This is a genomic window from Actinomyces sp. HMSC08A09 (genome assembly GCF_001807465.1).
Lineage (GTDB): Bacteria > Actinomycetota > Actinomycetes > Actinomycetales > Actinomycetaceae > Actinomyces > Actinomyces oris.
Genome location: NZ_KV789107.1, coordinates 1 through 55,501 on the forward strand (window position 1 = coordinate 1; position 55,501 = coordinate 55,501).

Annotated in this window: 51 protein-coding genes and 1 pseudogene (1 of these 52 cut by a window edge); 12 read left to right on the plus strand and 40 right to left on the minus strand. The window is 69.0% G+C overall.

Annotated elements, in window-relative coordinates; all coding sequences use genetic code 11:
• Nucleotides 1-326: 326 nt before the first annotated feature.
• From tyrS to argH, 6 genes are all read right to left on the minus strand, one after another.
• Nucleotides 327-1,589: a tyrosine--tRNA ligase gene (gene tyrS, locus HMPREF3165_RS04680; protein ID WP_070511193.1), complete on the minus strand. Its 1,263-nt coding sequence runs from the start codon at nucleotides 1,587-1,589 to the stop codon at nucleotides 327-329.
• 164 nt (nucleotides 1,590-1,753) lie between these two features.
• Nucleotides 1,754-2,368, minus strand: a complete 615-nt coding sequence (locus HMPREF3165_RS04685) for a class I SAM-dependent methyltransferase (RefSeq protein WP_070511195.1) — start codon at nucleotides 2,366-2,368, stop codon at nucleotides 1,754-1,756.
• Nucleotides 2,358-2,918, minus strand: coding sequence for a MarR family winged helix-turn-helix transcriptional regulator (locus tag HMPREF3165_RS04690; protein ID WP_070511196.1), 561 nt, complete (start codon nucleotides 2,916-2,918; stop codon nucleotides 2,358-2,360). The genes HMPREF3165_RS04685 and HMPREF3165_RS04690 overlap by 11 nt, the downstream gene beginning before the upstream one ends.
• Complete coding sequence (locus HMPREF3165_RS04695) at nucleotides 2,915-3,340, minus strand: SRPBCC family protein (protein ID WP_070511198.1); 426 nt, start codon at nucleotides 3,338-3,340, stop codon at nucleotides 2,915-2,917. Before HMPREF3165_RS04695 ends, HMPREF3165_RS04690 begins: the two co-directional genes overlap by 4 nt.
• A 140-nt stretch (nucleotides 3,341-3,480) precedes the next feature.
• Nucleotides 3,481-4,152: a DNA-3-methyladenine glycosylase gene (locus HMPREF3165_RS04700; protein ID WP_070511200.1), complete on the minus strand. Its 672-nt coding sequence runs from the start codon at nucleotides 4,150-4,152 to the stop codon at nucleotides 3,481-3,483.
• A 17-nt stretch (nucleotides 4,153-4,169) separates the two neighbouring features.
• Nucleotides 4,170-5,756, minus strand: a complete 1,587-nt coding sequence (gene argH, locus HMPREF3165_RS04705; RefSeq protein ID WP_176746998.1) for an argininosuccinate lyase — start codon at nucleotides 5,754-5,756, stop codon at nucleotides 4,170-4,172.
• Nucleotides 5,757-5,931: 175 nt separating this feature from the next.
• Here argH and HMPREF3165_RS04710 point away from each other — a divergent pair, with 175 nt between their 5' ends.
• Nucleotides 5,932-6,804: a formate/nitrite transporter family protein gene (locus HMPREF3165_RS04710; protein WP_070511204.1), complete on the plus strand. Its 873-nt coding sequence runs from the start codon at nucleotides 5,932-5,934 to the stop codon at nucleotides 6,802-6,804.
• 40 nt (nucleotides 6,805-6,844) lie between these two features.
• Here HMPREF3165_RS04710 and HMPREF3165_RS04715 read toward each other — a convergent pair whose 3' ends face one another.
• From HMPREF3165_RS04715 to pheS, 9 genes are all read right to left on the minus strand, one after another.
• Complete coding sequence (locus tag HMPREF3165_RS04715; RefSeq protein WP_040321337.1) at nucleotides 6,845-8,068, minus strand: argininosuccinate synthase; 1,224 nt, start codon at nucleotides 8,066-8,068, stop codon at nucleotides 6,845-6,847.
• A gap of 81 nt (nucleotides 8,069-8,149) precedes the next feature.
• Complete coding sequence (locus tag HMPREF3165_RS04720; protein WP_070511206.1) at nucleotides 8,150-8,737, minus strand: arginine repressor; 588 nt, start codon at nucleotides 8,735-8,737, stop codon at nucleotides 8,150-8,152.
• A complete protein-coding gene (locus tag HMPREF3165_RS04725; RefSeq protein WP_070511208.1) occupies nucleotides 8,734-10,008 on the minus strand; it encodes an acetylornithine transaminase in 1,275 nt (424 codons plus the stop codon). Before HMPREF3165_RS04725 ends, HMPREF3165_RS04720 begins: the two co-directional genes overlap by 4 nt.
• On the minus strand, nucleotides 10,005-10,931 hold the full coding sequence (argB, locus tag HMPREF3165_RS04730) for an acetylglutamate kinase (protein ID WP_009747525.1): 927 nt from the start codon (nucleotides 10,929-10,931) through the stop codon (nucleotides 10,005-10,007). The genes HMPREF3165_RS04725 and argB overlap by 4 nt, the downstream gene beginning before the upstream one ends.
• Nucleotides 10,928-12,124 (minus strand): bifunctional glutamate N-acetyltransferase/amino-acid acetyltransferase ArgJ, encoded by a 1,197-nt coding sequence (argJ, locus tag HMPREF3165_RS04735; RefSeq protein WP_070511210.1) that lies wholly within the window; start codon nucleotides 12,122-12,124, stop codon nucleotides 10,928-10,930. Before argJ ends, argB begins: the two co-directional genes overlap by 4 nt.
• Nucleotides 12,121-13,230, minus strand: coding sequence for an N-acetyl-gamma-glutamyl-phosphate reductase (argC, locus tag HMPREF3165_RS04740; RefSeq protein WP_070511211.1), 1,110 nt, complete (start codon nucleotides 13,228-13,230; stop codon nucleotides 12,121-12,123). Before argC ends, argJ begins: the two co-directional genes overlap by 4 nt.
• Nucleotides 13,231-13,333: 103 nt before the next feature.
• Nucleotides 13,334-13,852, minus strand: a complete 519-nt coding sequence (locus tag HMPREF3165_RS04745; RefSeq protein WP_070511213.1) for a flavodoxin domain-containing protein — start codon at nucleotides 13,850-13,852, stop codon at nucleotides 13,334-13,336.
• A 140-nt stretch (nucleotides 13,853-13,992) separates the two neighbouring features.
• Entirely contained in the window at nucleotides 13,993-16,650 is a 2,658-nt protein-coding gene (pheT, locus tag HMPREF3165_RS04750) for a phenylalanine--tRNA ligase subunit beta (RefSeq protein ID WP_070511215.1), read from the minus strand.
• Nucleotide 16,651: 1 nt separating this feature from the next.
• The gene (pheS, locus tag HMPREF3165_RS04755; protein ID WP_003786208.1) at nucleotides 16,652-17,737 is read right to left on the minus strand and encodes a phenylalanine--tRNA ligase subunit alpha; all 1,086 of its coding nucleotides are present in this window, start codon (nucleotides 17,735-17,737) and stop codon (nucleotides 16,652-16,654) included.
• A gap of 214 nt (nucleotides 17,738-17,951) precedes the next feature.
• Between pheS and HMPREF3165_RS04760 the strand changes: the two genes are divergently transcribed.
• The 3 genes from HMPREF3165_RS04760 to HMPREF3165_RS04770 are packed head-to-tail and all read left to right on the plus strand — an operon-like array spanning nucleotide 17,952 to nucleotide 21,498.
• The gene (locus tag HMPREF3165_RS04760; protein WP_070511217.1) at nucleotides 17,952-18,815 is read left to right on the plus strand and encodes a MerR family transcriptional regulator; all 864 of its coding nucleotides are present in this window, start codon (nucleotides 17,952-17,954) and stop codon (nucleotides 18,813-18,815) included.
• Nucleotides 18,812-19,828, plus strand: coding sequence for an ABC transporter ATP-binding protein (locus tag HMPREF3165_RS04765; protein WP_070511218.1), 1,017 nt, complete (start codon nucleotides 18,812-18,814; stop codon nucleotides 19,826-19,828). Before HMPREF3165_RS04760 ends, HMPREF3165_RS04765 begins: the two co-directional genes overlap by 4 nt.
• Nucleotides 19,828-21,498 (plus strand): ABC transporter permease, encoded by a 1,671-nt coding sequence (locus tag HMPREF3165_RS04770; RefSeq protein WP_070511220.1) that lies wholly within the window; start codon nucleotides 19,828-19,830, stop codon nucleotides 21,496-21,498. The genes HMPREF3165_RS04765 and HMPREF3165_RS04770 overlap by 1 nt, the downstream gene beginning before the upstream one ends.
• 42 nt (nucleotides 21,499-21,540) lie before the next feature.
• Here HMPREF3165_RS04770 and HMPREF3165_RS12780 read toward each other — a convergent pair.
• Nucleotides 21,541-21,901 (minus strand): annotated as a pseudogene (locus HMPREF3165_RS12780) (hypothetical protein).
• A 47-nt stretch (nucleotides 21,902-21,948) separates the two neighbouring features.
• Between HMPREF3165_RS12780 and HMPREF3165_RS04775 the strand changes: the two are divergent.
• From HMPREF3165_RS04775 to HMPREF3165_RS12785, 3 genes are all read left to right on the plus strand, one after another.
• Nucleotides 21,949-22,407, plus strand: a complete 459-nt coding sequence (locus HMPREF3165_RS04775; RefSeq protein ID WP_070511222.1) for a MarR family winged helix-turn-helix transcriptional regulator — start codon at nucleotides 21,949-21,951, stop codon at nucleotides 22,405-22,407.
• A gap of 161 nt (nucleotides 22,408-22,568) precedes the next feature.
• On the plus strand, nucleotides 22,569-22,826 hold the full coding sequence (locus tag HMPREF3165_RS04780) for a type II toxin-antitoxin system Phd/YefM family antitoxin (protein WP_029316436.1): 258 nt from the start codon (nucleotides 22,569-22,571) through the stop codon (nucleotides 22,824-22,826).
• Nucleotides 22,823-23,218 (plus strand): type II toxin-antitoxin system VapC family toxin, encoded by a 396-nt coding sequence (locus HMPREF3165_RS12785; protein WP_003786215.1) that lies wholly within the window; start codon nucleotides 22,823-22,825, stop codon nucleotides 23,216-23,218. Before HMPREF3165_RS04780 ends, HMPREF3165_RS12785 begins: the two co-directional genes overlap by 4 nt.
• Nucleotides 23,219-23,264: 46 nt before the next feature.
• On the opposite strand, the gene HMPREF3165_RS04785 is transcribed toward HMPREF3165_RS12785, so the two are convergent.
• The 4 genes from HMPREF3165_RS04785 to HMPREF3165_RS04800 all read right to left on the minus strand — a co-directional run bounded on the left by HMPREF3165_RS04785 (nucleotide 23,265) and on the right by HMPREF3165_RS04800 (nucleotide 26,774).
• A complete protein-coding gene (locus tag HMPREF3165_RS04785; protein WP_020991625.1) occupies nucleotides 23,265-24,140 on the minus strand; it encodes an amino acid ABC transporter permease in 876 nt (291 codons plus the stop codon).
• The gene (locus HMPREF3165_RS04790; RefSeq protein WP_070511224.1) at nucleotides 24,137-24,793 is read right to left on the minus strand and encodes an amino acid ABC transporter permease; all 657 of its coding nucleotides are present in this window, start codon (nucleotides 24,791-24,793) and stop codon (nucleotides 24,137-24,139) included. Before HMPREF3165_RS04790 ends, HMPREF3165_RS04785 begins: the two co-directional genes overlap by 4 nt.
• Nucleotides 24,794-24,918: 125 nt before the next feature.
• Complete coding sequence (locus tag HMPREF3165_RS04795; protein WP_003786218.1) at nucleotides 24,919-25,899, minus strand: glutamate ABC transporter substrate-binding protein; 981 nt, start codon at nucleotides 25,897-25,899, stop codon at nucleotides 24,919-24,921.
• Between the two features lie 89 nt (nucleotides 25,900-25,988).
• Complete coding sequence (locus HMPREF3165_RS04800; protein WP_003786219.1) at nucleotides 25,989-26,774, minus strand: amino acid ABC transporter ATP-binding protein; 786 nt, start codon at nucleotides 26,772-26,774, stop codon at nucleotides 25,989-25,991.
• Between the two features lie 265 nt (nucleotides 26,775-27,039).
• On the opposite strand from HMPREF3165_RS04800, the gene HMPREF3165_RS04805 reads away from it, so the two are divergent.
• Both HMPREF3165_RS04805 and HMPREF3165_RS04810 read left to right on the plus strand, forming a co-directional pair.
• Nucleotides 27,040-27,660 (plus strand): TetR/AcrR family transcriptional regulator, encoded by a 621-nt coding sequence (locus tag HMPREF3165_RS04805; RefSeq protein ID WP_141406292.1) that lies wholly within the window; start codon nucleotides 27,040-27,042, stop codon nucleotides 27,658-27,660.
• Nucleotides 27,661-27,877: 217 nt separating this feature from the next.
• Complete coding sequence (locus tag HMPREF3165_RS04810) at nucleotides 27,878-29,158, plus strand: glycosyltransferase (protein WP_070511227.1); 1,281 nt, start codon at nucleotides 27,878-27,880, stop codon at nucleotides 29,156-29,158.
• A gap of 1 nt (nucleotide 29,159) precedes the next feature.
• On the opposite strand, the gene HMPREF3165_RS04815 is transcribed toward HMPREF3165_RS04810, so the two are convergent.
• The 6 genes from HMPREF3165_RS04815 to HMPREF3165_RS04840 all read right to left on the minus strand — a co-directional run bounded on the left by HMPREF3165_RS04815 (nucleotide 29,160) and on the right by HMPREF3165_RS04840 (nucleotide 34,301).
• Nucleotides 29,160-30,092: a TrmH family RNA methyltransferase gene (locus HMPREF3165_RS04815; RefSeq protein WP_070511229.1), complete on the minus strand. Its 933-nt coding sequence runs from the start codon at nucleotides 30,090-30,092 to the stop codon at nucleotides 29,160-29,162.
• Between the two features lie 123 nt (nucleotides 30,093-30,215).
• Entirely contained in the window at nucleotides 30,216-30,596 is a 381-nt protein-coding gene (gene rplT, locus HMPREF3165_RS04820; RefSeq protein ID WP_003786223.1) for a 50S ribosomal protein L20, read from the minus strand.
• 27 nt (nucleotides 30,597-30,623) lie between these two features.
• Nucleotides 30,624-30,818: a 50S ribosomal protein L35 gene (gene rpmI / locus HMPREF3165_RS04825; RefSeq protein WP_003780493.1), complete on the minus strand. Its 195-nt coding sequence runs from the start codon at nucleotides 30,816-30,818 to the stop codon at nucleotides 30,624-30,626.
• Between the two features lie 123 nt (nucleotides 30,819-30,941).
• Complete coding sequence (gene infC / locus HMPREF3165_RS04830) at nucleotides 30,942-31,541, minus strand: translation initiation factor IF-3 (protein ID WP_070511231.1); 600 nt, start codon at nucleotides 31,539-31,541, stop codon at nucleotides 30,942-30,944.
• Between the two features lie 364 nt (nucleotides 31,542-31,905).
• Nucleotides 31,906-33,516 (minus strand): DUF6297 family protein, encoded by a 1,611-nt coding sequence (locus HMPREF3165_RS04835; RefSeq protein WP_070511232.1) that lies wholly within the window; start codon nucleotides 33,514-33,516, stop codon nucleotides 31,906-31,908.
• Nucleotides 33,513-34,301 (minus strand): ABC transporter ATP-binding protein, encoded by a 789-nt coding sequence (locus HMPREF3165_RS04840; protein ID WP_083303203.1) that lies wholly within the window; start codon nucleotides 34,299-34,301, stop codon nucleotides 33,513-33,515. The genes HMPREF3165_RS04835 and HMPREF3165_RS04840 overlap by 4 nt, the downstream gene beginning before the upstream one ends.
• 82 nt (nucleotides 34,302-34,383) lie before the next feature.
• Between HMPREF3165_RS04840 and HMPREF3165_RS04845 the strand changes: the two genes are divergently transcribed.
• Nucleotides 34,384-34,686, plus strand: coding sequence for a hypothetical protein (locus HMPREF3165_RS04845; RefSeq protein ID WP_256275012.1), 303 nt, complete (start codon nucleotides 34,384-34,386; stop codon nucleotides 34,684-34,686).
• A 22-nt stretch (nucleotides 34,687-34,708) separates the two neighbouring features.
• On the opposite strand, the gene HMPREF3165_RS04850 is transcribed toward HMPREF3165_RS04845, so the two are convergent.
• The 3 genes from HMPREF3165_RS04850 to hisH form a co-directional block, all read right to left on the minus strand.
• Nucleotides 34,709-35,611 carry an SseB family protein gene (locus tag HMPREF3165_RS04850; protein WP_176746999.1) on the minus strand — a complete coding sequence of 301 codons (903 nt, stop codon included), beginning with the start codon at nucleotides 35,609-35,611 and terminating at the stop codon, nucleotides 34,709-34,711.
• A gap of 85 nt (nucleotides 35,612-35,696) precedes the next feature.
• Nucleotides 35,697-36,449 (minus strand): bifunctional 1-(5-phosphoribosyl)-5-((5-phosphoribosylamino)methylideneamino)imidazole-4-carboxamide isomerase/phosphoribosylanthranilate isomerase PriA, encoded by a 753-nt coding sequence (priA, locus tag HMPREF3165_RS04855; protein ID WP_009406038.1) that lies wholly within the window; start codon nucleotides 36,447-36,449, stop codon nucleotides 35,697-35,699.
• Between the two features lie 41 nt (nucleotides 36,450-36,490).
• Nucleotides 36,491-37,129, minus strand: a complete 639-nt coding sequence (gene hisH / locus HMPREF3165_RS04860; RefSeq protein WP_040321356.1) for an imidazole glycerol phosphate synthase subunit HisH — start codon at nucleotides 37,127-37,129, stop codon at nucleotides 36,491-36,493.
• 425 nt (nucleotides 37,130-37,554) lie between these two features.
• Between hisH and HMPREF3165_RS04865 the strand changes: the two genes are divergently transcribed.
• Entirely contained in the window at nucleotides 37,555-39,138 is a 1,584-nt protein-coding gene (locus HMPREF3165_RS04865; protein WP_070511268.1) for a serine/threonine-protein kinase, read from the plus strand.
• 46 nt (nucleotides 39,139-39,184) lie between these two features.
• On the opposite strand, the gene HMPREF3165_RS04870 is transcribed toward HMPREF3165_RS04865, so the two are convergent.
• The 4 genes from HMPREF3165_RS04870 to HMPREF3165_RS04885 all read right to left on the minus strand — a co-directional run bounded on the left by HMPREF3165_RS04870 (nucleotide 39,185) and on the right by HMPREF3165_RS04885 (nucleotide 43,985).
• Nucleotides 39,185-40,096, minus strand: a complete 912-nt coding sequence (locus HMPREF3165_RS04870) for a hypothetical protein (protein WP_176747000.1) — start codon at nucleotides 40,094-40,096, stop codon at nucleotides 39,185-39,187.
• Nucleotides 40,096-40,695 (minus strand): imidazoleglycerol-phosphate dehydratase HisB, encoded by a 600-nt coding sequence (gene hisB, locus HMPREF3165_RS04875; protein ID WP_070511238.1) that lies wholly within the window; start codon nucleotides 40,693-40,695, stop codon nucleotides 40,096-40,098. Before hisB ends, HMPREF3165_RS04870 begins: the two co-directional genes overlap by 1 nt.
• 111 nt (nucleotides 40,696-40,806) lie before the next feature.
• Nucleotides 40,807-41,949, minus strand: a complete 1,143-nt coding sequence (locus HMPREF3165_RS04880) for a histidinol-phosphate transaminase (RefSeq protein WP_070511239.1) — start codon at nucleotides 41,947-41,949, stop codon at nucleotides 40,807-40,809.
• Nucleotides 41,950-42,050: 101 nt separating this feature from the next.
• Entirely contained in the window at nucleotides 42,051-43,985 is a 1,935-nt protein-coding gene (locus HMPREF3165_RS04885) for a cation:proton antiporter (RefSeq protein ID WP_070511241.1), read from the minus strand.
• A gap of 55 nt (nucleotides 43,986-44,040) precedes the next feature.
• Here HMPREF3165_RS04885 and HMPREF3165_RS04890 point away from each other — a divergent pair, with 55 nt between their 5' ends.
• A complete protein-coding gene (locus tag HMPREF3165_RS04890; protein ID WP_070511243.1) occupies nucleotides 44,041-46,383 on the plus strand; it encodes a RecQ family ATP-dependent DNA helicase in 2,343 nt (780 codons plus the stop codon).
• Nucleotides 46,384-46,432: 49 nt separating this feature from the next.
• Here the strand turns inward: HMPREF3165_RS04890 and HMPREF3165_RS04895 are convergent, their stop codons facing one another.
• From HMPREF3165_RS04895 to hisD, 7 genes are all read right to left on the minus strand, one after another.
• Entirely contained in the window at nucleotides 46,433-47,926 is a 1,494-nt protein-coding gene (locus HMPREF3165_RS04895; protein ID WP_070511245.1) for a Tat pathway signal sequence, read from the minus strand.
• 94 nt (nucleotides 47,927-48,020) lie between these two features.
• On the minus strand, nucleotides 48,021-49,976 hold the full coding sequence (locus HMPREF3165_RS04900; protein WP_070511247.1) for a DUF2334 domain-containing protein: 1,956 nt from the start codon (nucleotides 49,974-49,976) through the stop codon (nucleotides 48,021-48,023).
• On the minus strand, nucleotides 49,973-51,175 hold the full coding sequence (gene wecB, locus HMPREF3165_RS04905) for a non-hydrolyzing UDP-N-acetylglucosamine 2-epimerase (RefSeq protein ID WP_070511270.1): 1,203 nt from the start codon (nucleotides 51,173-51,175) through the stop codon (nucleotides 49,973-49,975). Before wecB ends, HMPREF3165_RS04900 begins: the two co-directional genes overlap by 4 nt.
• An 84-nt stretch (nucleotides 51,176-51,259) precedes the next feature.
• Nucleotides 51,260-51,973, minus strand: coding sequence for a hypothetical protein (locus HMPREF3165_RS04910; RefSeq protein WP_003786240.1), 714 nt, complete (start codon nucleotides 51,971-51,973; stop codon nucleotides 51,260-51,262).
• Nucleotides 51,970-53,550, minus strand: a complete 1,581-nt coding sequence (locus HMPREF3165_RS04915; RefSeq protein ID WP_070511248.1) for a glycosyltransferase family 2 protein — start codon at nucleotides 53,548-53,550, stop codon at nucleotides 51,970-51,972. The genes HMPREF3165_RS04910 and HMPREF3165_RS04915 overlap by 4 nt, the downstream gene beginning before the upstream one ends.
• Nucleotides 53,550-53,798: a hypothetical protein gene (locus HMPREF3165_RS04920; protein ID WP_232211289.1), complete on the minus strand. Its 249-nt coding sequence runs from the start codon at nucleotides 53,796-53,798 to the stop codon at nucleotides 53,550-53,552. Before HMPREF3165_RS04920 ends, HMPREF3165_RS04915 begins: the two co-directional genes overlap by 1 nt.
• A 380-nt stretch (nucleotides 53,799-54,178) precedes the next feature.
• On the minus strand, nucleotides 54,179-55,501 hold the 3' portion of the coding sequence (hisD, locus tag HMPREF3165_RS04925) for a histidinol dehydrogenase (RefSeq protein ID WP_070511250.1). Its footprint extends 18 nt past the window's final position; 1,323 of the gene's 1,341 nt are visible here — the last part of the coding sequence; the start codon falls outside the window, past its right edge; the stop codon is at nucleotides 54,179-54,181.

The following is a 55,501-nucleotide window of genomic DNA, read 5'->3' on the forward strand; positions in this document are numbered from 1 at the left end:
TCGAGTTCTCAAACAACACACCCACCGAGAACTTGTCGTAAGGCATTTTGCCTTTCGCTTCGCTCTCAGAAGCGCCTGAGAAACTTTAGCGAGCCGGATTTTCTGAGTCAAACGAATGGGCGGTGACCCTCGTCTCTCTTCGGCTCTCTTCAGTTCTCAGTCCCCGGCCGGTCTGAGGAAATTCATCCTCCCCGTTTCGGGCCGGAGAGAACATTACGCACCGACCACCAACCCGTCAAACTGTTGAGCGGTGACGGTGCCCACAAGGCATCGTCACCGCTCAACAACCGTGTTCGCAAAGTAAGGCTTTCCCTTGACGGTGGAGCCTAAACCGCACGTCCGACGGCCAGGTTCCGCCGTCCCTTGCGTACCAGCACCACTCCCCCGGCGAGCAGGTGCTCGGGACCGATGACCGCGGTCTCGTCGGCCACCTTGACGTTGTTGATGTAGGCCCCGCCTCCGGCAATGGTCTTGCGGGCCGCATTGCGCCCGCGCTCCAGCCCCGTGCCCACGAGCAGGTCCACGATCGTGGTCTGTCCGACTGTCACGTCACCGGAGGCGAGATCAGCCGTGGCCGCCAGGATCGTCGCCTCATCGATGTCGGCGAGGTCGCCGCGGCCCCACAGTGCGGAGGTCGCCGCTTCGGCCTGGGCAGTCGCGTCGGCTCCATGGACCCACGTGCAGACTTCGTGCGCCAGAACCCGCTGCGCCTCACGTGCCTTCGGGTTCTCGGCCGTCACCGCCTCCAGGCGCTCAATCTCCTCGCGTTCCAGGAAGGTGAAGACCTTGAGGAAGCGCACGACGTCGGCGTCGTCGACTTGGAGCCAGAACTGGTAGAAGGCGTAGGGGCTGAGCATCTCGGGGTTGAGCCAGATCGCCCCGCCCTCGGACTTACCGAACTTGGTGCCGTCGGCCTTGGTGATGAGGGGGTTGGTCATGACGTGGACCGAGGCGCCCTCGACCTTGTGGATGAGGTCCATCCCGCCCACGAGGTTGCCCCACTGGTCGTTGCCGCCGACCTCCAGGGTGCATCCGTAGCGTCGGTAGAGCTCGAGATAGTCGTTGGCCTGGAGGACCTGGTAGCTGAACTCGGTGTAGGAGATGCCCTCCTCGCTGGCCAGGCGCCGGGCGACGATGTCCTTGGAGAGCATGGTGCCCATGCGGAAGTGCTTGCCCAGGTCCCGCAGGAAGTCGATGGCGCTCATCGCCTGGGTCCAGTCCAGGTTGTTGACGATCTGCGCCGGGTTGTCCCCGCTGAAGTCGAGAAGGTTCTCGAGCTGTTCCTGCAGGCTGGCCGCCCAGCCTGCGACGACATCCTTGGTGTTGAGGCTGCGCTCCCCCTTGGCGCGCGGGTCGCCGATGAGGCCGGTCGCCCCACCCACGAGCGCCAGCGGATGGTGCCCGGCGAGCTGGAGGTGACGCATGACCTTGACGGCTACGAGGTGCCCGTGGTGAAGGCTCGGCGCCGTGGGGTCGAACCCGCAATAGAAGGTGACGGCCCCGTCGCTGAGCGCCGCTCGCAGCGCGTCAATGTCGGTGTGCTGGGCGATGAGCCCGCGCCACTGCAGTTCGTCCAGGATGTCCGTCACTGTCCAGTCGCCTTCCGTGGGTTGTCGTGCTTGCCGCACGCATGATCCCGGCGCGTCACGCTCGGGTCCGGCTGATACCTCCGGCGCAGATAGTCTGCCATGCTCCGGCTCGGCTTCCACGAAGAGGCCGGGCCACGGAGCCGTGAGCCGGATACGGGGAGCCTTCACGAGCCCTCAGTCGGGCGATCCCATATGAGGGTGTATCGGTAGTAGAAGCGCCGTCGAGTCCTGGCCCCGGGAAGCAGCCGGACTGCCGCCCTACGAATCTCGGCCAGGGACTCCCGTGGAACACGAGTGACCACACCGATGTCTGAGCTCTCCCGTCGCAGGGCGCCGACCACGTGCAGAGGCAGGACGGCCAGTGCGGACAGCGTCCAGTCCCACAGGCTCTTGTTGGCGGCCAAGCCGACGACGATCAGACGCCCACCGGGTGCCACCAGCTGACTCAGCCTCACCAGGGCGGGTTCCAGTGGGAGGTGGTGCAGCGTGGCCACGCAGGTGACCGTCTCAAAGGTGCCGATGCGCTGAGGAAGGTCCAGATCCATGACGTCGTCGAGCAGCACCTCGGCCTGCGGAGTCCGCTCCAGACGTCTACGCGCTCGAGCAGCTGCCTGCCCGTCGGTTTCAAGTCCGACGGCGCACCGGCACACCGCCGCCAGGCGTGCGAGCAGGAGCCCGTCACCGCATCCGACATCGAGCGCGCTTCCACCGCGCAGCGCCGCGTCCCGCACGATGCGCCGGTGAAAGGCGACGTTGTGGTTCCAGTAGTCACTGGCCACTGCGGGAGCCTGGTGGAGCAGCCGCCGTGGTCGGACCGGCTGTGTCGCTCGAGGTCTTGGGGCTCTCAGCCCGGTCGGTAGACGCAGCGGTCTCCGCGTTGGGCTGCGTCGCTGATCCGCGCGCTACGACGCCGGCTTCACGCAGCAGTGCCTCGCGCAGGTGGGGCACTGCTGCGAAGTACGCCTCATCGGCGTCCTCCACCAAACGCGTTGCCCGGGCCCCGACATCTCTCCCTGCCGCTGTCATGGTCACGATCCGGGCACGGGCGTCCTTGGGATCCGGCTGCCGCGACACCAGACCGGCCCGCTCCAGCCGGCGCAGCACCTGGCTGGTGGTCTTCACGTCCATTCCCGCCTGGGTCGCGACCATCACCTGGCTGGCCCCGTCCCCGTGCTCCTCGAGCCACTGCGTGCAGGCCAGGAGGACGAACTGGGAGTGTGTCAGTCCAACTGGCTCCAGGGCGGCAGCGATGTCTCGCTGCCAGGCCAGCGCGGCCCTCCACATGAGGAAGCCGGGGCTCGCCTCAGGACCCTGGAACCTTGTCTTCACATATCGACCCTAGCAGCCTCAACGAGCGAGTCGATGGCCTGCGGAAAGTCCTCGGCGATTCCCGGACCGATCGTCGGGCCTACATCGTCGGCACCGGGGCCGTCGATGTCGAGGCGGGTGGTCACAACGCTCTTCCCTTGTGTCTGCGCGGGCATGAAGGAGTGGGTGAAGGTCAGCTCCACTCCCCCGTAGGAGACCCGGTCCGCCTGGACATGAGGGGGTTCCCAGCGGATCACCGTGATCTCGATACTGTCCTGCCCCTCCGGAGTCATCGTGATCGAGGCGCCGGGTCCCACGGGCTCGCGCGGCTCGTAGCGATCTCCCTGGGGGAGCTCGATCTCACCGGAGAGAACCTTGATCCAGGTCTCCCACAGGACCTCCGCCGGGAGATCCACTGTCCGTTGGCACTCAGTCGACCACATGGCCGTCCCCTTCCTCGTCCTCCGCGCTCGGCGGTTCCGCACCACAAATAGTCTTCGCAGCGATAATCTGTGTACCCATTATTAGCGGACAGGAGCGGCGTGGGCAAGTGGAGACCCATCGGAGTCGGGCTCGGCGAGGTTCAGCCCTGTGAGCGTCGCCTGGTGACGGCCGGCCGGTATGGCGAGACGGTGGGCTCTCCGTCCAGCCAGAAGCGCCACGGGAAGGCTTCTCCGTCTCCCCCGGGGCCGGCCACCCCGGTGCGTGGCCCACGGCGGATGCGTCCGGCATCCGGTGCCTGCTGCGGCAGCGTCAGGCAGATGCGTGATCCCGGCCCGCCCAGCAGCGCGCCGTCGTCGGAGCGGTCCAGTCCCAGTGCGGCGCACAGTCTGGCCGGGCCACGGGCCAGGTCGCGGTCAGTGCGGGCTGCGGGGCGGCGTCCCCTGGCCTGCTCGAGCCCTTCGACGACCTCTCCCCCGCGCAGCAGCACCGCGCGTGAGACCCCGGCAGGTCCGGTGACGATGTTGAGGCAATGGTGCATGCCGTAGGTGAAGTAAACGTAGATGCACCCGCCGGCCTCGAACATGGAGGCATTGCGCGCCGTGCGTCCCCGGAAGGCGTGGGAGCCCGGGTCCTTCTCGCCGCGGTAGGCCTCCACCTCGGTCAGGCGGATCGCGACACGCCCGGCCGAGTCGGCAACGGTGATGACGGCGCCCAGCAGCGCCGGGGCCGCCTCCAGACTGTCACATCTGAGCAGTGAGGCGACCTCGGCGCTCAGCTCGATCGCCGTCTCCCTCAGGGAAGCGTCTGACATCGACCTGCCGCCCCGGCTCAGTCCTGGTCCTCCTCGTCCCGATCCTCATCGGTCTCACTGGGTTCGGGCCACTGGGGACCGGCGGGGCCGTCCAGCAAGGAGCCCTCCCAGGCGAAGACTCGCAGCTCGGCGCTGCGGGCGATGGCGCGGGCGAGCTGCTCCACCACTCGCACCGGGGCGGTGCCGCCGTGCCCGGTACGGGCGGCCACCGACCCCTCGGCTGAGAGGACCTCCCGCACCCCCGGGGTGAGCCGCTCATCAATGGCAGCGAAGTCGGCGTCGGACAGGTCCCACAGCTCAATGCCGCGCTTCTCGCACTCGCGTACGCAGGCACCGGAGATCTCGTGGGCGCTGCGGAATGGCACACCGTTCTTAACCAGCCACTCCGCGATATCGGTGGCCAGGGAGAACCCCTGAGGGGCAAGCTCCGCCATGCGCTCGTAGTGGAGGGTCATCGTGCTCACCATGCCGCTGACGGCCGGCAGGAGGACGGCCAGGGTGTCGACGGCGTCGAAGACCGGTTCCTTGTCCTCCTGCAGGTCCCGGTCGTAGGCCAGGGGCAGGGCCTTGAGGGTGGCGAGCAGCCCGGTCAGGTCGCCAATGAGGCGTCCGGCCTTGCCGCGGGCGAGCTCGGCCACGTCCGGGTTCTTCTTCTGCGGCATGATGGACGAGCCCGTGGAGTAGGAGTCGTCCAGAGTGACGAAGTCGAACTCCTTGGTGTTCCAGATGATGATCTCCTCGCTCAGGCGTGAGACGTCGACGGAGGTCATCGTCAGCACGAAGCTGAGCTCAGCGACGACGTCGCGGGCGGCGGTGCCGTCGATGGAGTTCTCCACGGCGGCCTCGAACCCGAGGTCGGCGGCCACGGCGTCGGGGTCCATGTCGAGAGTGTTGCCCGCCAGCGCACCGGAGCCGTAGGGGCTCACGGCGGCGCGGGAGTCCCAGTCCTCCAAGCGCTCAACGTCGCGCATGAGCGGCCAGGCGTGGGCCAGCAGCTGGTGGGCGACGAGCACCGGCTGGGCGTGCTGCATGTGAGTGCGTCCGGGCATGATGGCGTCGGAGGCCTGGGCGGCCTGGTCGATGAGGGCGTCGACGACGTCGAGGACGAGTCCGGCCACGTGGCGAGCCTGGTCGCGCAGGTACATGCGGATGAGAGTGGCGATCTGGTCGTTGCGGCTGCGCCCGGCGCGCAGCCGGCCCCCCAGGTCGTCACCGGCGCGCTCGATGAGACCGCGCTCCAGGGCGGTGTGGACATCCTCGTCGGTGGCCTCGGGGACGAAGATGCCGGCGACGACGTCGGCCTCGAGATCGTCCAGGGCCTCCAGCATGCCGGACAGCTGCCCCGCATCCAGTAGCCCGGCCTGCGCCAGGGCGCGAGCGTGGGCCCGGGAGCCGGCGATGTCGTAGCGGGCCAGGCGCCAGTCGAAGTGGGTGCTCACCGACAGGGCGGCCAATGCGTCGGCGGGTCCTCCTGAGAAGCGTCCGCCCCACAGGCTGACGCCGGCGGGGGCAGCGTCCTGCTGAGCTTCTGAGGCGACGGACTGGGCAGCGGACGGCTGAGTGGACTGGCTGGAGAACTGACTCATGGCTCCATCATGGCCCATCTGCCCGCACAGGTTCCTCAACGATCAGTCTAGACAGGCCCTGTCGTGGCTCGTCGACAAAATGACCCATGCATTCTTGAGGAAGATACGGCAGTGGGCCAGGACCAGCGACCCCGACCAACGGGAAGGAAGAAAGACCTGTATCTCGGTTGGCAGGCAATGCCATGATGAGCCAATGCCCGCCGAACAAGACGCACTTTTCCCAGGCAAGCAGTTCATCTCCACCGTGCTCGAGGCCCTCGAGGCCAAGACCCGGATGACCGGGGTGATCGCCCATCGCTATCTCATGCGCGCGGCGATGGCCGGCATGATCGTGGCGGTCTTCTACATCGTGAACTACGCCATCGTCGGCGTCTTCGACGGCCTTCGCATCGGGGACGCCTCGCTCGCGGGGATCGGGAAGATGCTCGGGGCTCTGTCCTTCGGCCCCGCTCTCGTCTTCATCTACTACACGAAGTCCGAGTTGCTCACCAGCAACATGATGGTGGTGGCCATCGGCCACTACTACAAGCAGATCTCGACGTGGCGGGCCCTGAGGGTGCTGGTCATGTGCCTGGCCGGCAACTTCGCCGGAGGACTGGTCTTCGCGGCCATGTACCGCTTCTCCACCCTCGTGGAGGCGGCGACCGGCGAGCAGGCCGTGCACTCAGTGGCCGCCAAGCTCCACTACCTGTCGTCGGTCTCAGGGATCGGGGACCTCTTCGTGCGGGCGGTCCTGTGCAACTTCATGATTAACCTGGCGATGCTCCTCATCTACAACGGCTTCATCCGCGAGGACTGGTCCAAGATCTTCGCGATGCTCATCTCCGTGTTCGTCTTCGCCTTCCTCGGCCTGGAGCACTCCGTGGCCAACACGGTCCTGTTCACCGTCGTCGGCCTGACGCACGGGATCGATGTCCTGCCGGCGCTGGGGAACGTGGCTGTGGCCCTGCTGGGCAACTTCGTGGGCGGAGGGCTGCTGATCGGCGGCTACTACGCCTACGCCAATGACGACTCCCGCTGGCTGCGCCGCCAGCCCCACCACAACGAGGCGCAAGCGGCCACGTAGCCGAGTGCTTCGAGGTGGTGGGACCGGCGGTGCGGCTCAGTCAGAATCCCCGATCGTTGCCGGCGCGCACGTCGCGGGCGGCGGCGAGCTTGGACTGCATCCCGTAGATCTCGATGAATCCCCGCGAGGAGGACTGGTCGAAGGTGTCTCCGCTCTCGTAGGTGGCCAGGTTGAAGTCGTACAGGCCCGTCTCGGAGCGGCGCCCGTTGACGGTCGCCCGACCGCCGTGCAGGACCATGCGAATATCACCGTTGACGTAGCGCTGCGTATCCTCGATGAAGGCGTCCATGGAGCGCTTGAGCGGGGAGTACCACTGGGCCTCGTAGACGAGATCGGCCCAGGTCTGCTCCATGCTCCGCTTGTAGCGGTGCTGCATGCGCTCCAGGGTGACGGCCTCGAGCGCCCGGTGCGCCTCGATCAGGGCCACGGCGCCGGGGGCCTCGTAGATCTCGCGGGACTTGATCCCCACGAGCCGGTCCTCGACCATGTCGATACGCCCCACGCCCTGGGCGCCGGCTCTGCGGTTGAGCTCCTGAATCGCCTCCAGGGGGCTGACGTCACGACCGTCGATCGCTACGGGGATGCCCTCCTTGAAGGTCAGGATCACCTCGTCGGGCAGGGGCGGGTAGGCGGGGTCGTCGGTGTAGACGTAGACGTCCTTAGTGGGAGCGTTCCACAGGTCCTCGAGGTACCCGGTCTCAATGGCGCGGCCCCAGACGTTCTGGTCGATGGAGAAGGGGTTGTGCTTGGTGGTCTCGATCGGCAGGTTGTGCTTCTCGGCGTAGTCGATGGCTACGTCACGGGTCAGCGCCAGGTCGCGTACCGGGGAGATGCAGTCCATGTCGGGGGCCATGGAGGTGATGGAGACCTCGAAGCGGACCTGGTCGTTGCCCTTGCCGGTGCAGCCGTGCGCCACGGTGTGCGCGCCGAACTCGCGGGCGGCCTTGACCAGGTGACGGGCGATGACGGGGCGGGACAGGGCCGAGACGAGCGGGTAGGTCCCCTCATAGAGGGCGTTGGCCTTGAGCGCCGGCATGCAGTAGTCGTTGGCGAACTCGTCGCGGGCGTCGGCGACATAGGCCTCGACGGCGCCGCAGTCGAGGGCTCGCTGACGGATCACCTCAAGGTCCTCGCCGCCCTGGCCGACGTCGACGGCGACGGCCACAACCTCACGACCGGTGGCCTCGCCGATCCAGCCGATGGCGACGGACGTGTCCAGGCCTCCGGAGTAGGCCAGGACGACACGGTCCTTGTGGATGCTCAATGGGATCACTCTTCTCTTCGTGATGACGCCGCCGCAGCGGCGCCGAGGTGACTGGGGGATGTCAAGGGTGGTGGGGAGAGGTCAGGCTCGGGCCGAGGGGTCGGCCAGGGCGAGCAGGTGTCTGGCCACGTCGGCCGCGACCTGGGCGCCGCGGGTGATGACCAGGACGGTGTCGTCGCCGGCGATGCACCCCATGACGCCCGGCATCATGGCGTCGTCGACGGCACCGGCGAGCAGCTGGGCGGCGCCGGCGGGAGTTCGCAGGACCACTTGGGGGCCGGCCCACTCGGCGGTGACCAGCAGCTCGGCGCACCACCGGGACAGGCGGGCGGTGGTGTGGGCGCGCAGGGAGTCCTCGGTCTCCTCCGTCTCTAAGAGGGCACCAGTAGGGACCTGGCCGGGGGCACCGGCCTCGGGCATGGAGTAGATGAGCTCTCCGCCCGGGGCGCGGATCTTCGTGGCCCGCAGCTCCACCAAGTCCCGTGAGAGCGTGGCCTGGGTGGTGCTGATGCCGCGCTGTGCCAGGGCCTTGCGCAGCTGGGCCTGGGAGCGGATGCGTTCGCGCGACAGGATCTGGACGATGCTGGCGTGCCTGGCGGTCTTGGTCCCGGGCACCAGGGGGGCCGTTGCCCCCAGATCGCGCTGAGAGGCCTCGATGGCGGCGCTCATGAACCGGCTTTCTCTGACTGTGCCCGAGCAAGAACCTCGGACAACGTGGCGGTGAAGGCCCTGGCATCATCGTCGGAGAGGATGAAGGGGGGAGCCAGGCGGATCGTGTCGGGGCGAGGCGCGTTGACGATGAAGCCGCGGGCCGCCAGGGCAGCGGCGATCTCAGCAGCGGGTGGGAGCCCGTCCTCCAGCCCGACGCCGAGCAGCAGGCCCCGGCCGCGCACCTGATCGACTCCGTCAACGGCTGCCAGCTGCCTGGACCAGGCCGAGCCGAGCTGCTGAACCCGCTCCAGCAGGGACTGGCTGCGGATGGTCCCGATGACGGCGAGGGCTGCTGCACAGGCCACCGGGTTGCCGCCGAAGGTGGTGCCGTGCTGCCCCGGCTCGAGAAGAGCGGCGGCCTGCCCAGTGGCGACGACTGCGCCGATGGGGATTCCTCCGCCCAGTCCCTTGGCCAGGGTGACGACGTCGGGGACGACGCCCGGCGCCAGCAGGTGGTGGGCCATCCAGGCGCCGGTGCGTCCCATTCCGGTCTGGACCTCATCGATGATGAGCAGCGCGCCGGCGGCCTCGGTCAGCTCGCGGGCCGCCTCCAGGTATCCGGCGGGCAGCTCACGCACCCCGGCCTCACCCTGAATGGGTTCGACGACGAGTGCCGCCACATCCGGCCCCAGCGCGGTGCGCAGGGCCTCGATGTCGCCGGCGGGGATGAACTCGACTCCTCCGGGCAGCGGCTCGAAGGGCTCGCGGTAGGCGGCCTTGTGGGTCAGGGCCAGCGCGCCCATGGTCCTGCCGTGGAAGGCGTCCTGGAGGGCCAGGACGCGGGGGCGCCGGCTCCCGCCGTGGCGGCGGGCTATCTTGAAGGCGGCCTCATTGGCCTCGGTGCCGGAGTTGGCCAGGAAGACGCGGGAGTCGTGAGCGGGACGGTTGGGGAAGGTGAGCCGGACGAGCTCCTCGGCGAGGCCGACCTGGGCGGGGGTGGTGAAGAAGTTCGACACGTGCCCCAGCTCGGAGAGCTGCTCGGTGACGGCCCGGATGATCGCGGGGTGCGCATGGCCCAGGCAGTTGACGGCGATGCCTGCCAGCAGGTCGATGTACTCCTGACCGTCGGCGTCCCAGACATGGGCGCCCCTCCCCCGGACCAGGACCCGGCCGGGGGTGCCGAAGGTGTTCATGACGGCGTCGGTGTAGCGCGCCAGCCAGCCGGCGTTGCCGGTGCCGGATCCCTTCGCCTCCGCGGTGGGTGCCGGTGCTTGCGAGGAGTGGGTCATAGGCTCTTGCCTCCGTTCAGTGGTGGGACCGGAGCGTCTCCGGGGTGGATGACGGTGCCGACTCCCTGGTCGGTGACGATCTCGAGCAGCATGCTGTGGGCCTGGCGTCCGTCGACGACATGCGCCTGCGCGACTCCCCCGTAGACGGCCCGCAGGCAGGCCTCCATCTTGGGGATCATCCCGGCCTCGAGCGTGGGCAGGAGCTCCTCCAGCGCGGCGGTACTGATGAAGGGCACCAGTGTGCTGCGGTCTGGCCAGGCGGAGTAGAGCCCCTCAACGTCGGTGAGCATGAGCAGGGTGCGGGCCTTGAGGGCCACGGCGATCGCGGCGGCGGCCGTGTCGGCGTTGACGTTGAGGACGGTCTCGGAGTCCGTCGTCAGCGGGGCGACCGAGGAGATGACCGGGATGCGGCCCTGGTCGAGCAGGTCGATGATGGGCTGAGGACTGACGTCGACGACGTCGCCGACCAGGCCGACGTCGACCTTGTTCCCGTCCACCGTGGCCAGCCGCTGCCGGGCTCGCAGGAGCCCGCCGTCCTCACCGCTGATGCCGACGGCGGCGGAGCCGTCGGTGTTGAGCAGGGAGACGAGCTCGCGCTGCACGGAACCGGTGAGCACCATGCGGACCACGTCCATGACCTCGGGAGTGGTGACGCGCAGTCCTCCGCGGAACTCCGAGGTGATGCCCAGCCGCTTGAGCATCGCGTTGATCTGGGGTCCGCCACCGTGAACGACGACGGGGCGCACCCCGACCTGGTGCAGGAAGAGGATGTCCTGGGCGAAGGCGCGTTTGAGCTCATCGTTGACCATGGCGTTGCCGCCGTACTTGATGACCATGGTGGCGCCCTTGTAGGTGCGCAGCCACGGCACGGCCTCCAGCAGGACGGATGCCTTGGTCTGTGGGTCGAGGGGGGTACGTTTCATGTCGTGTAGTCCGCGTTGATGGTGACGTATCCGTGAGTGAGGTCGTTGGTCCACACGGTGGCCTGGGCCGGGCCCGCAGACAGCTCGATGTCGATGCGGGTCTCGCGTGGGCTCATGTCCACCGCGTCCCGGTTGGGTTGGGGAGTGCCGTGGCTGAAGATCGTGATGCCGTTGATGGCGACGTCGACCTCGTCGGGGTTGAAGGGGCAGACGTCCTCGGGCACGGTCCCCAGCTGGGAGAGGATGCGCCCCCAGTTGGGGTCGGCCCCCGCGATGGCGCACTTGAGGAGGTTGGAGGAGCTGACGGTGCGGGCCGCGGCCTCGGCGGCCTCCTCGCTGACGGCGCCGGAGACGGTGATGGCGATGTCGTGGGTGGCACCCTCGGCGTCGGCCACCAGGCGCCGGCCGAGCCGGCTCATCACCTCGGTGAGCGCCTCGTCGAGCTCGTCCTGGGAGGGCGTGGTGCCGGAGGCTCCGGAGGCCAGCAGGACAACCGTGTCGTTGGTGGACATGCACCCGTCGGAGTTGATCCGGTTGACGGTTCGCATCGTGGCGGAGGCCAGGGCGTCCTGGGCCTGCTGAGGGGTGAGGACGGCGTCGGTGGTGATGACGGCGAGCATGGTGGCCAACCCTGGGGCCAGCATGCCCACGCCCTTAATCATGCCGCCGATGGTCCAGCTCTGCTCGCCGGCACCGACCGTGAGGGCGTCCTCCTTGGAGACGGTGTCGGTGGTCATGATGGCGGTGGCGGCATCGGTACCGGCCTGAGGCGTATCGGCCAGGGCGAGGGCCGCGACGTCGACGCCCTCCAGGAGGACGGGCATGTCGATGCGCTCCCCGATGACGCCCGTGGAGCAGACCAGGACCTGGTCCGGTTCGGCGCCCAGCAGGCCGGCGGCACGGGAGGCGGTGGCCTCGGTGTCGCACATGCCCTGCGCTCCGGTGCAGGCGTTGGCACTGCCGGAGTTGAGGACGACGGCGCGGGCGTGACCCGCCTGCCCGTCTTCCTGGCCGGCCAGGAGCCGGCGTGACCAGACCACGGGGGCGGCAACGACACGGTTGGTGGTGAACACCCCGGCCGCGGTGTCCAACGGCCCGTCATTGACGACGAGGGCGAGGTCGGGCTTGCCGGAGGCCTTGAGGCCGGCGCGCACGCCGGCGGCGCGGAAGCCCTGTGCTGCGGTCACGCTCACGGTGCGACTCCTTGGATGGTGATGGCGGTGGTCTCCTCCAGCCCGAGGGCGAGGTTGAGGGACTGAACGGCGGCACTGGCGGTGCCCTTGCCGAGGTTGTCGATGGCGCACATGGCCACGACGGCCTCCGCACCACGGTCGATGGCGACCTGAACGGTGGCGGTTCCACTCCCCAGGACGGTGCCGGTGATGGGCCAGCTCCCCTCGGGCAGCAGCTGGATGAGGCTCTCGCCACTACCGGTGGCCCCGTAGGCGTCATCCCAGGCGGCTCGCAGGGCCGCTTCGGGGTCGGGGGCCTCGCGCAGAGCCGCAGTCATGGGGGCGGTGACGGTGGCCAGGATGCCGCGGCTCATGGGAACCAGGACCGGGGTGAAGGACAGGCGTGCTGCACCGGCGGCGGCTCCGGCCACCTCCAGGTTCTGGACGATCTCGGGAATGTGCCGGTGAGTGCCTCCGACGGCGTAGGGCTGAGCCGACCCCAGCGCCTCGGCAGCGGTGAGGTGGGGCTTGAGGGCCTTGCCTGCACCGGAGTATCCGACGGCCAGCACCGCGGTCAGCCGGGAGGGGTCGAGAAGTCCGGCGGCGATACCGGGCTGGACGGCCAGGGTGACGGCGGTGACGTTGCATCCGGGGACGGCGATGCGCCTGGAGGCTGCCAGCTCCTCGCGCTGGGCGTGGGCTCGAGTCTCGCCGTGGTGCAGGAGCTCGGGCATGCCGTAGGTCCAGGCGCCGGCGTAGTCCGAGCCGTAGTAGGCCTCCCACGCCTGCTGACTGATCAGGCGGTGGTCCGCGCCGCAGTCGATGAGTAGCGGCGCGCTTCTGCCGCCCGAGGCGAGCTCCTCGAGGGCCGCCGTGATGGCTCCGGAAGCTCCGTGCGGCAGGGCCAGGACGACGACGTCGTGCTCGGCGAGGATCTCCGCCTCGGTGGGCTGGACGATGCGGTCCGCCAGGGAAAGCAGGTGCGGGTGGTGCTCGCCGAGCCGACTGCCGGCGGACGAGGCCGCGGTGAGCGCTCCGACCTCCACCTCCGGGTGGGCCGTGAGCAGGCGCAGAACCTCACCACCGGCGTACCCGGTGGCTCCAGCAACAGCAACTGACCAAGTCATGCAGCAACCATACATCCGCATGCATAGAAATGCAGTCATCGTCTGCTGCTGTGACTCATCTCCCCTCCGCCCTCAGGGCCGGGGACGCCAGGGACGCCGGGGGCTAGGACCGGTCGCAGCGACTGGTGAGCGTGTCGTCATAGAGGGAGGTGGCGATGGCGTCGGCCCACTGGCGCACCTCGTCCCAGTCGCGGTAGTCACCCTCGGTCGCTCCCCCGAGCTTGGCGATGGAGCGCTCCCGCAGGCTGAGCTTGGAGGGGTCGAAGCGGCCCGCGAAGGTCATGTGATCCTCCGGGTCGATGGCCAGCAGCACCGGTCCGATGCGCATGGGGTCGGAGACCTTGCCCTTGGGCAGGCCGGAGAGCCCCACGGAGAAGGCCCACACGGGCCTGGCTCTGAGGACGTCATGGAAGCGCGTGGTGAAGTCGACGGCCTCCGGCATCCACGTGGTCATGTAGACCGCACTGCCCAGGATGAAGGCGTCGTAATCCTCGACGCTGTCAACATCCTCGGGGCGCTTGGTCTCCACATCGATGTGGGCGGCTCGGAGCCGCTCAGCAATCACCGCGGCCACCTCATCGGTGGACCCATGCTTGGAGGAAGAGGTCAGCAGGATCTTCATGCCGCCTAGTATTACCGAGACCACACCCGCTGTCCGGGATCCTCCGCTCGACAAAATCACTGAAGAAGCACTGACGGCCATGATGTGCATCACATCATGGCCGTCAGTGCTTCTAGGCCAGCTGGCGGGCCCTGCATGGGTCAGCTGCGCAGCTCGGCTCCCAGGAGCTTGGCGGCGCGCTTGACCACGCGCTTGCGCACGCCGGCAGTCTCCTCGGCGGTCAGCGTGCGGTCAGGGGCCCGCAGCACCAGGGAGAACGCCAGCGACTTCTTGCCCTCGCCGAGCTGGGGGCCGCGGAAGACGTCGAAAAGGCGGACCTCCTCGGCCAGGTCCCCGGCGGCCTGTCTGACCAGGGCCTCGACCTCGGCGGCGGTGGTGGTCTCGTCGACGACCAGGGCGATGTCCTCCTTGGCGGCCGGGAAGGTGGAGACGGGCTTGACCTGGAGCGCCCCGGCGTCGCGGGCGGTCTCCAGCAGCGGGTCGAGGTCGATCTCGACGGCGCAGGCCCGCTCGGGGAGTCCGAGCGCGCGCACGACCCGCGGGTGGAGCTCGCCGGCGTGGGCGACGAGCCTGCCGGGCTCGACCTCCTTGCCCCGACGTCGGCCAGGCAGGCGGATCTCCGCGGTGCGGCCGGGGTGCCAGGGGGCGTAAGGGTACTCGGGAGCGCGGACCTCGATCGTGACCCCGAGCGCGGCGGCCACGGTGCGGACCACCTCGACGGCGTCGGCCCAGTCCCAGGGCCGGCCGGCCCCGAGAACCCCGGAGCGCTCGTGCTCACCGGTCATGACGGCGCCGACGTGGGTGGGCTGGGCGGGAATGCCCGCCTCGAGGGCTGCCTCCTCGGACTGGCTGGGGCGCCCGGAGACTCCGGGGATCGGGGCGGGAACAGTACCGGCCGGGTGAGTGACGGAGCCGACCTCGAAGACGGCGACGTCGGTCAGGCCGCGCGAGACGTTGCGCCGGGCGACGTCGACCAGGGAGTCGAGCACGCTGGTGCGCAGGTAGGGGGCGTCCTCGGCCAGGGGGTTGGCCAGACGGACCGTCTGTCGGCGAGCGTCGTCGGCGGGAATCTCGAGCAGGTCGTGGATGTCCCCGATGAAGGGGTAGGACAGGACCTGGGTGAGTCCGGCGTCGGCCAGGGCGCGCACGATGTCGCGGCGGGCCCTCTGGTCGGCGCTCAGCCCCGTGCCGGCGGGGGCCGTGGGCACGATGACCGGGATGGCATCGTATCCGTCGAGGCGGGCGATCTCCTCGGCCAGGTGGGCAGGCCCCACCAGGTCCGGGCGCCAGGTCGGCGGGGTGACGGTCAGCAGCGCGGTTCCGTCGTCGGCGGAGCCACCGCGCTCCACGGTGCAGCCGATGGTGGTGAGCAGCTCGGTGACGCGCTCGGTTCCGTAGGCGACGCCGGTGAGGCGCTCGGCGGCGTCGGCGCGCATGGTGATGGGCTCGGGGGCCCGGGTGCGGTTGATGTCGGTGGCCACGGGCTCGGCGGTGCCGCCGCCGTACTCCACGAGCAGGTCAACGGCGCGCTGGGCGGCAATGGGGGCCAGCTCGGTGTCCACGCCGCGCTCGTTGCGCTTGGAGGACTCGGTGGGCAGCTTGTGGCGTCGTGAGGAGCGGGCCACGCTGACCGGGTCGAAGTGGGCGGCCTCGATGAGGACATCGCGGGTGTCGGCGTCGACCTCGCTGAGGGCCCCGCCGAAGACACCGGCCAGGACCAGTGCCCGTGAGCCCTCGCCGTCCGGGGAGTCGGCGATGACCAGGTCCTCGGGGTCGAGGCTGCGGGTGACCTCATCGAGGAAGGTGAGGCGCTCGCCGTCTTTCGCCCGACGAACGACGATGGGGGCGGTGAGCTTGCCGGCGTCGAAGGCGTGCAGTGGCTGGCCCAGGTCGAGCATGACGTAGTTGGTGACGTCCACGGCCAGGGAGATGGGTCGCATGCCTGCGGCGGTGAGGCGGTCCTGCATCCAAGTCGGCGACGGGGCGTTCGGGTCGATGCCGCGCACGAGGCGGGCGACGTAGCGGTCGCATCCGGGGCGCCCGTGGATGGGTTGGGGGTCCTCGGGGACGACGACGTCGTAGCCGCCCTGCCCGGCGCCGGCCACGCCGTTGGGGTACAGCCCCGTGTTGGTGGCGTCGGCGGGGTCGGTGAAGCGGGCGCCGGTGGAGTGGGAGTACTCGCGGGCCACGCCGCGCATGGCGAAGCAGTAGCCGCGGTCCGGGGTCACGTTGATCTCCAGGACCTCCTCCCCCAGGCCGAGGATGCTGATGGCGTCGGTCCCGGGTGCGGGCGGCTCCTCACCGTCGTGGCCGTGCTCGGCCAGCCACTGCTGGAGCACGATGATGCCGGAGTGGTCCTCCCCGATGCCGAGCTCGCGGGCCGAGCAGATCATGCCGTCGGAGACGTGCCCGTAGGTCTTGCGCGCGGCGATGCGGAAGTCGCCGGGCAGGACGGCGCCGGGCAGGCAGACGACGACGTAGTCTCCGACGTCGAAGTTGTGGGCGCCGCAGACGATGCCGCGGCTGGGCAGGTCGGAGGGCTCCTTGCCGGTGCCGGGGGCGTCATTGTGCTCGGGGCCGACGTCGACGCGGCAGTAGTTGATGACCTTGCCGTTGGACTGCTCCTTGGCCTCGCGGGTGAGGACCTTGCCGACGACGAGGGGGCCGGTGACGGCCGGAGGAACGATGCGCTCCTCCTCCAGGCCCACGCGCACGAGGTCGGCGGCGAGCTGCTCGGCGCTCAGGCCGGTGGGGACGTCGACGTGCTCGCGCAGCCATTCAATGGGGACGTAAGGCATGTCAGTTTCCCTTTCCGGTGGTGCCGAACTGCTGGGAGAAGCGGATGTCGCCCTCGACGATGTCATGCATGTCGGCGATTCCGTGGCGCAGCATGAGGGTGCGTTCCAGGCCCATGCCGAAGGCGAAGCCCGTGTAGACCTCGGGGTCGATACCGCAGGCGGTGAGCACGTTGGGGTTGACCATGCCGCAGCCTCCCCACTCGATCCAGCCGGCACCGCCCTTCTTCTGGGGGAACCACAGGTCCATCTCGGCGCTGGGCTCGGTGAAGGGGAAGAAGGAGGGGCGCAGGCGGGTGCGCGCCTCAGGGCCGAACATGGCCTTGGCGAAGTGGTCGAGGACGCCCTTGAGGTGCGCCATCGTCAGGCCCTTGTCCACGGCCAGGCCCTCGACCTGATGAAAGACGGGGGTGTGGGTGGCGTCGAGCTCGTCGGAGCGGAAGACCTTGCCGGGGCAGGCCACGTAGAGCGGGGGCTGCTGCTCGAGCATGACGCGGGCCTGGACCGGGGAGGTGTGGGTGCGCAGCACGAGGTTGGCGGCCTGCCCCTCGGCCGCCCCGACGCTGGCACCGTCGATGTAGAAGGTGTCCTGCATCTGGCGGGCGGGGTGGTCGGCGTCGAAGTTGAGGGCGTCGAAGTCGAACCACTCGTGCTCGACCTCCGGCCCCTCGGCGATGGACCAGCCCATGGAGGTGAAGAAGTCGCAGACCTCGTCGATGAGGACGTCGAGGGGGTGACGGGCACCGGCCTGCGTCCGCGAGGTGGGGATGGTGACATCGACGGCCTCGGTGCGCAGCATCTCCTCCTCGGCGGCGGCCTCGAGGGTCTCCTGCCTGGCGGTCAGAGCCTTGGCGATGCGCCCGCGAGCGCCGCCCAGGAGCTTGCCGGCGGTGGGCTTGTCCGCCTTGTCCAGGGTGCCGATGAGCCGGTTGGCCAGGGTCAGGGGCGAGGCGTCGCCGGTGTGGGCCAGGCGGGCCTCCTTGAGCTCGGCGAGGGTGCCGGCTGCGGCGAAGGCGGCCAGGGCCTCCTCGACGGCGGCATTGATGCCGTCCTCGTCCAGGGGCGAGAGCGCGCCGGGAGCGTCAGTCATGTTGCGGTGCCTTCCACCAGGTGTCTCCGGAGTTGTCCGCCCTTAAGGGTAGTCCGCGCCGTCGCGTGGGTGTGAATCGTCCTGTCACCGGGGTGGCGCGGTGGCCGCTACCCAACTCGGTCGTGGGTTGGGCATGGGTTGGTTCTGGGCACCGACGAGGTTGCCGCCACGTGGGACTTGACGGTGACGTGACGTCACCTGCTGTCATGGATTCATGCACGTCAAGGAGCTCGCCCGGATCGCCGGAACCACGCCGAGGGCGGTGCGCTACTACCACCACCTGGGTCTGTTGGAGATTCCGCCCACGGTGCGCGGGCGGCGCGAGTACGGCGTCGAGCACGTGGCCCGCTTGCTGCGTATCCGGTGGTTGGCCGACGGCGGACTGTCGCTGACCCAGGTGGCGGAGATGCTTGCCTCGGACACGATCGGCACCGATCAGGATTCCCGTCGCGAGGCGGTACTGCGCGATCTGCGCGCCACGCGGGGCACGATCGAGGCGCAGCAGCACAGCCTGGCCGAGCAGGCCTCGAGAGTCGATGAGCTCATCGCCCGGGTGGAGCGCGGTGAGGGCCTGTCCCCCGCTCCCAGTGCCCTGACTCGTTTCTACGACGACATCGAGGCCCGGATCACCCGGATGGGCGGCAATGTGCGCGGCCTGCGGGCTGAGCGCCAGATGATGGTGGTGCTCGCCTCTCTGGGCATGGTGCCCGACAGTGCGATCCCCTTCATCGAGGGGCTTGATGAGGATGATCGCGAGCTGTCCGCTCAGCAGGTCGCGGACTTCGCCCGCCTGGCCACGCTCAGCGAGGCCGAGGGGCGCGCTGAGGCGCACCGGCTCGCACAGAACAGCTGGGGGCTGGCGTGCCGCCACAAGGAGCACGCCCTGGCCGTCCTGAACGATCTTCCCTCGGGAGCTCTGGGGCGCACCATGTGGCGACTGACCCATGTGCTGACCACTTCCAGCTACCCCCATCCTGCTCAGCAGGCCTTCGTGACTGAGCTCATCGAGCTCATGCTCACCGATCCGGACTTCGCCACAACAATCCGCCGCTCGGCGGGAGAGGAACCAGTGCTGTGAGAGTCAAGAGCGCCACGGCGAAGAAGGCAACGAGTATGTCAGCAGCGACGTCCCGCTCGGATACGGATGAGCCCACCGCGGACTCCGCTCCGGCCGCCGTCCGCGACCTGGGCGCCGGCTGCGAGCCGCCGGTGCGCGTGCGCGGCCTGGTTAAGCACTTCGGGCGCTTCAGGGCGCTTGACGGCCTGGACCTGACCGTGGAGGCGGGCAGTGTCCACGGCTTCCTCGGCCCCAATGGGGCGGGGAAATCCACCACGATCCGCGTCCTGCTGGGGCTCTACCGGCCCGACGGCGGAAGCGTGAGCGTGCTGGGCAGCGAGCCGTGGAGGCAAGCCGCGGTCATCAACCGGCAGGTCTCCTATGTTCCCGGTGACGTGGCGCTGTGGCCGGCCCTCACCGGTGGCCAGGTGCTCGACGCCCTGGCCGGGCTGCGCGGCTCTCGCAACGCCAAGCGGGAGGCCGAACTCATTGAGCGCTTCGACTTGGATCCGAGCAAACGGGTACGGACCTACTCCAAGGGGAACCGGCAGAAGGTGGCACTCGTGGCCGCCCTGGCCGCGCCCACGAGCCTGCTGGTGCTCGATGAGCCCACCAGCGGCCTGGATCCGCTCATGGAACGGGTCTTCACCGAAGAGGTTGCCAGAGCCGCTGCTGAGGGCCGCACGGTTCTGCTCTCCAGTCACATCCTGGCCGAGGTCCAACACCTGTGCAGTGCGGTGACGATCATCAAGGACGGCCGGGTCGTCGAGCAGGGCGACCTGGGGACCCTGCGGCGGTTGTCGCGCACCCGCATCGAGCTGGGCACTGCGGACGCTGAGCTCGGCACCGTCAGGCAGGCGGTGGAGGCCCTGGGGCTCGACGTCTTCGAGGACGGTGGCCGCCTGAGCCTTGAGGTGGCGGCGGAGCAGGTGCCGACGGTGCTGAGCCTGGCGGGCGAGCACCGGATCCAGGACGTCACCTGCGAGCCGGCCAGCCTGGAGGATCTCTTCCTGCGTCACTACGAGGAGGCCTGATGAGCGCCGCATTGAGCACAGCTGCGGGCGTGTCAGCACCAGCTATCAGCTCTAACGCCACCAGCGCCCTTGCCGGCTGGGAGGCCTACCTGTGGATTCTGCTCAGACGATTCCGGTTTCAGATCGTGGCCTGGCTGGCGCCCCTGTGGCTGTTGGTCGGTGTCACCGCACCGAGCTACGAGAGCGTCTACCCCTCATTGGCGACCCGGACGGTGCTCATCGAGCAGATGCGCAAGTCTCCGGGAACGCGCCTCCTCTACGGCTATGTCCCCTTGCCCGGCCGGCTCGGTCAGCTCCTGCAGTGGGAGACGGGGACCTTCCTGCTCGTGTGCACCGCACTCATGGCGATTCTGCTGACCTGCCGGGTACTGCGGGCCGATGAGGATGAGGGGCTCGTCGAGGTTCTGCGCGCCACGGGCGCGGGCAGGTCGGTTCCTTTTCTCGTGCCGGTGGCCCTGGTGTGGGTGGTGGTCGGCGCCCTGTCTGCGGGGGTTGGTGGCCTTCTGACCTGGCAGACCGGGAGCATCGAGGAGCTGACGGTGAGCGGGGCCTGGGCACTGGCTGGGACGATCTGCGTGACGGGCTGGGCGTTCTCGGCTATCGCGGCAGTGGCCTGCCAGCTGGGTCGTCAAGTGGGCCAGGCCAGGGGCCTGTCCATGCTGGTGCTCGCACTCGCCTTCGCGATGCGGGTGAGCGCCGACCAGATCTCCGACAGCACCGACTCGGACTGGCTCCGGTGGTTGACTCCCCTGGGGTGGCGCGACCTCGTGCGCCCTTATACCGATGACCGGTTCGCGGTGCTCCTGGCTTGCTGCGCCGTGGCCATCGCTCTGGTACTCAGCGCCGCAGTGCTCGCCGCGCGCCGCGAGTACCTGGACGGCTACCTGCCCGACCGCAGCTCGTCTCGGCGCCGGTGGCGGGTGCGGGGGCACATGGATCTGCTCGGGCGCCTGTCATGGCGGAGCCTCATCGGCTGGGCACTGGCCTCGACGGCTCTGGCACTCCTGTACGGCTCGGTGTCCGGAAGCATCAAGGACCTGCTGGCCCCCGGTTCGCCGACGGCCTCCTGGGTCGGCAAGATGGCCGTGGGGTCCCCGGTGGAGCAGTTCATGTCCCTCATGACGGTGGTCACGACGCTGCTTGTGGCCGTGGCGGCAGTGCGACGGGTGAACGGGTTGGCGGGCCTGGAGCGCGCGGGACTGGTGGAGGTCGAGCTGGCCGCCGGGGTGAGTCGTGGCCGAGTGCTCCTCTCCCAGGTTCTGTGCGCACTGATCGAGTCAATCGTCCTGCTGCTGGTCTCGGCGACGGTTCTGGCGGCGACGACGGCGACTCAGCTCACCGACGACCACGCCGTGGCGCGATCCTTCGTGTTCACCGTGAGCCAGCTGCCCGGCATGGTGGCAGCGATCGGGATCGCGACGGCCCTAGTGGGTCTGGCGCCAAAACTGGCCGGCCTGTCCTGGGCGGCCGTCACCTGGAGCGCTTTCGCCCAGTTCTTCGGCGGACTCGTCGAGCTTAAGGACTGGGCCAAGGATCTCAGCGTGCTCGGCCACCATCTCGACGTCGTCGGAACCCCGGACTGGAAGCCCTTGGCCGTCCAGGCCCTGGTTGGCCTCACCAGCATCACGATCGGCCTGGTCGCCTACACCCACCGCGACCTGCCCGCCTAACGACGAGCCCACCCTCTCTCACCTCGTCATCTCGCCTTGCTCTCAGAGCACACAGGCAGCAGCACCCAGGTGAAGAAGGGCCACGACAAGAGGGAACGCAACCATTCCCGGCACGCGGTGCACGACACCGATAGCGGCGTCTCCTAGCTGGGCGACCGCCGCTGCGACCAGGACAAACAAGGTCAGCGGCCGAGCAGGATCCAGCCAGACAACAACAGCGACCAGCAATCCGAGCGGGATGCCTCGAGCCGCGTACATGGCCGGATAGAAACGCCCCTCTCGCCCGCCATAGCCAGACGGCGCAAGTGCCTGCGGACGGATCACCGCACCGACAGCGAACCCTGCACAGACGATTCCCAGCGCCGAGTTCAGCAAACGCAAGCCACCACGGCACGAGGACCACCCCCTATCGTTCACTTCTAAATCATTCTGTATTGTACCGTTGTTCTCATGACCGGAGAAGATGGCCACACAATCCTGTCCTCAACATGCTTCCAGCTCGGCGTCACGGGCAGCCAGATCACCCAGTCCTTCTCGAGACATATCGAGCGCATCGGCCTGTCCCACAAACAAGTGGGGCTGCTTGCCGTCGTCGACGCCGGAGTGGCGACCTCTCAACGCAAGATCGCCACGCAACTTCATGTCGCCCCAAGCCTGGTGGTCACACTGGTCGACCAGCTCACCAGCGCCGGTGCCGTGCGCAGGACACGCAGTCGGAGCGATCGTCGAGTGCAGACCATCGAGATCACCGACGAAGGGCGCAGACTATTGAAGGCTGCCACCGACGTCGCCAGCAGACTCGACGCCGACCTGCGCACACACCTCACCCCCGACGATCAACAAGCCTTGGATAGGTTCCTGCCTTCCCTCCTTCACGCCGCTACAGCAACAGGTCAAGACGAGGCCTAGCCCAGGTACACTCACCGACCCCGACGCGAGGACCGAGCCTTGGTCCGCCCACGCCACGGTCGACCCCATCGGCATCATGACCGGCCTGGTCGCCTACCCCCACCGCGACCTGCCCGCCTGACGACGGAAGACGGTGCTACAGTTGCTACGGGGTGATGTACATGCAGACGATCATGCACCGGGAACTGCGCAACAACAGCGCCGCGATCCTCCACCGAGTTCAGGCCGGCGAGACGTTTGAGATCACCAACAATGGTGAACCTGTTGCGATACTCTCGCCTATTTCCCGGGACCGGCTCTCCATCCTCAAGCGGCAAGGAGCGGTCCGCGAAGCGACGCATGTCGACTTCAGGGCCCTGAAACGCACAGCAGACGTGAGTTCCCAAGCCGTACTGGACGATCTTCGCGGGGAACAATGAGCGTCTACTACCTCGATACCTCCGCGGCCTTGAAGCTCCTCATTGAGGAGAAGGAGTCTGAGCCACTGGCTGCCTGGCTCACATCGCATACAACCGACGGAGACTCACTATGTTCCTCTTTCCTCCTGCACACTGAGCTCCACTGCGCCGCTCGACGACGTAGTGAACTCGATCAGGAGACGGTCGCTTCTCTCCTTTCAGGGATCAACCTCATCGACATATCAAGGTCGCAGCTCATTGACGCAGCTAGAACTTCGTTGGGATTGAGGGCAGCAGACGCCATCCACCTGACAGTGGCACTGGATATTCGAGCAGACGCCATCATCACCTATGACATCGAGATGCAAAATGCCGCACGTTCCTGCAACCTCTCGCCAGTGGCACCCTCCTAAGAGATGACTCCTCCCGCCGAGGGTGAGGCAAAAGGTCGCCCCGCCCTCAGCGGGTACGCGACTCGATGTAGCGGGCCAGTGCCCCTAGGGACCAGTTCACGATGATGTAGAGCACGGCGATGATGACGTAGGTCTGGAAGAAGACCGACAAATGGGCATCGATCTTCGCCTGGCCGATCATGGTGGAACCGCGATACATGAGCTCGGGGTAGGCGAGCACGTATGCCAGCGTCGTCCCCTTGATGATGGTCACCATCTGCGTGATAAGGGTTGGGAGCATGAGGCGCAGGGCCTGCGGCGCCAGGATGAGGCGCATCGTGAGCGATGGACTCATCCCCAGTGCCCAAGCGGCCTCCGTCTGGCCACGGTCCAGCGCCCGGACACCGGAGCGGAAGACCTCCGCCGTCGTCGCCGAGGTGCACATGACGATGGGCAGTGCCAGCTTCCAGAAGTCCGAGATCGTGGCGAAGCGGGGAACCACCAAGAGGAAGAAGTAGACGAGCAGCAGCATCGGCACCGCCCGCATGGCATCGATCCACAGGCCTATCAGCCACTTGATGGGGCGGTTGTCCAGCAAGCGGAGCCAGCCCAAGGCGATTCCCAGGGGGAAGGTGAGCACCGCGGCAACACCTCCCAGGGTCAACGTGGTCCCGGCCGCCTCCAGGAGCTGGCTGACCACCGACTGCCCCAGGAAGTAGCGCCACTTGGGATAGTCGAGCTGTCCCGCGAGGTCCAGCCGGTAGAGGACCGCGGCCGCCAGCGCCGCGATTCCAATGACGGCGACGACTGATCCGATGGCGATCAGGATGCGCCCCCGCGGCCCGGGCTCATCGAAGAGCAGTGCCGCATCCGCCGCCCCGGAGCCCTGACTCCGCTGACGGCGTGGACGGGGCTCTGTCATCGGCATGATGTCTGAGCTCATGCTCGCCCCCTCCCCATGAACTCGAGGCGCCTCTCAAGGAGCCCGCCGAACTTCGTGGCAGCGAAGGCGATGGCCAGGTAGGTAAGGCCGGAGGTGAGGAAGGTGATGACTCCCGCGGCTCGTTCCTGGTTGATTCTCTGCGTCACGGCCGTCAGCTCGACGACACCGATCGCCGCGGCGAGCGAGGAGCCGATGAGGCAGGCGATGAAGATGTTGACCAGTGGCTGGATCGTGCGGGCCAGCGCCTGGGGCAGGACGATGCCGCGAATGATGAGCCCGAAGGGCATGCCCAGTGCACGGGCGGCCTCGATCTGCCCCTTGGGCACCGAGTTGATCCCGCTGCGGACCGTCTCACACACGAATCCCGATGAGGAGAAGACCAGCGCCACGATCACCGACCAGAACAGCGGGATGGTGATGCCGACATGAGGCAGCGCCAGCCCGACAAGCACCATGAGGCACAGATTGGGGATATTGCAGGCCACTGTCACCCACGCCGCACCCAGCGCACGCAGCGGGGGGATGGGACCGACCCGAAAGATGGCCATAAGCGACCCCAGGAGCAGCCCACCCAGGTAGGACAGGACGGAGATCACCAGCGTGACCAGCAGCCCCCAACCGATAGCGGGGAGATTGTCGGTAATGGCACTCACAGTCGCCTCCTTGAACGATGCGGGTCGTCACCATGACGGGAATGCTGTCGGCTGCTGCGCCGTCGGCCCTGCGGCGGGTCCGCTCGAGTTGACGACGCAGCGAGCCTGACAGGCAGTGAGGTCGTTCAGGAGCTCTGCGGGGTCGCGTCGCCGCCGGCCGAGGACCCGGGCACCGAGCCGAGGGCCGGGGGCTGAGGGGCGGTGCCACCGAGGGACTTGCCGATCGTCGCCTCCCAGATCCTCTTCCAAGTGCCGTCATCCTCGATCGTCTTGAGGAAGGTGTTGACGAAGGCCTGTGCCCCGGAGTCCTTGGGAAGTCCGATGCCGTAGGGGTCCTCGGCGAAGGTCTCACCGACGATCTTGACCTTGTCATTGGACAGGACCTCGCTCTTGAGCAGGGACTGGTCCACGACGTAGGCCTTGACCTGCCCGCTCTCGACGGCGGCGACGCACTTGGCCTGGGTGTCGAAGGGCTTGGCGGTGGCCTTGGGGGCGTACTTCTTCAGGGCGGCGGCCGACGAGGAGTTGGACTGGACCGCGACGTCCCCGGTGAGGGTGTCGACGCCGGTGATGTCCTTGTTATCGGCCTTGACCAGGATGGCCTGGCTGGAGGCGTAGTAGGGGCCTGCGAAGTCGATCTTCTTGGCCCGCTCCGGGGTGATCGTGTAGGTGGCGATGACGGCCTTGACCGTGCCGTTGGTCAGGACGGTCTCGCGCGTCTCGGAGGTGACCTGCTGGACCTCGAGGAGGGAGCGGGCGTCGTCTCCGCCGATGATATAGCGGGCCAGCGCCTGGGCGATGGCCGCATCGAAGCCGGAGATCTTCTTCGTCTTGGAGTCCTCCCAGGAGAAGACCTCGGAGGTTTTGGTCCCGCCGGTGACGAGCTTTTTCGCCTGCTTCACGGAGGCGGCCCAGGGGGAGGCGGCCACGACGTCGGCGGCGGCCACCGGACCGGAGTTGATGGCCTTGTCGTAGTCGGCGTCGGAGGCCGACGACGAGGCGACGGCCTTACCGTCGGCGCCCGTGTCGGCGCAGGCGGCCAGGACGCCTGCCAGGGAGAGGGCGCCGGTCGTGGCCAGGAGTCCGCGGCGGGAGAGGGTGGTCATGGTGTTCCTTTCGTTCGGACGGGGAGGGGCCGTCCCAGGCGCTGGGCCTGCGGTGGTCGCCGCACTCGGGAGAGGATGCGGTTCGGGGCTCAGTGGCTGAGCACCTTGGAGAGGAAGTCGCGGGCGCGCTCCGTGCGCGGGGAGGAGAAGAACTCGGCAGGCCGGCCGGACTCAACGATCTGGCCGCCGTCCATGAAGACGACCCGGTCGGCGACCGAGCGGGCGAAGCCCATCTCGTGGGTGACGACGAGCATGGTCATACCCGAGGCCGCCAGGTCCTTGATGACGTCGAGGACCTCGTTAATCATCTCCGGGTCCAGGGCGCTGGTGGGCTCATCGAAGAGCATGAGCTTGGGGTCCATCGCCAGCGCTCGGGCAATGGCGACGCGCTGCTGCTGACCTCCGGAGAGCTGAGAGGGACGCTTGTCGGCCTGGTCCTCCAGGCCGACTCGGGCCAGCAGCTCACGGGCCCGCTCCTCAGCCCGCCCCCGGGGGATGCCGCGCACCTTGATGGGCGCCAGGGTGATGTTGTCCAGGACCGTGCGGTGCGGGAAGAGGTTGAAGGACTGGAAGACCATTCCCACCTCGGCGCGCAGCTGAGCCAGGGCCCGGCCCTCCTGAGGCAGCGGGATTCCGTCGATCTCGATCTGCCCTTCCTGGATCGGCTCGAGGCGGTTGACGGTACGGCACAGGGTCGATTTGCCCGATCCCGAGGCGCCGATGACGGCGACAACCTCACCACGGTGGATGTCGAGGGAGACGTCATCGAGAGCCTTGAAACGGCCGTAGTACTTGGTGACGTTGCTGATCCGCACCAGGACGTCATCGTCCCGGTCTGCGGCGGTCTGGTCAGGAGAGGGTGCGGATGCGGTCACGAGTACCTCGTCTCAACATGGGTATGGGAGCGTCATCTGTCTCATCGACAGCAACAGCAACACATCCGCATGCGCACTGCATTCCTCCTTGGCTTGTGTCGGCCTACACATATCAGAGAGTTCCAACCTCTCGTCAGGAAGAGTAGCACCGTCTCCAACCGGAGCGTCAACCGTCTCACAACTCCCCCGAACCTGGGACGATGCTCACACGCCATACAGAGCGCCTAACCGCGTACGCCGACCACGCGGTCGTAGTCTCATCTGCATGAGCCCCGCGAATACCACCGATCCGCGCCGCCGACTCCAGCCCGAGCAGCGTCGGGAGGAGCTGGTGAGAGTCGGCGTCGAGCTGTTCGCGGAGGGGACGCTCGACCGCACTCACGTCAACGAGATCATCAAGCGGGCCGGTGTCTCACGCACGCTCTTCTATCACTACTTCCCCTCCAAGATGGCCTTCGCCCGCGCCATCGTGGAGTACGAGATCCTTCACCTTCACGGCCTGGTCGAGCAGCAGACGGCACTGACCCTGGAAGGGGCGATCTCCACGTTCGCGGGCTACGTGAAGGCCAGGCCAGACAGCCTTCGAGCGCTTCACACCGGAGGTCTTGACCAGGACCCTGAGATCGCGGCCGCGCTGGCCACCAGCTTCGAGCGTTACGAACGCCTCGTCCTCATGCTCATGGGCATCCCCGAGCCCGACGCGCGCGCCATGTTCGCCGCCCACGTGTGGATCAGCACCATGATCTCCCTGTGCCTGGCCTGGCTGGATCACCCCGAGATCAGCCAGGAGACCATCACGAACATGTCCGCCCAGACACTGCGGAGCCTGGTGTCCCAGGCTCGCCAGGGCGCCGAGCACACCCCCGAGCCGGTGAGCGACCGCTGAGGGCGAGCACTAAGGGCGAACCGAGCCGCATCGAGACTCAGACCTTCCCCGGGGCCGCTCACACTTTCTTCCAGTATTTCGAACCCATCGTAAAAAAGGCGTTCGCGTAGGCGCGAACGTGCTACTCTCTCCCCCGGTTGTACAAGACGTACAATAGAACAACGATGAGGGCTCACCCGCACTGTGGCACCCCTCGCTCTCAGAAGGAGAGCCGATCATGCCTCAAGGCACCACTGGAGATGTGGTGGCTGTACGCCGCAGGACGTCGCGCGTCCTCTTCGCTCCGGAGACATTCAACTTCGCCGAGGTGACCCGTGCGATCGAGGTGGCCCGCCGGATGCCTTCGCACGTCGAGTGCGTCTTCGCCGGCTTCTCGCCACGTAACACTGAGTACATCAGGGCCGCGGGCTTCGAGTTCCGTCTGCTGACCCCCTACCTCAGTGAGGAGGAGGGAAGGCTGGCGCTGGACTTCGACCAGGGCCGCAGCCTGCGTCACCCGTTCACGGAGAAGATGCTCGCCCAGCGGGTGACAAGTGAGCGTGTGCTACTGCGTTCCTTGCGTCCCGACGCCGTTGTCATCGGAGTAACTCCCAGCCAGTTTATTTCTGCGCGGGCGGAGTGCGTGCCGCTGGTTTTCGTACGGCCCTTCGCCTACTCCCTGGCGCATCTGGAAGCAGCTCGCGCCGCCGGGGCCACCGGCTTCCTGCCCCGTACCTCCCCGGAGGAGTGCCTGGTCGACAACGTGGCCGCTCACGCGCTCCATGCGCTCGGGACGCGGCTCCCCCTGCCTCGTTCCTTCCATTCTGTGGCCAGGGCCAATGGCGTCTCGCTGCCCCAGGGGGTGCTCAACGGGCTCACCGCCGACCTCAACCTCATCGCCACTGCCCCGCACCTGCTTCCCGGGTGGCTGAGGATGCCTCAGGTGCACCGGGTGGTGGGGCCGGTCTACGCCCGCCTACCCGGGGAGCTCCCCGAGTTCCTGGCCGACCTGGCCGCCGGCCCCCAGCCCCTGGTGTACTTCGCCATGGGCTCATCGGGGAACCGTGACCTCGTCCTTCATGTGCTGGCAGGCCTGGGCCGGGCGGACTGCCAGGTGCTGGCTCCGGTGCGTTCCCACCTTCGCCAAGAGGACCTGGAGAATCTTCCACGCAATGTCCACGTCACTGACTGGCTTCCGGCCCACCAGCTGGGCGACGCCGTCGACCTGGCCGTCACTCACGGCGGGGAGGGAACGGTACAGACCAGCTGTGTCCAGGGGTGGCCCTTCATCGGGATTCCGTTGCAGTTCGAGCAGCGTTTCAACGTGCAGCGTTGTGCGGCCTTCGGCTCGGCCAGGCTCGTGTCGCAGCGGGAGGCTCGCAGGACCGACTGGGCGGAGCTGGTGCGCCAGGCCCTGGCCGACGACGGCATGCATTCACGCGCCAGGCGGATGGCCGGGCTCATGGAGGGACTCGACGGACCGGGCCGGGCCGCTGAGGCGATCTGCGAACTGCTGTGAGTCAGCTGCGGCCAGAGTTCTGGGCCTGTGCCCGGGCGCTGGCGTAGAGGCAGACGGCCGCGGCCGCGGCGACGTTGAGGGACTCCGCCTTGCCGTAGATGGGGATGGAGACGACGGCGTCGGCTCGGCTCAGTGCCTCTGAGGGCAGTCCGTGGGCCTCGTTGCCGAGCAGCCAGGCGCTGGGAGCCTCCAGGAGGGACTCGGCCTCGAAGAGGTCGAAGTCCCCGCGTCCGTCGGCGGCCAGGACGGTGAGCCCGGCGTTGTGGAGGGCGGTGACGGCGTCGTCGAGGGCCACGCCGGTGACCACGGGCAGGTGGAAGAGGCTTCCGGCGGTGGAGCGCACGACCTTCGGTGCGGTGGGGTCCACGCTGCCGCGCACGAGGACGACGGCGTCGGCTCCGGCGGCGTCGGCGGCCCGGATGATGGTGCCGGCGTTCCCGGGGTCCTGGGCCTGGGTGAGGACGGCGACGAGCCTGGCCCCCTCCAGGGCGGCGGCCAGCGCCTCGGAGCCGGTGACCTCCTCGGTGGCCACGACGGCAAGGAGGCCCTGGGCGTCGGGACTCATGGCGTCCATGACCTGCTGGGTGGTGACGTGCACGTAGAGCCCGGCCGTCACGGCCTCGTCCCAGATCTCGCTGTGGCGCTCGAGGGCCGCCTCGGTGAGGTAGACGTCGAGCACGCGGCCGGGGACGTGCCGGACGGCCTCGCGCACACCCTGGGGGCCTTCGACGAGGAAGCGACGGTGCTTGGCCCGCGCGTTGCGGCGCGACAGGCCCGCCACCCGGGAGATGCGGGCCGATGCCGGATTGCTCAGCACCTCGTGGCCGGCGGCCGGCCCCTCACTGACGGTGCGCCGCCGCGGCCCACGGACCTGAGGACGCTCGGCGGAGTCGTCGAGGAACTCATCGGGGACGGCGGAGGCGGTAGGGCTCATGCCGTCAGCCTACGCGAGCGGCCTCCCAGAACGCCGAATCCTCGCCACCAACCGGTTCAGGGTGTGTGGCGAGGACTCGACGATGCTGTGTCAGCGGGGCTGGCGCCCGGCTGCACTGGTGATTCAGGCCTTGGGGGCGTTGACGTCCTCGGGGAGGGCCTTGCGGGCCACCTCGACGAGGGCCTTGAAGCCTGCGGGCTCGTTGACGGCCAGCTCGGCGAGCATACGGCGGTCGATCTCCACGCCGGCCAGGCCAAGCCCCTGGATGAAGCGGTTGTAGGTCAGGCCCTCGGCGCGGGCGGCAGCGTTGATGCGCTGGATCCACAGGCGACGGAAGTCGCCCTTGCGGGCGCGACGGTCGCGGAACGCGTAGACGCCGGAGTGGGTGACCTGCTCCTTGGCCTTGCGGTAGAGGCGCGAGCGCTGGCCGCGGTAGCCCGAGGCCTTCTCGAGAACGGAACGACGCTTCTTCTGGGCGTTAACAGCCCGCTTCACACGTGCCATGGTGAGACTCCTTGGTGGGTTGGGCGGTCAGCGACCGAGCAGCTTCTTGACCTGGCGGACGTCGGCCGGGGCGACCGGCTGGTCCTGGGACAGCTTGCGCTTGCGGCGGGAGGACTTGACCTCCAGCAGGTGGCGCTTGTTGGCCTGCTCGCGCATGAGCTTGCCGCTGCCGGTGACCCGGAAGCGCTTCTTGGCACCGGAGTGCGTCTTGTTCTTCGGCATGGGTAATTTCCTCTTCTCGGTCCCTGGGAGACCAGTGGTCGCCGGGACTGCGGACCCCGCTCACGGTGGCGAGGGGGTGGGTCGGTGGTGTCAGGTGAGTGTCGAGTGCACCCTCGGGCGCTCTCAGGCGTTCTCGCCGGCAGGTGCCCCGTCTGAGGCCTTGGCGCCCTTGGGTGCCCGGCCCGCGTGCTTCTCGGCACGGCGGGCGGCGCGGGCCTCCTCGCGGCGGCGGCGCTGGTCGGACTTGACCTCGGCCTTCTTGCGGACCGGGGCCAGGACCATGACCATGTTGCGGCCGTCCTGACGGGGGTGGGACTCGATGGTGCCCAGCTCGGCCATCTCCTCGGCCAGGCCCTGCAGGAGCCTGATACCGAGCTCGGGCCGGGACTGCTCACGGCCGCGGAAGCGGACGATGCACTTGACCTTGTCCCCGCCCTTGAGGAATCGCTCGACGTGGCCGCGCTTGGTCGCGTAGTCGTGCTCATCGATCTTGGGGCGGAACTGGATCTCCTTGAGCTGGGTGTTTGCCTGGTTGCGTCGCGCGTCGCGCGCCTTCATGGCCGACTCGTACTTGAACTTGCCGTAGTCCATGAGCTTGCACACCGGAGGGCGGGCGTCGGGTGCCACCTCGACCAGGTCGAGATCGGCCTCCTCAGCCAGACGCAGGGCGTCCTCCACGCGGACAACGCCGACCTGCTCGCCGCTGGGGCCGACGAGACGCACTTCGGGAACGCGGATCCGTTCGTTGATACGGGGCTCGCTGATGTCGGTTCCTCACTCTGAGTCACGGATGGTTGCGGAACGAGGAAAGGCCCCCGTTCCTGCCGCGCAGGTCGGAGGCCTCGTGATGAGCGCGATCACCGCACGGCCGTGGCCGAGCAGGGATCGCGAAGGGCTGGTCACCCTCGCATGAACCCGATTCCCGAAAGGAACCCAGGTGGGATCGCTCCGCTTGCGCACCGGGGCGAACCCCGGGTGGTCAATGAGGGATATTACCAGGACACGGGCTCGCTCTCCCACTGCTCCCTCGCCCCTATTGACGTGAGTCCTCCCACGTGTGGGGCGTGCGTCGGGGCGAGGCAGGTCGTCAGAAGGCCCGGTGGTTCGTGCGGACTCCCCACATGACGACGACGGCACTGGCTGCGGCCTGGATCCCGAGGAGCATCGTCGTCGGCACCGCGATACCGCTGGCGACCAGCGCCACGGTCAGTGCTCCGACGGCGACGGCGTCGGGCCCTTGAGTCAGCATCTGCAGCACTCCCGGCGGCAGGGACCCCATGGGAGAGGCGATGAGTCCGGCGGCGAAGTCGGGCATCTCCCGGTACCCGGAGCGCAGCGCCGCCCCGGCCCAGGCCCAGCCGCTCACCAGGGCCAGGGCGGCCACGATGGCCAGCCCATTCCAGGCGGCCGCAGTCCCAAGGGCCGCCATGGCCGGAGCCAGGCTCAGCAGGGACCAGACGCTCATGAGGACGGCCGGCACGAGCAGGTGGCCTACTCGCACCACCCACGGCGCCACCGGCCAGGAGGCGTCAGGACCGCCGTCGAACCAGGCCTGACGCGCCGGCTCGGCAACGGCCAGGGTCGCGATCCAGCCCCCGATGAGGTACCCGACGGCGCGCAGCGGGGCGCCGACCGCCCCGGACAGGAACGGCAGCATCGCGATGGTCAGCCCAACCCCCATCTGAAGCAGGCGCCGGCGCTGGCGACGCAGCAGGATCCAGTCCGCCTGAGCCACTGCTATCAGCACCCCCAGGGGCCGGGGCAGTCGGCTCCCGATCCGCGCCGCCCGCAGCGATGAAGGAACGGCGGGCCGGGCGGGATCCGGGGAGAGCAGTCGCCCCAGGGCCCTGGTGTCCAGCGACAGCAGCGAGACGTGCGCGCCGAAGGACCGCGCGACGACGGCCAGGAGCGCAGCATCATGCACCTTACCCAGGCTGCCTCTGGCCCGCCGCCATCCCAGCACGGCCAGGAAGTCCAGCACGCCGGCCAGGAGGGCGACCACCGTGTTGCCGAGCAGGGAGCGCGGGAAGGCAATCACCACACCGGTCAGGAATGCTGCGGCCCCCGCCAGGATGAGACGACGCCGCAGCCGCTCGACATCGCGGTCAAGAATCTGGGTCTTGATGAGCTCGGTGAGAACCAGGCAGGTCCCGGCCGACGTCAGGGCAGGCCACGCGATGGCGGCGAGCCAGCCGCCTCCGGCCGCCACCGCCGGGAGCACGCCCGCCGCGGCTCCCACGGTGGCCGCGATGAGGTACTCGACGCGGGCCACCGGCACCAGGAGACTGCCCCGGTCTCCAGGCATGGGCAGCCACCAAGCCGCCTCGTGGGGGCGCAGGAAGAGGGGGCCGAGCCGGCCGAGTGAACCGACACCGACCGCCACCAGCAGCATGAGCAGCGCCAGGAGCCCCCACCCGGGGTCGAGGCCCACCGTGGCGAAGCCGCCGAGCGCACCGGCCCCAACCGCTGAACCAGGCGGGGTCACAACCATCCGGCGCAGATACGGGGCCAGGATCGTCACGACGACGATGAGTGTCAGGAGTACGGAGTAGACGTCCCCCACGAGCGCCCAGACACCGCGGAGGTGCCGCCGAGTACGGCGCCGCACCCACCTGCGCAACGCGGCCCCATCGGGAAAGGTCGTCGTTTCCAGCTCGGTGGAGAGGACCGGCGCCGTCCGGTCACCCAGCGGCGTCACCGCAGCCCCTCCTCAATGGCGCGCACGCCGTCGTCCACACTGAGCATCCGGGTGTCGCGTCCGACGAGGAGCACGTCGGTGGCCGCCTCCTCCACGATCTCCGGGTCGTGGGAGACCATGAGAACTCCCCCGCCGGCCTCACGCTCCTCAACGAGCATGTCGGCCAGGAGCAGACGGGTCACCCGGTCCAGGCGCTGCTCGGGCTCGTCGAGGACCAGCAGCCTGCGGGGCCGGACCAGGACTGACGCCAGTGCCAGTCGGCGCCGTTGCCCCGAGGAGAGCTCCTCGGGCAGGTGCCCCGCGAGCTGTCGCAGCTCCAGGTCCTCCAGCAGGTCACTGACCCGCTCGTCGGCCTCGACGACACCGTGCCCGAAGCAGACCATCCGCAGGTGCTCGGCGACGGTCAGGGTGGGGAAGAAGGACTCCCGCCCCAGATCCGTGGCGAGGGCGGTGCGCTGGGCGCCTGAGCGGGGATCCGGGACGTGTCCGAGTACGTGAACCTGCCCCGACAACGGGCGCAGTAGCCCGCAGCACGTGCACAGGATCGTCGACTTGCCGGCCCCGTTGACCCCGACAAGGGCCAGCACCTGGCCGGGAAGCAGGTCGAAGGTCGCCGGGGCGCAGACCGGCTGGTCACCGTATCCGACACTGAGGTCGCGAGCACTCACCAGCGACTCACGACTCACCGTCGGGAGCTGGGTGCCGGCGTTGGCATCATGGCGGATACCGGGTGTTGACACCGGGTCCGGACGAGATGGGACTGAGGCGGTCGACTTCGTGCTCATCGGTACTATTCCAACACACGTTTTTTTCGGTGGCCTGGTCGAATCGGATGCCTTACGCTCCGCTGTCATGGATTGGAACAGCGTGAGGACCACGGACCCGAATGGCGCGTCCGACGACGATTCCGCCCTCTCCCGTGAGGCAGGGACCGACTGGAGCACCACGAGGGACCCGGGCCCCGGTCGGGTGATGGTCTCGACCCGGGATCTCGCCCAGATCCGTGGGATCGCTGAGGCCTGCGCCAGGATCGCTCAGAGAGACGAACGTCCCCAGGACGGCCAGGCTCTGCGCGATGTCGTTGTGCGCTTCGACCAGGTGGCCGGGCCGCTGGAGGACCACTACGGACAGGTCGAGCAGTGGGAGGCCCTCATCCTGGGCCGCTCCTGAAATCGGGTTCGAGCCGCTCGGATCAGGCGGGAAGCGGGCACAGCTCCACGGTGTCGATGAGGTCGCCCCAGGCCGGGTTGACCATGACGTGCTGGCAGCCCTCCAGGCTGCGGGCCACGCCGGCGCGACCGCCTGCGGCGTCGATGCGGATGAAGACCCGCAGCTCGGCGCTCTCACCGGGCCCGAAGGCCACGCCGGTGACTCCGTCGACCTCCTGGAGCTGGGCGCGTACCTCGGCCTGAACCGGCTCGTTGCGCCATGAGGGCACCCACGCCTCTCCCCCGGCCAGGGCCACGACGGCGGGCCGCGGCAGACGCAGGTCCCGGCTGCCGGGGTCGAGCACCCACAGCTGGTCGGTGGACAGGCAGGCGACCTGGGCTGCCCGCTGGGGCGAGACGGGCACGGGGCGCACGTCACTGCGCCACTGGTTCATGGCCTCGGCGCTGGTGAATACCGGCAGGGCGATGTGCCCGTCGGGCAGGTTCACCGCCAGGGTCGCCGCGTCCTGGCAGGCGTCAGCAGTGTGCACCTCATGAGCCGGAACCTGCGGTGCACCGTCGCCTGACGTGCCATGCGGCAGGCCCGCGGACTGCGCCAGACTCCCCTCGAGGCGTCCGGGGAGGGCGTGAGCGGCCACGGGAACGATCAGCCGGCCACCGACGAGGGCCGCCCACAGCTCATCGAGGTACTGATGACGCGGCAGGTCCACGGCCTCCAGCGCCTTGCGCACCTCCGGACTGATGGAGCCGTCGTCGTCGGCGAAGGGGGCCGGTGCAGCCAGAAGACGCTCCAGCTTGGCCCGTGCGGCCACGGCCGCCGCCACCTGGGGGTCCTGCGGGGGCTCGGCCGTCGAGTCGCCGACCGGCGCAGGCGCTGGTGCGGGAACTGCTTGCTGATTCTGCGCTGACTGGCTCACGGCCCTCACGGTAGCGCCTTTGACGTCTCCCTGTCCCTGACGCCGGTGAGCATGCCGGCGATGCGGGAGCCGGGGCGCCAGAGGCCCGGAGTAGTCAGGAACGAGCCTTTGAGGGCTGCCTCTTGTCCTCGTCACCGGCCACGGCCAGGGCCTCCTGGAGGGTGAAGTTGCCGTTGTAGAGCGCCTTGCCGACGATCGCGCCCTCCAGTCCCAGCGGCACCAGGCGACGCAGCGCGACCAGGTCGTCGAGGTGGGCGATACCTCCGGAGGCGACCACCGGGGCGGGGCTGCGCTGGCAGACCTCGGTGAGGAGCTCCGTGTTGGGGCCGCTCAGCGTGCCGTCGCGCGTGACGTCAGTGACGACGTAGCGCGCGCATCCTGCGGCGTTGAGACGCTCGAGGGTCTCCCACAGGTCTCCGCCCTCCTTGGTCCAGCCGCGGGCCGCCAGGGTGGAGCCGCGCACGTCGAGGCCGACCGCGATCTTCTCCCCGTGCTCGGCGATGACCCGTTCGGTCCACTCGGGGTCCTCCAGCGCCGCCGTGCCCAGGTTGACCCGGGCGGCGCCGGCGGCCAGGGCCCGGGCCAGTGAGGCGTCATCACGGATGCCCCCGGACAGCTCCACCTTGATGCCGACCTCGCCGACGATGCGCGCGAGCAGCTCATGGTTGGAGCCGCGCCCGAAGGCGGCGTCGAGGTCCACCAGGTGGATCCATTCGGCCCCGGCGCGCACCCAGTCCCGGGCGGCGTCAACGGGGCTGCCGTAGTCCGTCTCTGAGCCGACCTCTCCCTGAAGGAGGCGGACGGCCTTGCCATCGGCGACGTCGACGGCGGGAAGTAGAGTGAGCATGCGTTTCTCCTGCAGTGGTCGTGGGATGGCTCGGGTGGGGCTCAGAGGGTCGTCAACCAGTTGCGCAGCAGCTGGGCCCCTGCGTCACCGGACTTCTCGGGGTGGAACTGCGTGGCGCTCAGGGAGCCGTTCTCGACGGCGGCGATGAAGTCGTGGCCGTGAGTGGCCCACGTGACCTGCGGCAGGCGGGTGGGACCGGGGCCGAGCAGTTCGGCGGGGTCCTGGGTGGCCGCATAGGAGTGGACGAAGTAGAAGCGCTCCTCGGCGACGCCGTCGAACAGGACCGAGCCCGAGGGAGGGCGGACCAGACTCCACCCCATGTGCGGAACGACGTCGGCTCTCAAGTGCGACACGGTGCCGGGCCACTGCCCCAGCCCCTCCTCCGCGGTCCCGTGCTCATCGGAGCGCTCGAACATGACCTGCATGCCCACGCAGATTCCCAGGACCGGCCGCCCACCGGCCAGGCGCCGCTCAATGAGACGGGGGGCATCGACCTTCCGCAGCTGCCTCATGACCGCGCCGAAGGCACCCACCCCGGGGACCACGAGCCCATCGGCCTCGGTGACATCGTCCGGTTCGCAGGAGAAGGTCACCTGCGCTCCGACGCGTTCCAGAGCACGCATCGCTGAGCGGACATTGCCGGATCCGTAGGACAGGAGGGTGACGCGCGGCGCTTGCATGTGACACACCCTACCGTCCCGGTAGATCGTTCTGAGTATCCTCCACACTCTGAAACGCCCTGTGACGTGCGCAGAACCAGCACCGGCCGCACAGCCGCAACAACCTTGGAGCAGCGGTTCCGGGCACGTCGCGCCGACCGCGGCCTTGCGCGGGGACAGTGAGACGGCCGGGGCACATGTGCGATCCCGAATCCGGGTCGTCGGCTTCCTTTCACGAATCACCCAAGATGGGCGAGTATTCATCCGTGAGCATGCAGTTCCCCTCCGGCCAGGCCTCTGCGCCGCCTTGGCCGGCACCCCCGTCCCCACCGCATTCGCAGGCGGCCTCGCCCCACTCCCCCGCAGCGGCCGGGACAGGTTCGGGCGGCTCCAGCGGATCGCGCAGCGCTGCGCCGTTCTCCATTCCCGGAGTGCGGATCACCTCAGTGCTGGGGCGCGGTGGCTTCGCCACGGTCTATGCCGGGGTTCAGGACTCCCTGGAGCGTCCGGTCGCCGTCAAGGTGGACTCCCGCCCCTTGGATGATCCTCGCAATGAGCGGCGGTTCATGCGTGAGGTGCAGGCGGCCTCGAGAATCTCGGGGCATCCTCACGTGGTCTCGCTGGTCGACACCGGCAAGCTGCCCGATCTGCGCCCCTACCTGGTCATGGAGCTGTGCGCGGGCGGCAGCCTCTATGACCTCGTCTCGCGCGGGCCGACCCCCGCCTCCGACGCCGTGGCCCTCGTGGAGGCCGCTGCCTCGGCCCTGGGGGCCGCCCATGCGGCCGGCGTCATGCACCGGGACGTCAAGCCCGCCAACATCCTTCTGGACTCCTACGGCTCTCCCCGGCTGTCGGACTTCGGTATCGCCGCTGTCCAGCGCGAGGGTCAGGACCCCACCGTGACCCTGGAGTGCCTCACCCCCGACTTCGCCGCGCCGGAGGCCTTCATGCTGGCCAGCCCCGGCCCCGAGGGGGACGTATGGTCCATGGGTGCGGTGCTCTTCGCCCTGCTGACGGGCCGAGGCCCCAGGCGTGGTCCCGACGGCGTGCAGCGCAGCCTGCCGGAGATCGTCCGTTCCCTCGACGACCCCCTCAACCTCACCGACCCGAACGTCCCCGAGCTCCTGCTGCCGATCCTGAGCAAGGCGATGGATCCGGATCCCACGCACCGCTTCCGCAACGGTACGGAGCTCACGGAGGCCCTGGGGCAGATCCGTGAGGCTCTGGGGACGGGAAACCTGGCCGTCCGCGGGCCGGTGACCTCGTTGCGGCTGGTTGAGGCCGGGCTGGCACCGCCTCCGCGCAGCGAGGAGGCGGGCTCACCCAGCTCCTACGCTCCCAGCAGTGCATCGCAGTGGGCGGCATCGGACTCCGTCTTCCCGGTCCGCCCGACCGGCTCCTCGGGGTCCGCCGCCTCGGCGCCCTCCATCGTCTCAGGCGGGCTGGAGCACTCCGACAAGGCGCTGCTGAACGCGCCCGTGTCAGCACAGCGGAGTCAGTCACTGCGACTCTCCGGCCGAGAACGTCGGCGGATCACGCTGCGCTCCGCAGCGGTCGGCGCGGTTGCCGGCCTGGTCGTCGGTCTGGGCGCAGGGTGGGTGGCGGGTGCCCGTCTGGCTCCTGCGGCCAGTGCCACTGGCCCGTCAGGAGCCGTGTCCCAGCCCTCGTCGTCGGGTCAGGACAACGCCTCGACCCCACCGCACCCGGTGGGTACCTGCCTGGCGGGCACCACCTCGATCTCGGGCCAGACCACGGCCAGAAAGGTCAGCTGCAACGAGCCCCACTCCTGGGAGGTCTACCAGGTGGGGACCCTGGCGGAAAGCACCTCGGGTTCCAGTGATGACGACCTGGCGGCCGATCCCAACGTGCAGGCCACCTGTACCGCGCAGGCCGCCCAGCAGTACGGGGCCGCCGATCCGAGCACATCGGTCCTGGGACCGGGGGAGGCCGGTTGGAACGCCGGGAAGCGGGGCTTCTCCTGCATCGCCTCCGACAAGGACGGACAGCGGACGAGCTCCTACGCCGGCTAGGAGCCGCCCGCCCCTGGTCGGCGGCGGGCGGCGCGTGCCGGTGTGGTCACTGCGGGGGACGGCGCAGGCCGCGTCCGAACCAGCGCATCGCCCGGGGCGCCTGGATCTCGGAGGACTTCACCGCTCCGGGGACGTCGTCGGCGTCGATGACTCCCAGGAGGACGTCCTCGACGACCTGGTCCATGGAGGCCAGCAGGAGCCCCGCCGAGGCCTCCTCGCCGGGCTGGCCGTTGGTGAAGTGGCGGGCGGTGATCGTCCCGGACAGGCCGGACTCGATACCGACGTCGGTGGCCAGGTCAGCGGTCATGAGGACGGCGCCGGCCCGGGACAGGCGGGAGAGCTGGGCGGCCAGCTCCGCGGCCTCGGCCGGCTCGGAGTCGGAGCCGCCGAGCAGCTCGGCCACGTCCCAGTCCGAGTGGGCGGAGACGAACTGCTTGACCGCGAAGGCCCCGCTGGAGGAGGGCACCACGGTGCAGTCAAGGTCCAGCAGGGAGCACATTCCGGCCAGGCCGTCGGCCTGGTTCAGCGGAGTCATGACGACGGCGACCTTGACCGCCCGGGGAGCCTGGTCCTCGGACTGATCGGGCACGTAGGAGCTCAGGGATTCGGCCGCGGCGGCGATCTGCGCCTCCTGGGCATCGGTGAGCCGGGAGCGGTCGGAGTCCTCCGTTGTCTCGTCTCCCCCGTTCAGGGGACGGTAGGTGTTGTGGGGGACGTCGTCGGGCCTGATGTCTGCCGGTCCGCTCTCCCCCGCGGAGCCGGCCGATACGGAGCCGTCCTCCACCGGGGTCTGCCGGCCCGGTTCGCTGCCGGCCTCCTGCACAGCCCCCAGGTCCTCGGCTGAGAGGTCGTCGGGGATGTCCACGTCGCTCATGAGGGCGGCGAACTCGGCGTCCAGGTCGCGCTGGTGGTCCTGGTGGTCGTCGCGGCTCTCGTCGGGTCGGGGGGTCTGGTCCATCACAGGCTTCCCTTCGTCGATGGGATGGTCTCGACACGGGGGTCGTCCTCCACGGCTGCGCGCAGGGCGCGGGCCAGGGCCTTGAACTCGGCCTCGGCGATGTGGTGGGGGTCGCGCCCGGACAGCACCCGCACGTGCAGGCAGATGCCGGCATGGTAGGCGATGGCCTCCAGCACGTGGCGCACCATGGAACCGGTGAAGTGCCCCCCGATGAGGTGGTGGACGAAGGCCTCCGACTCCCCCTCGTGCACCAGGTAGGGGCGTCCGGAGATGTCGACGACGGCATGAGCCAGAGCCTCATCCAGGGGAACGCTGGCCTCGCCGAAACGGCGGATGCCGCGCTTGTCCCCCAGGGTGACGCGCAGGGCCTCACCGATGCAGATGGCGGTGTCCTCCACGGTGTGGTGCACGTCGATCTCGGTGTCACCGGTGGCGCGCACCGTCAGATCGATGAGTGAGTGGCGCCCCAGCGCGGTGAGCATGTGGTCGTAGAAGGGAACGGTGGTGGAGATGTCGGTCTGGCCCGTGCCATCGAGGTTGATCTCGACGACGACGCTCGACTCGCTCGTGGCTCGCTCAATGCGCGCGGTACGGCTCATAGGTGCTTCCTCAGCATCGGGTGTCGTGCTTTTCCTGCACAGTGGTTGATAGGTATCTCAATCGATAGCAACCCTACCGGTCCCAGGCGCCGATCGCTGCCGGCATCCCTCTCACCTGCCGATGGCTGAGGTCAGGGCGGCGCGCAGGCGTGCCATCTCCTCCGGCGTTCCGATGCTGGCGCGCAGGAAGCCCTCGGGGCCGACGACACGGATGAGGACCCCGGCGTCGAGCAGGGTCTGCCAGACGGCCTCCCGGTCGGGGAAGGGTCCGAACAGGACGAAGTTGGCGTCCGATTCGTGCGCGCTCAGGCCCTGGGTGCGCAGCCAGTCCACGAAGGCATCGCGCTCATCGCGCAGGGAGGCCACCTGAGCCATGAGCTCATCGCGGTGGGACAGGGCGGCCAGGGCGGCGGCCTGGGTGACGGCGGAGAGGTGGTAGGGCAGGCGCACCACGCGCAGGGCGTCTACCAAGGCGCGGTCGGCGGCCAGGTAGCCCAGGCGCAGGCCGGCCGCTCCGAAGGCCTTGGACATGGTGCGGGTGACGGCCAGGTGCGGGTTGTCCGGCCCCACCAGCTCCAGGGCGCTAGGTACGCCCGGGCGGCGGAACTCGGCGTAGGCCTCATCGATGACGACGACGCAGTCGCTGGCCCGGGCGGGCGAGCCGATCTCGGCTCCGAGCATGGGGCCGTGGCCGCGGGCGGCCTCAAGGATCCGCTTGATGTCCTCCAGCGGCAGGGCGGTTCCGGTCGGGTTGTTGGGGCTGGCCAGGATGACGACGGCCGGCCGCAGCTCCTTGATCGCGTTCGCTGCGCCATCCACGTCGAGGGTGAAGTCCTTGCGGCGCGGTCGGGTGGCGTAGTCGGTCAGTGTGTCGCGGGCGTACTCGGGGTACATCGAGTACGTGGGGGTGAAGCTCAGGCAGGTGCGCCCGGGGCCACCGAAGGCCTGGAGCACGTGGAGCATGACTTCGTTGGAGCCGTTGGCCGCCCAGATCTGCTCAGGCGTCAGGTGCGCGCCGGACTCGACCGCGAGATAGTCCGCGAGCGCGGCCCGCAGCCGGGGGAAGTCCCGCTCCGGGTAGCGGTTGAGTCCCTGGGCGGCCTGAGCCACGGCGGTGGCGATCGACTCGATGACCGCGGCCGAGGGAGGGTAGGGATTCTCGTTGACGTTCAGTCTCACGGGGACGTCGATCTCGGGGGCCCCGTAGGGGGCCTCGCCCTCCAGGTCCGGTCTCAGGGGCAGGTTCGCGTTCACGCCTGGAGTCTACGGCTCGGTCCGCTCCAGCGGTTGGGCCGCCCATCCGGTGGTACTGCGGCGCCGAGGGTGGCGGTCGCAGTGTCCTGCTGGCGGCGTTGTCAGTGCGGATCGCTGGTGAGCATGATCTCCTGGTAGTCGAGGCGGTTCAGGGCGTGCTCTAGGGAGTCGGCCGAGTAGAGGCCCTCGTCGCCGGCGTCGAGAAGGGCCTCGCGCTGGGCTCGGATCATGTCCAGGGCGCGTTCTCGCATGGGGGCGAGCTCGTCGTGGCGCCAGGTGGGGTCGGCCCAGGCTTTGGCAACGGCTGCCGGCGAGACGACGACGTCTTTGCCCTGCCTGCGTACGAGACCGTGCTGCTCAGTGGTGGGGTTGAGGCTCTCGTTGTTCTCTGGGTCGGGGGCGGTTTGTGAGACCTTGTCCAGGCCGGGAGCGCTCATGGTCGTATGTGTGTCCGAGGCGTCGGGGTCTGCGGCGCCGGTGAGCACTGTGGGGGCGGCCTGTTGGGAGGCACCGTGAGTGTCGACGGAGGCGACGTCGCGGGCGGCGTTGACCAGCAGCGAGATGACCGCGGCCTTCTCCTCCTCGTCGGCGGGCCCGGCCATGGCGGGTCTGGCGACGCGGACCAGGGCGGGCAGCGTGAGTCCTTGGATCGTCAGTGAGCCGGCGGCCACGAGCATGGCCACCAGGAGGAGGAAGGAGTAATGCGGCGCTGTGACCGGCAGGGTCTGGGCGGCTGCCAGGGTGATGGCGCCGCGCATGCCTGCCCATACGATGACGGCGCCTTCGCGTCTGCCCAGGGGCTCGGCTGCGAAGTAGTCCAGGTCGGCGCCCCGGCGTCTGACTCGACTGGAGAGCCTGCGTGCGCGCCGAGCGATGCTCTCGTGGTTGGTCGCCTGGCGGAGCTTGCGCTGGACCTGTGCGAAGGGGCGCCGGTCCCAGGGGACCGGGGGCATCTCGGACTCTCCGCGCACGATGGCCGAGCAGCGGTTCTGGAACTGGTGGATGGCCTCCTCGTTCTCCTGCCAGTGGATCGCCCAGCGCGCGGTCCGGTGGCTGAGGAGCTTGAGCATGGGGGCCACGACCAGCGCCCGGATGACGACGGTCAGCGCGCCGGCGACGACAGCGACCGCGATGGCCCGGACAATACCGAGAGCTGAGGCACCGACCTTCTCCACGACGCCGAAGAATTCCAGCCCCATGACCAGGAAGATGAGTCCTTCCAAGGTGAGCTCGACGGTGTGCCAGTTGGTGCGTGAGGCCACCCGGTGGGCCGGCGGCAGCATCCGGGGACCGCGGTGGCCGGTGATGAGCCCGGCGACGACGGCTGCCACGAGACCCGAGCCGTGCATGTGCTCGGCCGGGATCGCCGCGAGGAAGGGGACGGTGAAGGACACCACCGTGTCCACGGTGGGGTCGGTGATGTGGGAGCGCACCCGCAGGCTCGCCTCGCCGACGAGCCACCCCACCCCCAGGGCGACGAGGACCGCCAGGGCGAAGCCGCCCAGGACGCCTCCGACACTCACTCCGCCGGAGGTGGCCGCGGAGACGGCGGAGGACAGGACCACCAGGGCGGTGGCGTCGTTGAGCAGCCCCTCCCCCTCCAGGACGGTGATGATGCGCTGGGAGACTCCCAGCCGGCGGGCGATGGAGATGGCCACGGCGTCGGTGGGGCTGAGGATCGCCCCCATGGCGATGGCCCAGGCCAGGGAGAGCCCCGGAACCAGGAGGGTGAGGACCGCGCCGATCACCGCGGCGGACAGGGGCACCAGCAGGATGGCCAGCACCGCCACCGGGGCGAGCTCGCGGCGGAAGTTGATGGTGGAGATACTCACCGCGGTGGAGAACAGCAGCGGGGGGAGGATCCCCTCCAGGACCACCTGGGGGTCCAGCTCGATCGCCGGGATGAAGGGCAGGAAGCCCACGGCAGTGCCGCCCGCCAGGAGGATCAGCGCCGGGGCGACACCGATGCGGTCGCTGAGCTGAGAGGCCGCAGCGATGGCCAAAGTGCCCAGCACGGCGATGATGAGGAGGTCCATGGGCCAAGGGTATCCAAGACGGTGTCGTCTTGATCGTCCACGCTACCGTGGTTCTGTGACGATCACAGACTTCCAGGACTCTGAAGACGCTGAGTGCTCCGAGTGCTCCGAGTGCGATGATCTGCGCGACTCGCCCGTGCGTGAGCGGGCCGAGGCCGTCCTGCGCGAGCTCGTGGGGCGCAGCGACGCGCGCCTGCGTGAGGACCAGTGGCGGGCGATCGAGGCGCTGGTCATCGCACGTCGCCGAGCCCTGGTGGTCCAGCGCACCGGGTGGGGGAAGTCAGCGGTGTACTTCGTGGCGACGGTGCTGCTGCGAGAGGGCTGGGGAGGGTGGAGCCCGGGCACCCCACCGCCATCCCCCGGTGCGCGCACCGGCACCGGGGCGAGCGTCATCATCTCGCCGCTGCTGGCCCTCATGCGCGACCAAGTGGCCGCCGCCGAGCGCGCCGGAATCCGGGCCGTGACCATGAACTCGGCCAATGTCACGCAGTGGGATGAGATTCAGGCCCAGGTGGCCGGTGGTGAGGTCGATGTCCTGCTGGTCTCCCCGGAGCGCCTCAACAACCCGGTCTTCCGTGATGAGGTCCTCCCCCACCTGGCTGCGAGCGCCGTACTGGTGGTCATCGACGAGGCCCACTGCATCTCGGACTGGGGCCACGACTTCCGCCCTGACTACCGGCGCATCGCCACCCTGCTGGCCGGTCTGCCGCCGCGCACCCCGGTCCTGGCCACGACAGCGACCGCGAACCGCCGGGTCAGTGCCGACATCGCTGAGCAGCTGGGGGCGTCTCTGGACGCAGCCGGGGCGGACGGCGAGCAGGTCCTGGTGCTGCGAGGGACCCTGGAGCGCGGCTCCCTCCACCTGGGGGTCAGGATGCTGCCGGATGCCGCCTCACGCCTGGCCTGGCTGACCGCCTATGTCCGCTACGCTCACGGCAGCGGCATCATCTACTGCCTGACGGTCTCGGCGGCGCAGGAGGTCGCCGAGCACCTGCGTGCGGCGGGCGCGGAGGTGGCCGCCTACACGGGGCAGACCGACGCCGCCGAGCGCGAGCGCCTGGAGGAGGATCTCAAGGCCAACCGGGTCAGGGCGCTGGTGGCCACCTCCGCTCTGGGCATGGGCTTCGACAAGCCGGACCTGGCCTTCGTGGTGCACCTGGGGGCTCCTTCCTCGCCGGTGAGCTACTACCAGCAGGTGGGGCGCGCCGGCCGCGGAGTGGAGCGGGCCGAGGTAGTCCTGCTGCCCGGCCAGGAGGACCGGGCCATCTGGGAGTGGTTCGGCTCGCAGGGTTTCCCGCCCGAGGAGCAGGTTCGCGTGGTCCTCGATGCTCTGGAGGAGCGCAGGGCCGCGGGCGGCGGGGCGATCTCGACGGCGGTGCTGGAGACGGCGACCTCGTTGCGGCGCAGCCGGCTGGAGTCCATGCTCAAGGTTCTCGATGTCGACGGCGCCGTGCGCCGGGTTCGTGGCGGCTGGGAGTCCACCGGCCGGCCCTGGCGCTATGACGCGCAGCGTTATGCGCGAGTCGAGGCCGCGCGCCGGGCCGAGCAGGAGGCGATGGTCGCCTATGAGCGCCTCGGGACCGATACTGGCCCTGGGCGGACAACCGTGTCGTGCCGGATGGCCTTTCTGAGGTCGGTGCTCGATGATCCCTTGCTTGAGCAGGGATGGCGCTGCGGAGCCTGTGACCTGTGCGGGGGCCTGGACCTGCCTGACGCCCCTGACCAGGAGCAGGTCGGTGCCGCTCGAGAGGCGCTCGGGAGGGTGGGGGTCGAGCTGCGGGCACGCCGCCAGTGGCCCATCGGGATGGACCGGCTGGGCCTGGGCCGTTTCAAGGGTCGTATCGGGGCCGACCATCAGGCGGCGACCGGGCTGGCGGTGGGCAGGCTGGATGGGTTGGGGACCTCAGTGGTACTGCGCGAGCTGGTGGCCTACGCCTCCGACGGCGAGGTCCCGGTGGCGCTCAGGCCACAGGTGCTTCAGGCGGTGGACCGGCTCGCTGAGATCATCCGCGACGAGCAGGAGGCCACCGGCTCCGACGGGCCGCCGGGCGGAGAGCCGGCCGTCGTCGTCGTGGACTCCCGCACCCGCCCCCGCATGGTCCGCCGGCTGGGGCACGCCGTGGCCGCACGGCTGGGCGCACGGGCCTTGGGCGTCGTGGGCCTGTCCGGTCAGGAACCACCGCAGCACGATGTGGGCTCTGCGTTTCGCCTGGCGCAGGTGGCCCGCAGCCTGACGCTCCAGGGCTGGTCGGCCCAGGCCCTTGACGAGCTGCGCGAGCGCACCGTGGTCCTCGTGGACGACTGGAGCGACTCCGGCTGGACGCTCACGACGGCTGCCTTCCTCCTGCGCGAGGCGGGGGCGGCGGCGGTCCACCCCTTCGTGCTGGCGCAGAGGTAGGTGCCGGTGGGCACTGCCTGAGCAGGCAGCGCCCACCGGCACCGGCGTCCTAGAAACCCGTGGAGACGGCGGCAAGTGCGGGAGCCACCTGGCCTCCGGGAGTTCCGACCTGATCCTCGAGGTAGTACCACCAGAAAGGGGCTCCCCAGGCGTCGGAGCGCCCCAGTGCCGCGCCAGTGACGTGCTCGGCGACGGCGGTGCGGGCCGCCACGGGGTCGGAGACCGAGCCGAACCACCAGGGACCGGCGTTGAGGTCCGCTCCCCCGTACCCGAGCTCGGTCACGGCGATCCGGGAGGAGGAGAAGGCGGCCTCCAGGGCGCTGAGAACCCGGTCGGCGGCTGTTCCGAGCGGATGGAGCTGGGGGTAGACGGACAGTCCCACGACGTCGATCAGCTCCCTGATCGATGCGGGGAGCTCCCTGGCTGCATAGCTGAACAGGGAGTAGGTCGGGTCCGCCTGCCCGAGCTGGTAGTACAGGGTGAGCACCGTCGTGGCGCTGGTGCGCTCGCGCACGGCCTTGGCCGCTCGCTGGGCCTTGGCCACCGGCCCGGTGCCCAGCCAGTCCCCACCGATCTCGTTGCCGATCTCCCAGGCGTCGACGTTGGGAAGCGCCTTGATAAGAGTGTCGACCCGCGTGTCCCAGGCGGAGTCGGTCAGGGCGGCCAGGTCGTGGGAGTCGCAGATCTGGACCAGGGCCTGGCCGCCCTGCGCGTGCAGGGCCTCCACCGTGTTGCGCCAACCGGTCATTTCCTCGGCGTCATTGGGGTCGCCGATGACGAGGCGGGCTGAGACCTTCCGCTTGCCGCCCCCCGGTCCGCTGGGGGCCAGTGCTGCGGCGATCTCGGCGGAGGTGGGCACCCGGGTGAAGGTCACCCCGATCACGGCGTCCTGCGGCGCCTGAGCGGACAGCGCCCGGTCCAGGGAGAGCTGGGCCCCGGCAGCCGACTCCAGGGCGGAGTTCGCCAGGCGGCCCCGCTCCGTCCAGGACTGGGCCTTGGCACAGGCATCCAGGGACTGCTGGGCGGAGGCCCGCAGCTTTTCCGCCTCGTCAGCGCCCTTGAAGCCCTTCGCAGTGGCCTGCGCGAGGCGCTCGGCCTGCCGACCGTGGAGGGTTCGGGCCGCCAACTCCAGGAGATCGTGCTCCCCGGAGGCCGGTAGATCCGCCATGAGTGCCGAGTACCCGTGGCTGGTCGGCCACGACAGGGTCAGCGTGCACTCACGCCCGGCAGGCACATCGATGCCAATGGCACCACCCTCATCCTGGTAGAGGGGGCCGACGGCGATGACCTCCAGGGTCTTGGCATCCAGCAGCGCGTCGTCATAGCCGACCTCGCCCTTGCCGTTGGACTGAATGCGTCGCAGCGCCTCGAGGTTGAGGGCACTGCCCTGCGCATCACTGACGTGAAGGCTCACATGGGTGGTCGCCCCGTCCCCCATGGCCGTCGGAGTCACGTTCGCGTGCCCGCAGGAGGACACTGACGCTCCCAGAATCCCGGTGCCCAGGAGCGCCAGCACCCTTCTGCGGTTGGTCTCGATTGTCATGGAATCAGTATCCCAGTCTTCTGAAAGAGATTTCGACCGTACGGTCCCATGTCCGTGGCTCGGAGGCTGCTGAGTCTCATAGCCTGCGCCGCGGTCATTTCAGCTCCGAGGCTGGCACGAAGGTGTATCCCTCGGCCTTGATACCGGTGACGATCTTCTTCAGCTCGGCCAGCGGGTAGTAGGGGTGGAAGAAGAAGCTGGCGGTGGCGTGAGTGTTGACCAGGTTGAGCTTGGCCGCGTCGATGATCTCCTGAGCCAGGCGCGGCGGGTGCTGGTTGATCTCGTTGGGCTCGAAGTTGCCCAGGTTCTCAGGCAGGACGTGGGTCCCGTAGGGGTCGTTGACCGCGTAGGGGAAGAACTGCCCGTAGTAGTCGTGGGGACCGGCCTGGGTGTTGGTCAGGGTGCCGGCGTAGAGGAGCTCGCGCTCGTAGCGCACCGGGTAGTGCTCGCCGATGCCGTAGTAGGCCTCACGGGTGGCCGAGTAGTGCGGGGTCTCGAAGATCTCCGGAGTCGGCAGACCGACCTCGCCGAAGATCTGGCGCCCCTGGTCCACGCGCTCGGAAGCCCATTCCTGGGAGGTACCCGGCAGAGTGCCTCCGATCTGCACGAAGGACTTGTCCTGGCAGTCGATGGGTGGGGCCTTGGTGTCGTTGGTGGCCGAGCACCACGAGCGGATGAACTCGAAGTCGTCAGCGGAGACGGCGTTGTAAGGGTTGTCCAGGGTCCCGAACTGGTGGGTGGTGCCGTGCTGAACGATCGTTCCGCCCTTGTTCACCGCGTCCTGCAGGACCTCCACCAGCTCCGGGGCGTCCTCCAGGGTGAGCTCCTTGGGCGTCCCGTTGTTCTCGGTGCCCTTGGGGTCGATGTACTTGGGCACCACCGCCATCTGGAAGGGCACGTTCTGGCTGTGGAGGTAGTCGACGATCGCCTGCAGCTCCTCGGGGTCGCTGTCCGGGGTCACGTCCTCCAGGCGCACAGCGGCCTGACGGAACTGCTGGGCACCGGGCTGGAGGAAGTCCAGGAGGATGTCGGCGGCTGCGATGTAGCGGTCCTGCTCGCCCAGGTAGGTCAGGGGGATCTCGCCGATGAAGGTCATTCCCGAGGAGCTGACCGCCCAGGGGAAGGAGGTGGTGCCGGACTGGGCGACGGAGGCGCAGGCGGTGGCCGCGCCATCGGGCTTGGAGCACTCGGCGCGCCCCAGGACCTTGACGTCCTTGTCCCGGACGATGTGCGGAGCGATGATCCCGCCGGAGTTGAGCTCATTGCGCTTCAGGGAGGCGCCGTTGTAGCTGATCTTGGTGACCCGGTCGGTGGAGTCGATGTAGGAGGTGGCGGCGTCCCAGCCGTAGCGCTGGGTGAAGGCGGCGCGGTCGGCGTCGGTCTTGGCCAGCTGCCAGATGTTGAAGCCGGACCACATGACGGGGACGTTGCCGGTCAGGGCGTCGTCGATGAAGGCCCGCGGCAGGGGCTCGTCGTAGGTGGAGCCGATGTAGACCACGTTGGTGAAGCGACCGGCCAGGCCGGCGACGTAGTCCTTGACCGGGAGGGTCGTCACGGTCCCGGAGTGGCTGGCCAGGGTACCCATGCTCAGGGCGTAGTACTCCCCCAGCTTGGCGTAGTCACCGGTGGTGTCGAACAGGACCAGGGTCGATGCCGGCCCCGCCTCCTGGTTGGAGAAGCTCACCGCTCCGACAGGAACCTCGGGCGCGTTCTGCTTCAGGTCGCGGATCTTGACCTGTCCTGCGGCGGGCGCGGGCTTGTTGAGATCCACGTCGGCCTGCTTGTCGCCCTTGAGGGGGAGCTCCTTCTTGGCCGCGGCGGCCGGCTCGGGCGGAGCCGGAAGCGGGTTCTTGGCCGGGTCGGCGTCATTGGCCTGGGCCCCGTCGGCGGGTTTGGCCGCGGCGGCCTGGATCGCGGCCGGCACCTGCGCGCCGGGGGCGGGTGCGGCCTGGGCGGGGCCGACTGCGGCGATGGAGCTGCCCAGGCACACCGCGATGGCGGCCAGTGCGCAGCGGCGGCGTCGTGCGGTCATAAGGGTCGGGGGGATCATGAACGCTCCTTCGATGAGGTGGGAACGGGTTCAAACTCGGGAAGGGGGACACCGCGGCCGAACAGGGCTGCGGTGGCGGCCAGGATGCGCTTGCACGCGTGTCCGTCGCCGTAGGGGTTGGCGGCCTGGGCCATAGCGGTGTAGGCCGCCTCGTCGGTCAGCAGGGTGGAGACCCTCTCGACGATGCGCTCCTCGTCGGTCCCGACCAGCTCGGCGACCCCGAAGGCGACCGCCTCGGGACGCTCGGTGTTGTCCCGCATGACCAGGACGGGCTTGGACAGCGCGGGCGCCTCCTCCTGGACGCCGCCGGAGTCGGTGAGCACGACGTCGCAGCGGTCGATGAGTGCACAGAAGGCGCCGTACTCCAGCGGGTCGCACCAGATGACATTGGTGTGGCCCTCGATCTGGGGCAGGAGGTCCTCGCGAACCTTGGGGTTGCGGTGGACCGGCAGCACGAAGAGCACCTCGGGGTGCTTGTCGGCCAGGCGCGCGACGGCGCGGCCAATGGCCCGCATCGGCTCGCCCCAGGACTCACGGCGGTGGGCGGTGACGAGCACGACTCGCCGGGAGGCGTCCTTCAGTGCTGCAGCCAGCTCCTCGTCCGGTGGCGGGACCCGGCGGTCGACGGCGACCAGGAGCGCGTCGATGACCGTGTTGCCCGTGACGCTGACGGTCTGCGGGTCGGTGTTCTCGCGCAGCAGGTTGTCCCGGCTGGTGGTGGTGGGACACAGGTGCAGGGCGGTCACCTGGCTGATGAGCCGCCGGTTGGCCTCCTCGGGGAAGGGTGAGGAGATGTCCCCGGTGCGCAGGCCTGCCTCGACGTGGAGGACTGGGACCTCGTGGTAAAAGGCCGCCAGCGCGGCGGCGAAGGCGGAGGTGGTGTCCCCCTGGACGACGACGGCGTCGGGCCGGTGGGCCTCGATGGCCTGCCCCACCCCTTGCAGGCAGCGGTTGGTGATCTGGGTGAGGGTCTGCCCCGGCGAGTGGATGTCGAGGTCGTCGTCGGGCACGATTCCGAAGAACTCGTGCACCTGGTCGAGCATCTCGCGGTGCTGCCCGGTGACGACGACGATCGGATTGAAACGCTCGTCGTCGCGCATGGCGGCCACCAGAGGGGCGAGCTTGATCGCCTCCGGGCGGGTGCCGTAGACGAGCATGACCCTCAGGGGGCCGCCCGTTTGCGTGGAGTCGGTGGTCATGGGGTTCTCCTGGTCGTGTGTCGGGAGTGGGACGAGCTGGTCCTCAGTGGTGGTCGAGTCCGGCGCCGTAGAGGCGGGCATGCCTTACTTGTCCTCGATGATCGGGGTGAAGGTGACGTCGGAGTCCTCGCAGTAGGCCGCCACCTTGCCGGAGCGGTAGGGGGACTGCTTGTCGGTGACGGTTCCGAGCTCCTGCCCGTCCACGGTGATGGTGAAGGTCGCCTCTGAGGGCTTGGTCGTATCAATGGTGACGGTGACGTCGTGGCTCTTCCCGGGTGGGTAGACGGGCGTGTTGCCCGATGACAGGAATCGCTGGTATCCCGGGTATGCGGTGTCCTGCTTGGAGACCTCCCAGCCGTTGGGCTTGAGGGCCAGGGCGTAGAAGTGGTTGTTGTCGGTGTAGTTCCACAGGAGCCAGGCGACCTCCCAGGCGTTGGGATCGCCGTCCTCACGCAGCTGCCTGACAGTGGTCATCGTGGTGTGGATGGTCTGAACGCCTCCCGACTCGATCTCGACCGAGGTGGAGGTGGCCAGACCGGCGTGAGTCGTGTCATGGGAGTCGGCCGACGTCGGCTTGAGGCGCAGCAGACCGTCGGAGCACGAGGCCTCGCCGTAACCGTCGAAGATGATCTCCCACTGGGAGCAGTCCGGTGCGTCGGTCTCTCGGGCGTGGCAGTACACGGTGACTCCTAGAACCAGTGCCAGGACGCAGACCGTCAGGAGGGCGCGACGCAGGATCCTGCCGCGACGAGATCCGTCGACGGCTCCTGCGTGCTGAGGTGCGTTGGCAGCTGTCATCTCATCTCCTCATTGGTCAGGCTGCTGGATGTCGGACGGGGTCGGCGCACGATCACGGCGGTGGGGTTCAGCACGGGGCGGGTCGGCACGGTCGGGGTGGCTGGAACGGTTCTGCCCGGCCCCGCGGCCTGGGGGGCCGCGAGGTGCTGCACCCTCTCCGGCCCGCTGGGCGGGCGCTGCTTGCTCGGTACCGGTGAGCCCATGGCTGCCGATCCGTTGGAGCCGGCCACCGGTGCGCTAGGTGCGCTCGGCGCGCCCTGCGCTCCTTGCCCCGGTTCCGCCTCCCGCGCGGTCTTGGCCCACCCGGTGCGTCCGGTCAGCTCCCGGGCGACTGCTCGCCAGCCGTAGAGGCTGGGAAGGAGGCCGTAAAGGACGAACAGGTGCGCGTAGCCCACGGACTTGAGCAGGCTCAGGCCCTCACTGCGCTCGACGCGCCAGTAGATCCAGGCATAGATGAGCGCCGGCCCGAAGGCGATGACATAGGCCCCCACGAGCCACGCCCATGACTGCTCCCACCTCAGGACCGCGGCCACCCCGGCGGTCACCATGGTGATGAGGAAGGACAGGGTCAGCAGGGAGCCGGTCAGGAGCAGGTAGGGCGTGAGGATCTGCCAGAGCGTGTCGGCCCGCCCCAGGCCGCGCTGCTCGCGGGCCACGGAGCGCAGCAGGTGCAGCGCCTGGAGGTTTCCCTGGAACCAGCGGGTGCGCTGACGCAGGAGGCGGCGCATGTTGGTCACGCCCTGCTGGTGAACGGAGGCCGCGGGCCAGAACTCGTTGGTCCAGCTGGTGGCGTTGAGCCGGATGCCCAGGTCGAAGTCCTCGGTCAGCGACCGGGTCCAGGGCCGGGGCCCCAAGGCGTCGAGTGCACTGAGGCGGACGAACTGGGCATTGCCGCCCATGCCGACGCTGCGGACCCGGCGCCGGCCTCGCTGGAATACCTCGGTGAAGATGACGAACTCCATGTCCTGCATGCGGGCGAGCAGGGAGCCGAAGCGGTTGTTGATGCGCACCCCCATCTGGACAGCACCGACCTCCTGCGGGGCGAAGGCCTTGCGCACCTCCCCGATGGCGTGGGGGTCGAGCCTGCCATCGGCGTCCATGACTCCTACGACGACTCGCGAGGAGGACACCGTGGTGCACCGGGAGCGCACGATCGACAGCGCGTCGTTGAGGGCCTCCCCCTTTCCCAGGCGGGCATGGGGAGGACGACGGCGAACCACCTCGACGCGCTCGTCGCCGGCCTGGGCGGCCACCTGGGCGGTGTCGTCGTCGGAGCCGTCGTCGATGACCATGATGCGCAGGCCGGGGTCCGGGATGGAGGTGAGCCGCCGGACACTGGCGCCGATGACCGCCGCTTCGTTGAGGCAGGGCATGAGGATGACGACGAGCAGCGGCGCATCCGGATGCGAGAGACCGCCGTGCCGTGGGGCCCCGCGCGAGGCGATGAGCATGAAGAAGGTGTAGGCCAGGGCGACTGCGATCATCCCCAGGGCTCCCCACCAACCGATGCGGTCGAGGACTCCCAGGGGGCTCGAGGAATCGAAGCTCATGGGCAGGAACGAGGTCTGCGTCACCATCACGCCCGCAGACTCATCAGGCCGCTGCGCTGCTGCGCGTGACGCCCGGCGGAGCGCCTGGAGTGCGGGATCAGGGCGCGGGCCGCGCCATAGAGGTTGGTCAGCAGGAAGAAGGCCAGAATGGCGACGAACACCAGACCGGCGCAGTCAATGAGGAAACGAGCGACGAGAGCGGGAAGGGAACCTGCCGGGGCGACATACCACACGACGAACAGTCCGGTTCCGGCGGCGAATGGGGAGTAGTGCATGAGGCCATCCATCTGGATCCAAGGGGTAGGGCCGGCGCCGACCGTCATCACCGCATGCGCGAGCAGGCCAGGTCGGCAACCAACGCCTCGGTGCGGCGCGCCCGGGGATGACGGGATGTGGGAACTCAGCCCGTCGGGCACGGCGCACCGTGCGTCACCACCAAATATAACAATAGAGTAACGCTTTGCAACACTGTGTTATTCGACCATGCAATAAGCGCCCTCTTGGAGGTGGCTCATAAGAGCGGGAAACGGCAGGATTCCGCCAGTTGAATCGCCAACGAATCCGCACCTCGCTCCAGCGCCGTCCCCTGACGCGGCAGAGCACGGTCACTAGAAGGTCACAGGATGATCTCAATCGGCCTGCTCAGCAGGCTTTTTCACTGCCTTCGGGCACGGGCCGCCTCCCCGTGGGCGGGCAGGTCCTCGCAGCTCGCCAGGACCTCCAGCGCCGGCGTCATGGACTCCAGGGCGCTCGCGCTGTACTCGATGAGCTGGACCGGTTTGAGGAAGGCCATCACGCTCAGCCCGGCCGCGAACCGGGCGGTGCCCCCGGTGGGCAGGACGTGGTTGGAGCCGGCCAGGTAGTCCCCCAGGGGCACCGGGCTGTACGGCCCGACGAAGATGGCTCCGGCATTGCGGATCCGACGCGCGACCCCAGGGGCGTCGGCGGTGTGGATCTCCAGGTGCTCGGCCGCGTAGGCGTTGGCGACCTCGATGGCCTGGGTGAGGTCACGCACCAGGACGGTTCCCGACTGCGGACCCCTCAATGCGGTCGATGCCCGCTCCCGGTGCCGGGTCGCGCTCAGTCTGCGCTCAAGAGCCGCATCGACGGCGTCCGCCAGCTGCGGGGAGTCGGTGATGAGGACGCTGCCGGCATTGGGATCGTGCTCCGCCTGGGAGAGCAGGTCGGCGGCCACGTACTCGGGGTCGGCCCCGGCGTCGGCCAGGACGGCGATCTCGGTGGGTCCTGCCTCGGCATCGATGCCAACCGTCCCCATGACGGCTCGCTTGGCGGCCGCCACGTAGACGTTGCCGGGACCGGTGATGACGTCCACGCCCCGACACAGGACCTCTCCCCCAGCGTCCGCACGGTCGGTGTCGTCCTGGGCGTCGGCGCCGTAGGCGAGCATCGCGATGGCCTGGGCGCCGCCGACGGCGTAGACCTCGGTGATCCCCAGCAGCGCGCACGCCGCCAGGATCGTGGGGTGAGGCAGACCCTCGAACTCGGCCTGAGGCGGGCTGGCCAAAGCGATCTGTTCGACGCCGGCGACCTGGGCGGCCACCGCGTTCATCACCACGCTGGAGGGGTAGACCGCCAGTCCTCCGGGAACGTAGAGTCCCACCCGCTCCACGGGGATCCAGCGCTGGGTGATGGTGCCTCCGGGGACCACCTCCGTGCTGCGCTCAGCGGGCACCTGGGCGGCGTGCCCGGCTCGGTTGTGGGCGATGGACAGCTCAAGGGCCTCGCGCACCGCGGGGTCCAGGTCGTCGAGCGCCTGGGTGATGGCAGCAGCGGGCACACGCAGGTGAACGGGTCGCACGCCGTCGAATCGCTCCGCGGCGTCGCGCAGTGCGGCCGCTCCGCGACGGCGGACGTCCTCGATCAGTGGAGCCACGGCGGCCTGGGCGGCGGTGACGTCAAGGGCGGCCCGGGGCAGGGCCTGTGCCAGCTGGCGTGCGGAGAGTCGGGTACTGCGCAG

What these genes read in the sequence shown, in the direction of transcription:
- HMPREF3165_RS04695 (WP_070511198.1), bottom strand. Translation starts at nt 3,340, where the DNA reads ATGTGGTCGACTGAGTGCCAACGGACAGTGGATCTCCCGGCGGAGGTC.
- HMPREF3165_RS04700 (WP_070511200.1), bottom strand. Translation starts at nt 4,152, where the DNA reads ATGTCAGACGCTTCCCTGAGGGAGACGGCGATCGAGCTGAGCGCCGAG.
- argH (WP_176746998.1), bottom strand. Translation starts at nt 5,756, where the DNA reads ATGGGCCATGATGGAGCCATGAGTCAGTTCTCCAGCCAGTCCACTCAG.
- HMPREF3165_RS04710 (WP_070511204.1), top strand. Translation starts at nt 5,932, where the DNA reads ATGCCCGCCGAACAAGACGCACTTTTCCCAGGCAAGCAGTTCATCTCC.
- HMPREF3165_RS04720 (WP_070511206.1), bottom strand. Translation starts at nt 8,737, where the DNA reads ATGAGCGCCGCCATCGAGGCCTCTCAGCGCGATCTGGGGGCAACGGCC.
- HMPREF3165_RS04725 (WP_070511208.1), bottom strand. Translation starts at nt 10,008, where the DNA reads ATGACCCACTCCTCGCAAGCACCGGCACCCACCGCGGAGGCGAAGGGA.
- argB (WP_009747525.1), bottom strand. Translation starts at nt 10,931, where the DNA reads ATGAAACGTACCCCCCTCGACCCACAGACCAAGGCATCCGTCCTGCTG.
- argC (WP_070511211.1), bottom strand. Translation starts at nt 13,230, where the DNA reads ATGACTTGGTCAGTTGCTGTTGCTGGAGCCACCGGGTACGCCGGTGGT.
- HMPREF3165_RS04745 (WP_070511213.1), bottom strand. Translation starts at nt 13,852, where the DNA reads ATGAAGATCCTGCTGACCTCTTCCTCCAAGCATGGGTCCACCGATGAG.
- pheT (WP_070511215.1), bottom strand. Translation starts at nt 16,650, where the DNA reads ATGCCTTACGTCCCCATTGAATGGCTGCGCGAGCACGTCGACGTCCCC.
- pheS (WP_003786208.1), bottom strand. Translation starts at nt 17,737, where the DNA reads ATGACTGACGCTCCCGGCGCGCTCTCGCCCCTGGACGAGGACGGCATC.
- HMPREF3165_RS04760 (WP_070511217.1), top strand. Translation starts at nt 17,952, where the DNA reads ATGCACGTCAAGGAGCTCGCCCGGATCGCCGGAACCACGCCGAGGGCG.
- HMPREF3165_RS04770 (WP_070511220.1), top strand. Translation starts at nt 19,828, where the DNA reads ATGAGCGCCGCATTGAGCACAGCTGCGGGCGTGTCAGCACCAGCTATC.
- HMPREF3165_RS04775 (WP_070511222.1), top strand. Translation starts at nt 21,949, where the DNA reads ATGACCGGAGAAGATGGCCACACAATCCTGTCCTCAACATGCTTCCAG.
- HMPREF3165_RS04780 (WP_029316436.1), top strand. Translation starts at nt 22,569, where the DNA reads ATGCAGACGATCATGCACCGGGAACTGCGCAACAACAGCGCCGCGATC.
- HMPREF3165_RS12785 (WP_003786215.1), top strand. Translation starts at nt 22,823, where the DNA reads ATGAGCGTCTACTACCTCGATACCTCCGCGGCCTTGAAGCTCCTCATT.
- HMPREF3165_RS04785 (WP_020991625.1), bottom strand. Translation starts at nt 24,140, where the DNA reads ATGAGCTCAGACATCATGCCGATGACAGAGCCCCGTCCACGCCGTCAG.
- HMPREF3165_RS04795 (WP_003786218.1), bottom strand. Translation starts at nt 25,899, where the DNA reads ATGACCACCCTCTCCCGCCGCGGACTCCTGGCCACGACCGGCGCCCTC.
- HMPREF3165_RS04805 (WP_141406292.1), top strand. Translation starts at nt 27,040, where the DNA reads ATGAGCCCCGCGAATACCACCGATCCGCGCCGCCGACTCCAGCCCGAG.
- HMPREF3165_RS04810 (WP_070511227.1), top strand. Translation starts at nt 27,878, where the DNA reads ATGCCTCAAGGCACCACTGGAGATGTGGTGGCTGTACGCCGCAGGACG.
- HMPREF3165_RS04815 (WP_070511229.1), bottom strand. Translation starts at nt 30,092, where the DNA reads ATGAGCCCTACCGCCTCCGCCGTCCCCGATGAGTTCCTCGACGACTCC.
- rplT (WP_003786223.1), bottom strand. Translation starts at nt 30,596, where the DNA reads ATGGCACGTGTGAAGCGGGCTGTTAACGCCCAGAAGAAGCGTCGTTCC.
- rpmI (WP_003780493.1), bottom strand. Translation starts at nt 30,818, where the DNA reads ATGCCGAAGAACAAGACGCACTCCGGTGCCAAGAAGCGCTTCCGGGTC.
- HMPREF3165_RS04840 (WP_083303203.1), bottom strand. Translation starts at nt 34,301, where the DNA reads ATGAGCACGAAGTCGACCGCCTCAGTCCCATCTCGTCCGGACCCGGTG.
- priA (WP_009406038.1), bottom strand. Translation starts at nt 36,449, where the DNA reads ATGCTCACTCTACTTCCCGCCGTCGACGTCGCCGATGGCAAGGCCGTC.
- hisH (WP_040321356.1), bottom strand. Translation starts at nt 37,129, where the DNA reads ATGCAAGCGCCGCGCGTCACCCTCCTGTCCTACGGATCCGGCAATGTC.
- HMPREF3165_RS04870 (WP_176747000.1), bottom strand. Translation starts at nt 40,096, where the DNA reads ATGGACCAGACCCCCCGACCCGACGAGAGCCGCGACGACCACCAGGAC.
- hisB (WP_070511238.1), bottom strand. Translation starts at nt 40,695, where the DNA reads ATGAGCCGTACCGCGCGCATTGAGCGAGCCACGAGCGAGTCGAGCGTC.
- HMPREF3165_RS04885 (WP_070511241.1), bottom strand. Translation starts at nt 43,985, where the DNA reads ATGGACCTCCTCATCATCGCCGTGCTGGGCACTTTGGCCATCGCTGCG.
- HMPREF3165_RS04895 (WP_070511245.1), bottom strand. Translation starts at nt 47,926, where the DNA reads ATGACAATCGAGACCAACCGCAGAAGGGTGCTGGCGCTCCTGGGCACC.
- HMPREF3165_RS04900 (WP_070511247.1), bottom strand. Translation starts at nt 49,976, where the DNA reads ATGATCCCCCCGACCCTTATGACCGCACGACGCCGCCGCTGCGCACTG.
- wecB (WP_070511270.1), bottom strand. Translation starts at nt 51,175, where the DNA reads ATGACCACCGACTCCACGCAAACGGGCGGCCCCCTGAGGGTCATGCTC.
- HMPREF3165_RS04910 (WP_003786240.1), bottom strand. Translation starts at nt 51,973, where the DNA reads ATGACAGCTGCCAACGCACCTCAGCACGCAGGAGCCGTCGACGGATCT.
- HMPREF3165_RS04915 (WP_070511248.1), bottom strand. Translation starts at nt 53,550, where the DNA reads ATGGTGACGCAGACCTCGTTCCTGCCCATGAGCTTCGATTCCTCGAGC.
- HMPREF3165_RS04920 (WP_232211289.1), bottom strand. Translation starts at nt 53,798, where the DNA reads ATGCACTACTCCCCATTCGCCGCCGGAACCGGACTGTTCGTCGTGTGG.